The following is a 55529-nucleotide window of genomic DNA, read 5'->3' as shown; positions in this document are numbered from 1 at the left end:
CGGTCGACCAGCCGTGGGCCCCGGTGGGCACCAAGGTGGAGGTGAAGGCCTCGTCGAACAGCCGCTGGCCCACCGCCATGTCGTACAGCGTGGACTTCGGCGACGGGAGCGCCCCGGTCGTCACCCGGCAGGGCGAGGCGGCCGAGGCAGTCGCCTCGCACATCTACAGCTCTCCGTGCGCGTGCGTGGTCAAGGTGACCGCGTCCAACGCCGCCGGGAAGAAGGTCTTCGCCGAGCAGCCGGTCAAGGTGACCGCGGCCGGTGCGCTGAGTGCGGCTTTCACCGCCGCGCAGGTCCTGCCCTCCTCGGGCAACCCGGCCGAGCGCATCTCCCCGCTGACCACCCGGGTCGACCCATCGGCCACCGCGGCTCCGTGGCCGCTGAGCCGCGTGGATGTGGACTTCGGTGACGGAACCATCAAGCAGCTCTCCGACCTGTCCCAGGTCACGCACACCTACCGGACACCCGGTGACTACAAGGTGACCCTCACCCTCCAGGACTCCAAGGGCACCACGGCCACCTCCAGCCAGACGTTCAAGGCCGACTACGCGGCGTCCGGGTACGTGGCAACCGAGCCGTTCCGGTTCTACGACAGCCGCAAATCCACCCCCTCCATGCCGGGTGGCGTCCCCCTCTCGATGCAGTTGCCCATCGGGCTCAACCGGCCGGAGTTCCCGCTCTCGGGCGGCATGTCCGCGGTCGTCCTCAACGTGACCGTCACCGGTGCTACTGAGGACACCCACCTCACCGTCTGGCCCGAGGGGCAGGACCGTCCCGCGACCTCGAACGTCAACGTCCTCGCCGGCCGCACAACCTCCAACACCGTCACTGTCCCCGTCGGCGGCTACGACGGAACCGTGATGCAGCTCAACTCCGGCTGGGCATCGATCATCGTGGACTTCGTGGGGTACTACCAGCCGAACCTCGGGCAGCGGTTCACCCCGCTCGCCCCGGCCCGGCTGCTCGACACCCGCGCCACCGGCGGCGCGCTGTCCGGGGGCAAGCCCCGCACCGTCAAGGTCGCCGGCGTCAACGGCATCCCCGCCGACGCCACCGCCGTCGCCCTCAACCTCACCGGGACCGGCGCCACGGAGAACGCGCACGTCATCGTCTACCCCGACCCGGCCAAGCGGACCGCCACCTCGAACCTGAACGTGGAGCCGGGCAAGGACAAGTCGAACCAGGCCATCGTGCCGGTCGGCCCGGACGGCACGATCACTCTCTTCACCAACTCCGGTTCCACGCATCTCGTGCTGGATGCGGTGGGCTACTACGGAAAAGACGGCAAGGCCCTCTTCCACCCGGCCGTCCCGAAGCGTCTCGCTGACACCCGCACCACGGGCAAGCTCGCCCCGGGCGCCACGACGACGGTCTCCGGCCTGCCGACGAACGCGCTGGGCGCGGTCCTGAACGTCACCGCAACCGACACCACCGGCCCGGGCTTCCTGACGGCCTACGCCTTCGGCGGCACACTCCCCGGCGCCAGCAGCCTCAACACGCTGCCCGACGTCACCGTCCCCAACCACGTGACCACCCCGCTCGGGTCAGGCAAGGTCAGCATCTTCAACAGCTGGGGCGGCAGCAACCACGTCATCACCGACCTTCTCGGCTACTTCACCAACTCGTAAACCACCGGGACCCACCCAACACAGCACCGCCGCCCCGACCCCCCTACACGACCTGCGGGGTCCAGGGCGGCGGTGCTGTGGTTACTGCGGCACGCTGGCCCGTCCATCGGCCAGCCCACCTGTGCCGCTGGTCGTCCGTACGATCTGCGGCCGCGAGCTGGCGACCGGCGCCGTGAACGGCATCGCCCCGGAACCGGCCGCCCACCGACCCGACGGCCCCAGCGACCTCCCGGCCCGCCCCCAGGCCCGCCCACCCTGCGGCGAGACACCGACCGGGCCACACGACGGGCACGCCCCAGGGTCGACGAGGCAGCGACCCACTGAACCACCCCCTGGTTGACGAGTAGGGAACGGTCCTCACCCGTCGTTCCGGGCGAACGTCCAGCCGATCTCGGTCTCGCCGTAATGCTCCCACCAGTGCAGGCCGCAACGTCCGATTGTTTCACCGGTGCGGCGCAGTTGCACCGCGCACAGTCCGTGACCACGCTGCGTCCACTGCTGCTGTATGTCGTGCAGGCGCGCTGTGGCTTGCTGCCGGGTGTATCCGCCGACGAACCGTTTGACCTCTTCGTCGGCGTGGAGCCGTACCCACTAGTCGACGTCGGTTTCGGTGAGTGGGCGCAGCGAGGCGTTCGGTGGTGATCACTGCGGGTCGGTCTCGGGCTGCTCAACATGAGTGTCTTCTTCGTCCTCGTCTACGGCGCATCCCAGTTGCTTCCGAGACGAACGTCGCCTCAACGGTCATGGCGGTGTCCCCGCTGACGATGATGCTCATCGCCTGGCCGCTGGCGGCCGAACTGCCCCGGACCGTCGGCCTGTGCGGCGCCGCAATCGGACTGGGCGGGGTGTGCCTCATGCTCCTCACCGGGACGGAAGGGGCGAGCGTGCCCGGTGTCCTCGCCTCGACCGCCGCCATGCTGGTATCGGCCTTCGGCCACATCCTGACCAAACGGTGGAGTGCCGGCGCCGACGTCCTCGCCTCCACCACCTGGCAGCTCACCGCCGGAGGCCTGTTCCTCCTCCCGGTCGCCGCGGCCGTGGAGGGCCCTCCGCCCATCCTCTCCACACCGCCGCTCCTGGCGTTCGGCTACGTCGCCCTGATCGCCACCGCGCTTGCCTTCGCCGCCTGGTTCACCGGGCTGCGGCACCTGCCCGCGGGGACGGTCGGACTGATCGGGCTGCTCAATCCCGTAACCGGCGTGCTGCTCGGCACCGCCGTCGCCGGAGAAGTGCTGACCCCCAGCAACTGTGCGGAATGGCCGCGATCCTGATCGGAGTCTTCCTCGGCCGGCCCAAGCGCGCGGGTGGACGCGACAAGGGAGCGGGTGGACGCGACAAGGGACAAGCACCTCCCCGCCCGGTATCCGGCGAGCCTCTCGCTCGGAGCGACACCGCAGTCGACCCAGGCGGCGTCTACCGCCACCCACCCTGTGCGCTTCCAACGGCTCCGCCTGGATGAGGGGTGTCGGACGTGTACCCCGGCTCGGTGAGGGGCCGACCGCAGCCCCCGGCTGAGCGCTGACCGAGGCCACCCGGCCCCTACGCCGGGGATGAAGACGACGGCGGTTTTCGCGCAGACTGCTGATTCCACGCTTTGCGCGGCTGCAACGTGGGCCCTGCGGAAGATGCCGGGTAGGACGGGTGTGCTGAGCCCCACCGAGTGGGTGAAGCCTGCACGTGGCTGCGGCCTCCTCCGCCACATCCGGCCCCCGGCGCCGGATGGTAGGACAACCATCCCTCGTGAAGGAGTCCCGATGCTCGAACTCAAAAAGTTCAAGAACCGCACCGAGGTTACTTTCGTCCTGCCCGCCGCCACCCCGCCCGGCCCGGTCAGCGTAGTCGGCGATTTCAACGACTGGCAGCCCTGCTTCGACACCCTTTTTCCCCGGGACGATGGCATGCGCGCGGTCACCGTCACCCTGCCGGTCGACAGTGTCCACTCCTTCCGTTATCTCGCGGCGGAAGGCCACTGGTTCGATGACGAACGCCCCGACAACCACGACGGTCGCAACTGCCTGGTCCACACCTGACCTCGCCGGACAGATCGCACGTGGTACAGGTCGCCATCTGCTGCGCTTCAATGGTTCAGAAAGATACGCTGCACGCCTGTTGTCCGGGGTGTGCCGTTACGCGCCTGCCGCGCCGAGCAAGCTTGGCACGCTCATCCCGTTTGGCGACGGTTGGGCACCCCGTCCGGTGGTCCCGGCAGTCGGCGGGGGCTGCGAGTGCCGGGAGCCTGCCGCGCAGACGGACTGAGACCGGGCATTTCACCGGTGCGCGGCGGAGCGCAGCCAGCATAGTCACCCGACGATCTGCCTGTAGCGCACGTAGCGCCCCTCCCGCCGGGCCGTGAGGAGCCCCGCCTGCCGCGGGAGGGCCACGTGGCGGGAGACCTCCGGTGGCGTCAGGTCCCGGGCGTGGGCCAGTTCGCCGTTGGTGTGCGGTCCGCCGGCCAGAGTGCGGAGCAGACACAGCCTGGCCGGGTGGGCGAGGGCCTCCTGGCGAAGGGTGACCGTTTCCAGGGAGACGGGCTCCGACGCGCCGGGCGCGTCCACCGGGTACTGGACCACCGGACCCTAGCTGGTTCGGGCAGGGCCCTTTAGGGCGGTCGGCGTTGGGAGTGTCTGGAGTTGTGGAAGAAGCCCGCTCCGCGTGCAACGGCAACCCGGGTCAGGGCGCGCTTCGGCTCACAGGCCGTGCAACGCCACCATGCCCCGCAACCCACCTGGCCCCCATATGATCCGGCCCGGTCCGAAAGCGGTCCCTTGCTGTCCGGGCTCATGGGCTGAGCCAAGCCACCTGCTCCAGTTCGTCCGCGAGCAGTGCCGGGTCGCGGGGGCCGATGTGCGGAGCCGCCAGCGACCGTACGCGGAAGGGGTTGCCCGGGGTGATCTCGTCGGCCTCCCGGATCATCAGGTCCTGGAGTGCTGGTGGGAGCGTACGGTCCTCGGTGAATCGCACGAACGTGCGCGGGATGCGGCCCCACTTGTGTGGCAGGCCGCGGCCGTCGCAGGCCCCGATCGCGGCCGACTCGTCCGGTTCGAGGATGTTGAGCATCGTCCGGACTTCGGTGTCGGAGTAGTCGGCGGCCATTGCCTCCTTGGCGAGCTGGAAGAACGCCGGGTCGTTGCTCCGCCAGTTGACCCGGGTGACCCCCAGCTCCGGCGGGGTCGGGACGGGAGCCATCTTGAATATGTAGCTCGTGGCTGCCTCTGGGGTCGCCATCAGCTCGCTCACCGAGGCCCGTTTCGCCGGGCACAAGGCCGAGACGTATACCAGGTGTGAGATCAGGTCGGGTACCAGGTCGGCCACCGCGTTCAGGGTGACGCCGCCCAGGCTCTGACCGGCCAGGACCACCGGGCCGTTGCGGTGCGCCCGCCGCACCACCGAGGCCACGTGTGCGGCGCAGTCAGCCAGGGTCGTCCCGGCGATGGGGGAAGGCTCCGTACGCAGCCGCTCCAGGTCCTGCGGCGCTTGGTACGAGAGCGGGAAGTATGCGCCGGGGCCGTGGCCGGGCAGGTCGACCGCGACCGCCCGCAGCCCGCGCAGACCGAGTTCGGCCACCACGGGGGACCATCCGTATGCGTTGCTGCCCGAGCCGTGGACCAGGACGAAAGTCACCGGGGTTTCACCCGAGCCAGTTAAGTTACTCATGAGTAGATCATATGGCTCTGCCGCTGGATTCGGCAGTACCTGGTGCACGGACACCAGCGTCGGTCTGCGCGACCAGCGCAGTGACCACCCTGTCCCAGGTGTCGCCACCGCCACCCCCTTCGGTATCCGATCTGGGAGTCACGGGCCGACCCGCACCCCCTGCGCGTCAGTCGGCGGCACACCGTGACCAACGATCAGACGATCTGGAGAGAGCGGCTACGCGTGGCCGGCCCCATCGGCCTTGCCGACAGCGGGCCACCAGGCGATCACTCGTGTGGCCATCGCTTCGGGTCGCAGGCCGAGAGGATCGAAATCCGAAGTAGACCTCCAGCTCGCGTCGTAGGAACTCACCCGTCTCCATGTGGTTGACGCCGCCACGGAGCCGCCGGAGCAAGGGGCGAGCATGCAGTCGTACTCGTCCTGCACGTCGTCGGCAGCGCCGATCGGACCCCACTCATTGAGCAGATGTCGCAGGGCGTCGCCCAGCCCGTTGACGGGCAACGCGTCGCTGCGCACGTCCTCAGAACCCAGCCAGGAAGGGCCTCCCTCCGCTGCCGGCCACAGGGAGCCCCTGTGATGTTCCGGATCCGGCACCTGAATGTGGTGGTAGCGGTTGGTTGCCAGCGGGTGACCGTACTTGCAGACGGCGGTTGGTGACGGTTCCGGCGGCCGTACGTGCAACGCTGGGGGTGCGGCCCCCGTCGCGCCCTGATGGCCAGGGCCGCACCCCCGTACGGCCGAACGTACGGGACGTTGTTCAGGCGAGCCCCCACCTTGCGGTAGTACAGGAACGGCGGCTGATCACTGGTTCGTGAACCAGCCTGCGATCCAGGCTGCAACCTGGATCAACAGGAAGACCGGCCGGCCGTTCCTCTCCCTCTCGGACGGATCGTCCGGGCGACGGTGCCGCCCACGGTCCCTTGGCATCGAACTCTCCCACCTTCCAGGCACTGGCCCCGGTTTCCAGTGCGCAATGTGCCGGGGAGGCAGGGGAGTTCAGTACGTCCACTCGTCAACATAGGTGACGGCGCGAACGAAACGTGGCGGACTTGTAGATATCCCCCAGCCCTGTGAGCGGCGGCCGAAATGGCCCGATGAGGAAACGGCCCGGCACGTGCTTGGGCCGCGGGCGAGGAGACTGGCGGCGGATGGGCCCTCGGCGCCATGGGCGCACAGCTGAAGGCCGTAGATGCTCCGAGTCATGCAGGGGCTCATCTTGAGGCAAGGTGGCCAGAAGTTCCGGCTCAGGCCTGACGCACACCGAGGGTGAGCGACTCGGCGCCGGAGGCTGGCTAAGCAAGGGGATCAGGCAAAGACGGCGCTTTCGGCCGCACCCCTTCACGCTTCCCGCTACCCTCCAGCACGGGCTGACATGACTTGCAGGGGGGGCGAGTTGAGCATCAATCGGGAACGTTTGGCGGAGATTGAGCAATCCATCCTGATTGCAGTGATTTTCGTTTTGTGTGTGATTCTCGCCTACCGGCTACTTGTATGGGTTGCCACCCATGCCCCTCTGGTGCGTCGGGCTTGGAGGGCCTGGAACGGCCGCACCGCGGAGCGGACGTTCCAGAAAGCTTCTGCTGCATTGCAGCACTTCGGGTTGGCTGACATGGCGACCGAAACACTGCGTTCGGCCGGGCAGACCGCTGCTGGCGAGATTCGATTACGGTTTCGGCTGCTGACGTTCGCCATTGGTTTCGGCGTAAGTGACTTGATTGTGGCCGTGATCAAAACGATCGAGACTGGACGGTCGGCCCCTGACCTTAGACCAGATGCGCTCATCCTTGCTGGTGTCTCTCTACCCTGTCTGGTATGGGCGGCGAATTACTCACCCGCTATCGCGAGATATCGCTTCCTGCTGGCGCTCCTGGCGGCGATCACTGCATGTGAAGCGGTCTCATCTGCAACTGGGGACGAGCGTCCCGGGGCTATGCTCCACCTCGACAGCGCGTGCTCAATCGTGAGGCGCCGAGTGCTGCGCGTTCATCGGATCCACGGCAGTATCGGACGGTTCTCTCATAGACGTCACGCAATCAAGGAGCATTCGGCGTTGGTGGTGGCAAGTCTTCAGCGTGCCGAAGACCAGATGGACTCGAAGGGTAATGCGGCGCTGTCAGATCTGGCCGCCCTCCTCGTCACGGTCGCCAATAACTACGCGGAGGGACGGATTGGCCGACTGCTTCCAGAACACCAGCTTCAGGACTTGGTCATTGCTGAGCGACGCGCAGGACTCCGTTTGGCAGCTGTGGTAGCGGTCACGGCAGGCGTCACCTGTGGCTGGCTACTGCTGGGCTTGCCCAGTGATGCAACACCAATCTTGGCCGGATCTACGGCAATCATCGCGTCCATCGTGGTCTATGGAGCGAAGGCAGCCATGTCTCGGGCCACTGAACTGCGCGGAATAATCGGACTTTAACGCTCTAGCCAAGCTTGATGGGGGATTTGCGGGACACCATGTCGCCTGCGGCCGGTGCAAACTGCAGAAGCGGCCGTAACCTGGGTTGGCGGCGCGGGGGCCGACTGCCTGGAGAACGCTGTGGCTCTGCGCAAGCTGATCACCGACGTATGGAGCTGGCTCGACTACAAGCCGGTCATGGCCGACCCCCGCCGGCTTGGCCGCAACGCTTGGTCCGAGCTCACGTCCTCGTGGGTCCCGCACGAGGACTGGCGGCGGTTGTCTGCGTACCGGGTGGCTGCCTACGACTCCAACCAGGCGGGCCAGGTCGCCGCGATCACCGGGGACGACAGCGCGGGCGCGGAGCGGCGGGAGCTCGGCGATGTGAGCAAGCTGATCGACAGCGCCCTGGGATACCTGCTCGGCTCGGAACAGACGATTATCGTGCCCGGCGCGGGGCAGGCCGCTGGTGAGGAGCCCGAAGGACATGCCGAAGCCGCCGCGGTGCAAGATCGCCTTCGGGCCTGGGCGGAAATGGAGCTCCTGCCCCTCCGCCTCCAGCAGGCCGAGCGCACAGCGATCCTCCTCGGGGACGCCGTCTACTCCCTCGCGGTTCGTGATCAAGGCCTAGGCGCTCCTACAGGAGGGTCGAGTACCACGTTGCCGTTTCTCCTGCTGGCCCTGATCGCCCTGCTGCCCGCCCGGCGCGCTCTTCGTCTACACGGTGGAGGCTTGCCTGGGGGGCTACGGGGGAGCAGTGGCTGACCGGACCATGCGATTCATCGTGGCCAGCACGCTGCTTTGGGTTCCGTGGGCCGTGAGCTCGCCCGGACCTTCAACCAGGCCGATTTGTGCCAGCGCGTCGCCGACGACACGGCGGCCTGGCTGAACGCGTCCTGGCCGACGCCGAGGACCAGCCGGGGATCACCGCCAGCCTCCTGGAAGGACTGCGCGTTCAGCGCTACGACATCACAGACCTCGCGGAACGCGCCGCACATCGCTACGCCAGCGACGTGCACGCCCATGTCGACTTCCTCAAGCTCCTGAGAGAGGAGGCCCCCCAGTCCCGCCGAACCGCCATCGACACCGCGATCGTCACCGCCCTCCTCGACGCCGCAGACGCCGACACGGCGTTCCGCCGCCATGACCTGCTGACCCGGGCCGCGACCGAAGCACGGGGCCAGGGACTCTCCGAACTGAGGGTGCGCGCCGAAATGGCCCTGCAACAGACCGATCCGGACTCCCTGGGATGGACCCGACTCAGCCGTCCCGTGGTGCTCCCGCGGGGGCTGTTCAACTGTGCGCGAGCCCACATCGACGCCGCCCCAGACTTGCGAGACGCCCTGTGGCGAACCGCGCAAGACACCCATCCGGCGATGCGCGAGCACGCCGACGACGCGCACGCGGTGGAAGGGCTGCTGCGGATTCCACGCACCCGTATCAACACCGCCGGCCCGGTCCAGGTCGCCCCGCCCGTCGACGCCGACGACAACCATGCCGTCGAATTGCAGGTCCTCGCGATGGACCTGCTCGGGCACCTCACCGCCGATCAGCTCGACCGCATCCACGAGCGCTTCGCACCCGACGACGCCGAGCTCATCGCCGCCCTGGCCCACGACAGCGTCCTGCCGGAGCCGCGCGCCCGAACCCTCGCCGACGCCTTCGGGTACTTCTGGCTGGGGGAGCTCGACGCGGCCGCGTGCATCGCCCTGCCCCAGGTCGAGCAGACCCTCAGACAGCTCCTGCGCTCCCGACTCCCGATCGTGTCCGTGGCGAAGGGGAAGACACCCGGCACCGTCGACCAGTTGGGCGGACTCATCCGCAACATGCCAGCCGCCGGCTATCCCGCGGACTGGAGCCGTGCCCTGGAACTTCTGCTCGTCGAACCCGACCGCGGCATGAATCTGCGCAACAACATCTGCCACGGCCTGATCGACACCCCGCCCAAGCACCGCGTCGCGCTCATCCTCCAAGCGGCGCTGTGCCTGCTCAGTTATGCCCACGGACATCGAACCCTCACCCCGCCCGCCCCCTGAGCGGCCAGCAAGGCTGAGCTCAAAGGGGCAGCACGACACCGGCATTGTCGGGGGGTGATTTCGTACGCCGTGATCGATCAGCCAGTGGCCGCCGCTGACTGCAACACCGACTTCTGCGACCGTGCGGGGACACGGGCCTTGACCCGCTTCAATGCCGCTGCTTGCCCGACGCCCCTCGGGTGGTGTCCTCCCGAGCGGCGTCATGATCTACGGTCTTTCCTTGCATCAGCAGGATCAGTTCAGCAACGGGGAAGTACGCACATGCGCAAAACAGCAACCCTCGCCGTCAGTCTGCTCGCAGCGGCGGCCCTGGTGACCGGGTGCGGCAGTGAGAAGAAGGACGCCGGCTCGGCCCAGGCGGGCGACGCCTCACCGAGCGCCTCGGCGACCGGCGAGGCAAAGGGCTCGTCCTCGGGGAAGAAGGGCGTTCCGCACCAGGTGGTCTTTGAGGTGGGCGGCACGGGCGCGGCCAAGGTCCTGTGGAACGGGAACACCAACCATTTCGAGGAGGTGACGCTGCCCTGGACGAAGACGGAGTCCATGCAGTTGGAGGGTGCCGAGCTGAAGGTCGGCGTCACGGTGTCGGTGGTGCCCGGCTCGGTCGAGGGCCCGGACGGGATGCTCAAGCCTGCACCGTGCACGATCAAGGTCGACGGCAAGCAGGTCGCTGACAACCAAGACGGCAAGTCGGCCAAGCCCTGCGAATACAAGCTCAAGGACTGACAGCCGGCCCTCTCACGCGCGCTTCGCCATCTTCCGGCAAGGCGTTTACGTATACTCCACAGCACCGTCGGGCGGATGCCCGCCCGACGGTGCGCTGAGGCCGGCTACCCGCCCCTCGGGCATGCAGGATTCGAAAGACGATCCCCCGCGGCACGAAGGTTGCCCGCCGACACTGACTGAGGGACGCCCTCAGCACAGGAGGCATGGACACGGTCCGGCGCACCAGAGACCTCCAGGGGTAGACCACGCTGGCGGACCGCCTGACGTCGTCCAGCAGCCGCATGCCATAACGCCGCACTGACCTGCGGCTAAGACCTTGCTCACGTTTCGGCGCGGCAACAGAGGCGGGCACGTCTGCCACAGCAACCAATGTCGTCACTTGTGCGTCGGAAACCACATGGGACGCGAATGGCTCTTCTCGCTCATACCGATGTTGATCGGCGTGAGCTTCCTCTGTGCTGGCCTGTATGGACGTCGCCGCGCCAGCGCGCTGCGGCGTACCGGAATTACTGCGGTAGGCCGAGTCGTGCGGCATGACACCAGGCGAGACGACGACGGAGCCAAGTACCACCACCCCGTGGTGGCCTGGACGACCCGGGACGGCCGCGACTGCACGTACCCCTCCAGCTTCGGCCGGGGCACCGTTCTCCACGGCTACGGCATCGGCAACTCCGTCACGGTCCTCTACGACGAGAAGAACCCCCGCCATTTCGAGATCCGAGGCTGGGACAATCCGTCGATCTACCTGGTATTCACCGTCGTGGGGGCGGCGCTCACAGCGGGCACCCTGTCGGTTCTCCTGGTCTTGCTGATCACTGCCTGATCACCTGGGGCGCCCGCCAGGAACCTTTAGTCCGGAGGCAAGCGGACACGTATAAAGACTTGTTGGCTCCCACTGTCATACCGCGCGCATTCCACACACCTGTAGCAGGTGACAGCGGATCTCACGCGGGAGTTGCTCGTGACCCACATCCTGACCCCGTACACGCCCCGGCAGCAGTGGGGCCTTCGCGCGACCGATACCGATCTTGCCCCGGTTGCCCTTCGCCAGATGGCCACGGGTGGGTCCGGGGAGACCGCCCGAGCCGAGCTCACCGACTCCGGGCACCTCATCCCGATGCCCGCGCCCGGACAGGCCCGAGGCGAGGCACGGGTCTTCCAGGCGCTCATCGTCGCCTACGGCCGCCACCGTCCCACCCTCACCGGCGGCCCGTTCGGCATCCGCAGTCTCACCCCCGCACCGACGAACTGGTGGTGAGGATCGCGCCCTCCCAGCTGGACCGGTGGATCGACGCCCTCGCCTACCGGCAGAGCGGATCCGGCGTCGCAGGCCTGCGCTGGGCCGGCCACCGGGACGGGATCGTCCTGACGCTGGCCGGAGCGAGGATGCTCCTCGCCGACATCAGCGAGACGACTTGGCGTGCTGCCCTTGGACGCCGCTCCGCCGACCAGAGCAGCCTGATGCCGCACTGGATCCCCCAGCTCCCCGGCGAGGCCGAGCACACCGCCGCTCAGGACGCCGAACTCGCGGGCGTCTGCGACCATCTCAGCGCCACCTTGCGCCGGATCCGGTTCGTCGGCCCGCTCACCCGCAGCAGCGGGCACGTCCACCTGTTCACCTCCCGCCACAGCGGCGAACTCCAGCTGATCGAGGCGTGCGAGGCCACCCCCACCGTCCTGCCGCTGTGGGCCTCCCGGTCCCTGCGCCTGCCCCTGGCCCTGTGGCCCGTCGGCCCGCTCCCCGGCGCCGGGCCCGGCGGATCCGCGCGCTGCCGTGCTCGACCTCCTCGCCGAGATCGAACCCGGCCACGCCCCCTCCCGCCCCACCGGCCACCGCGCCGCACGCGCCCTGTGCCACCTAGTGCTGTGACCGGAAAGGTCCACCGGGTCGCGCCGCCCGGCACGGCACCTCGCTGCGTTGTCGGACCGCGCAAGTACGTCCAGTACGAGCCGCGGGCCTCCGCCTTGCGATGCACCGCACCGGACAACGCGACCCGGCGAACCTTCCCGGCCACAGCACTAGCCGGACTGAGCACCGCGCCCGTTCCTGTCCAGGCCGCCGAGCACGTTCTCGACGTCGCCACCGACGTCCTCGCCGATCCCGCCCACGCCAGCGTGTACGCGGCCGGCGGCTGGGCAGGCAGCTGCCGCACGTACCCCGAAGGCACCGTCCACGGCACCGACCCCTGCGTCCCGCCCGGCGCCGAAACCGCCACCGACCTCCCCGAGGAAGCTCTTCACCGCGACGTCACCGGCAGCGTTCAGCAGGCCCGCACCCGCAAGGCAGCCAGGCAACAGGCCATGGCCGCCCTCATCGCCGTGCTCGCCGACCTGCCCGACCCACTGGCCGCTCGTGCGGTGCCGAACTGGAGCTGGGAGGCACCCGCCGTCCCGCTCCGGCCGCCGCTCCGGCCGGGGAAACCAACGCTGTCTCGGCCCTGAACGAGTTTCACCAGGCGGGTCACATCACCCGGCGCGACTACCGCCCCCCGACACCTTCTCCCACCGGCTTCGCAGCCACGGTCACCGCCGTGCACCGAGGCCGGCAACTCATCGGCGAAGGCACCGGATCCAGCAAGCGGCAGGCCCGTGCCGAAGCTGCCGACCGTCTCCTCAAAGCCCTGCAGAAGGCCCTCGCCGCCGACGAACCCCAGCCGCAGCCGGCACCCGAACCGGCGACCACACCCCTGCTGCCCGCAGCACCCGCCCCGCCCACCCTCAGCCAGGAGCGACCGCCCGCCCCTGTCCGCGAGTCCCGGTGACCTGTTCGCCGCGCACCGCGCGATCGAGCATGCCCTCGCCGACCGATGAGCACCCTTCCCAGGGCGACAAGGACGCCGCACCCACTCCCGAGGAGCTGCGCGAGCAGGTCGAGCACACCCGCGACGAGCTCGGCCAGACTGTGGAGGCGCTGGCGGTCAAGGCCGACGTCAAGGCGCAGGCCAAGGAGAAGGCGGCCGAGATCAAGGAGCAGGCCGCCGAAAAGGCCACCCTCGTCGGCGACCAGATCCGGGACAAGGCAGCGCACGCCGCTCAGCTGGTCAAAGACAAGACCCCCGACCCGGTCCTGGACAACGCAGCCCTGGTACGCGGCACCGCGACCCGGGCCGGACAGCTCGACGCCGAGAAGACCCCGGACCCGGTCCGCGAGAAGGCCGAGTCGGCCGCTGCCATGGCGAAGGCCAACCGCACCCGCCTGATCGCCGCAGCCGTCGCGTTCGTCGTCTTCCTGCTCCTGCGGCACAGCCGGAGGTGCCGGTGAAGGCATCCAAGATCGCCTACAAGCCGGTCGGCCTGGCTCTCGGCGCCGCGAGCGGCATGATCGCCGGCGCGGCGTTCAAGCAGGCGTGCAAAATGATCGGCCACGACGACGATGCCCCCAACGCCACCGACGAGCACCGCACCTGGCAAGAGGTCCTGATCGCCGCCGCACTCCAAGGCCACCTGGCGCCTCACCGGAACCTGGCCCGGCTGACACATTTGGCCGGCGCCGGTCCCCGCCCAGCGGACCGGCGCCGTCGGCCGTTTTCCCCGTAGCCGGAAATCATGGAAGGAAAGCCGTGGCCGCGCATCCCGGGCTGCACGCCGTCACCGCCGCCGCTCTCACCACCGCCGTCCTGGTGGCCCGATGGTGGGCGACCCGCACGATGCGGCAACAGCAGCACGGTCCCAGTGCCGCACGCGCCCCGTGGCGTCGGGCAACGCCCGCAGCCGCCGGCTCGGACACCGCGCACGAGCGCCTGGCTGTACTGCATGCCTCACTGCTCGACCCGGCCTTGAGAGAGGCAGACGCCTACCTCGAGCAGTACTGGAAGAAGATCAGGTCCCTCTACCCGCGCCACAGGGGACAAGCGCCGGATCCGTGAGACCGGCTGAGAAGCACGCGATGCGGGGCGGGAACAGCCAAGGCTCCCTGTGCGGCCGCGACCGAGACGCCACCGTCGACAGGGCGGTCACAGCACTCCGGCGGAGGCGCAACCAGAAGCGGGCGCGGCGCGTCTGCTGGGCAAGGCATCGCGCCCAGCATCTGCTTCGCGTCAGCCGATACGCTGCGTCTCGGCTCCGGGCTGGGCGGGCACGTTGGGCAGCGGAACGGTGCAGGACGCGCAGCGGCGGGCCTGGGCAGGGACGGGGCTGAGGCATTCGGGGCAGTCGCGCTTGGGTGCCTGGACGTCCTGGTGGGGGGCGAGGCGCTCGTGGAGCCTGTTGATGGGCAGGGCCACCAGGAAGTACAAGGCGGTCGCAAGGAGCAGGAAGCTGATCGCCGCGTTGATGAAAGCTCCGTACGGGAACTGGGTGGCGCCGAGCGTGAACGACTTGTGGCTCATGTCCCCGGCTACTCCCGTGGCGAGCCCGACCAGCGGAGTCAGGGACGCGCCGACGAAGCCGTTGACCACGGCGGTGAAAGCGGCACCGATGACGATGCCGACGGCAAGGTCGACGACGTTGCCGCGAAGGATGAAGCTGCGGAAGCCTTTCACCTGGGACTCTCTCCTCTGCAGACCCCTGCCATCAGGGTGGTGGGCAGGGGAGGGCCTACGGTGGCCGTTCCACTCCTTTCGCGGGGCCCGGCGTACGGTCGCCGATGTGCTCTAGTGGCGGGCACGCGGTCGCCGGTGCAGCGCAGCGGGCCGCGGCGCGAGGAGGAATCCCTCATACCGGCCGAGGGCGAGAACACCGGCAAGGAGTGCTCCGGGCAGGGCCAGCGCGAGCAAGGCGGTGGCCGGTGCCGCCGGGTCTGGCATCACGCGCCGGGCACTCCGGCGAGCGGGGCACCGGGAAGCACCTCGGTCAGAGGAAGATCGAGGGCGTGGGCGAGTTCGCGCAGCTCCTGATCGGTGGGGTGGATGGGGCCCGCCGTGCCGTCCTGGACGAAGACCCTGATGCGTGGGGTGCGGACACCGGTGCGGTCCGCGAGCGCCTGCACGCTGAAGTGTCGACGGCGCATGGCTGCTTCGAGATCGTGCGACAGGTCGGCCATTTCCCGCTCATGCCTCGCCCCCGGTACCTCATTCCGTGCCGGATCCGAGAACACCCCAATGCGCCTGCGTTCAGCGCGCCGCAGCAGAAAGACGCCTCGTCAGCGGTTTGGCGGCTGCGCAGAGACGGTTCAGGTCCTCCAGCGGGCGGGGCCTGGGACGAGGCACACATGGACGGGGCCGAGAGACGAGGCGAGCAGCGTGGGCGGGGCGGGCGATCGTCCCAGGCCCGCTTCGGCCCGAAGCCGCGGCGCCGCCCAAGACTGTCCGCTGGCCGTACGGCCGGGGGCGAGGGCCACGACCATGACAGGTCGTGGCCCTCGCCCCAGGCGGGAGCAGCACGGTGACACGCGGGTGAGGGGGACGCGCCGGTGATGCGTGAGGAGCTGGTCAGACGCAGATGCTGCCAGCGCAGACGCCCACCTTGACGGGCAGGACCACGATGCTGAACTTCTGCAGGTAGGTGTTGATGACGGCCGTCTCCAGGTTCAGCAGCTGGAGCGTGACCGGGGCGTTGACGTTGTTGTCCGCGACGTTGACCAGCGCGGCCTCGAGGTCGCTGAGCTGGGCGCCGGTCAGGACATTGATGTCGCCGATGTTCACGGTGGTGCCGTTGAGGACGTTGTTGACGGTGATCAGGCCGGAGCAGTTCACGGTGTGGTTCGGGCCGCCGCCCTGGTTGGAGCAGATGTAGCTGTGCGGGCCGCTGGCCGGGCTGTGCTGCTGTGCCGTTGCCGGCGCGACGGCCGCACCGGCCAGCGCTGCGGTCAGTGCGGTCGCGGTCGCGAAACGGGCAAGCTTCACAGTCGTCTCCTTCACGCTGGTCCACCGGCACGCGGTCCGGGCGCCCGTACGGATCGGGTTCTTGCGGGAACGAGGAAAGTCTTGAGGATCGGCCGGGCCGCCCCAAGGCGGTATCTAGTGCTCACAGCACTAGCTCCCCGGCAACGCCCGCCGTGCTACGCGGTCCGCCTCGTTGTCCGTGCAGCCCACAGCGGCTCGCAACTCGTGAGGCTCTGATAGCTGTACGTTACATTCCGGCTTGGGTTTTTATGTGCGCTCTGGATGTGCGCGGCCCCGTACGCAAAGGTCAGCTCTGTCGCGTGAGGCCGAGGGAGCCGCAGGGTCCCAGCCGAGTTCCCTCGTTCAACCACGTCCGAAAGTGCCACTACGGCGGAACGGGGGCACATGCCGGCTGCACCGTGAGGGCTGGGGCGGGGGCCACGTCCGGATCTCCGGCCACGGCCACCTCGCATGCGGCGGGCCGCAACCGCGGACCATGATGCGCACGTGCGTAGCGGCGCTCCCCGAGGTCCCGCTGTGACTCCGGAACGCCGAGGGCGTCGCACCCCCAGGGGGACGCCCTGTGCGATGGAGCGGGCGGGTGCTCTGCCTTACAGCTCCTCGTCGCGCACGTTTTCCTCGTCGCGGACCTGGTCGTCCTCGGGGCGAGGGGAGGATTCCTCGACACCCGGCTCGCTGGAGGGCTGGCCGGGGTGCAGGGGGTCGGGGCCGGGGCGTCCCAGGCGCTCCTGTTCCTCGCCGCGGCCTCGCCTCTGGCGCCTGCTGTGCTGACCTGCCATGACGGTGGCTCCCTTCGGCGCATGGACAGCGATTCCCTCACGCAGCCCCTGGGTGGTGTCGGGTTGATGCCTCCCGGGTTTCGCACACGTACAGGTGAGCGGGGAGGCCCAGCGGGGCCCAGGCTGAAACGGTGCCCGTAGCCAAGTATGTGCCGTTACTCCCGTCCCGAGGCAGGGCACTGAGAGTGTCTTCCTCCGGCCCACCCATCTGCACCGGTCGCGACGGCTCCTTCGTCGACGGACCACATCCCCGCCATCGGCCGCCGCTGCTTCGATGCCTGGAACCACCTCTCACCCCCGGCACCCACCGGGGCATGGTGATGGCCTCCCCGCGCTCGGGACTGCTCCAGGTAGCCGAGGAATACCTGCGGAGTGTCACGACCCGCAAGGGCACCCGCCCCGAGATCGCCGCCATGCTGCGCACGCTCATCCAGGAGTGGGACGCGCAGCACAGCAGCTCCTGAGGCCCGCGGCCGCTGACCGCCTGAGACCGCCGTCGGTTCTAGAGCCAGCCGTTACGGCGGAAGGCACGGTAAAGAAGCCCGGAAGACAGCGCCATGAGCCCGAGGGCGAGCGGATAGCCGTAACTCCAGCCGAGCTCGGGCATGTGCGCGAAGTTCATCCCGTAGACGCGGGCGACCATGGTGGGGATCGCAAAGATCGCAGCACAGGCCGAGATGCGGCGCATGTCGTCGTTCTGCCAGGTACCCACCCGCGCCTGCTGCGCGCCCAGGACCGAGTCCAGCAGCTCGTCCAGCGACCGGACCTCGGTGTCGGTGCGGGTCAGGTGGTCCGCGACGTCGCGGAAGTAGGGCTATACCTTCGGCGGTTGGCTCTGCCCGTCCTGGCCGGGGCTGCTCAGGAGTCCCTGCAGGACGGGGACGAGGGGCTGTACCGCGTCACGGAACTCCCGTACCTCCCGTTTGAGGGAGTAGATCTGCTCGGTGTGGTCCACGCGGGAGGTGGCGGAGACGCGGTCCTCCGGTTTGGTGAGCGCGGCTCGCACCTTGTCCGCGGCGCCGCTGTAGGCGTCCACGACGACGTCGAGGACGGCGTGCAGAACGGACAGCGGGCCGAAGCGCAGCATGTCGGGGCCGGCTTCGAGCCGGCGGGCGGCTTCGGCGGCCGGGTCGACCGCATCGTGCCGCACGGTGAGCACGTAGCGGGGGCCGACGAACACCATCAGTTCCCCAGTCTCCACGCTTGGGCGCAGTCCCGCACCGATGAGCTGCCCCTCGGGGCCGGAACTCACGAAGAGAGCCACCCTCGTCGAGGACGCCATGGCCAAGCGTCCGGGCCGTCGTCGACTTCCTGGATTCTTGAGGCCGGGGGTGCATGGGAAAGCCCCGCACCTGGCGGTGCGGGGCTTTCTGCTGCGACCGGGCTGGGCCGGGCAGATCCGAGCCGTGTCGAGCTGGGCCGGGCCGAGGGCGGCCGGTCAGGCCTTCCGGATGTTGTAGCCGAGGGTCGTGCCGACGCAGCTGGTGCTCCGGAACGAGCCGCTGACGACCCATCCGGTGGGGACGGGGGAGTAGGAGCACACGGTGGCGTAGCTCTGGCCGGCGGTGTTGCCGATGTTGTAGGCGACGCCGGTTCCGGTGCAGGTGCTCGTGCTGTACGCGCCGGTGACGACCCACCCTGCCGGGATGGGGGACTGGGAGCACACGACCGCGTAGTTCTGGCCGGCGGTGTTGCCGATGTTGTAGGCGACGCCGGTGCCGATGCAGTTGCTCGTGCTGTACGAGCTGGTAATGACCCACCCGGTGGGGATGGGGGAGTGGGAGCACACGGTGGCGAAGTTCTGGCCGGCGGTGTTGCCGATGTTGTAGGCGACCCCGGTGCCGATGCAGCTGCTGGTGCTGTACGAGCTGGTGATGACCCACCCTGCCGGGATGGGGGACTGGGAGCACACGACGGCGGAGTTCTGGCCCGCGGTGTTGCCGATGTAATAGCCGACCCCGGTGCCGGCGCAGTTGCTGGTGCTGTACGAGCTCGTGATGACCCACCCGGTGGGGATGGGGGACTGGGAGCACACGGAGGCGGAGTTGAACCCGCTCGTATCGGCGATGGTGTACCAGACACCGGTGGTGCAGCCGCTGCCCCGGTACGAGCTGGTGATGACCCAGCCGGCCGGAATGGCTGCGTCGGAGCAGACGTTCGCGCTGCCCGCAACCCGCTGAGGGGCGGCCTGCGCCTGCGCGGTCGCGGCGGTCATCGCACCCAGCAGCAGCAACACGGCCGTCACCAGGTGCGGTATGCGGGTCCGTAAGGTCTTCAAGGTCGTCCTCAGATCTTCTCAGTGCTCTACGACTGCATGACTACGTCGATGCAGGTGAGACGGATCAAACCCCTGTTGATCATCTCGGCTGAGATGGTGTCAGAGTTGCCCCGGTGGCACCAGTGCCCCCAAGGGCGCCCTCCGCGCCGGACGTCACTGTCAAGGGAGGAGGCAGACCCCCGAACGATGCCTCCAGCATCCTCACTGTCAGGGGTCATGTTCCAGTACCTCAGCGACGCCGCTACCGCTCCCACCGCGCGGTTGCTGAACAGGGCGAACTGGGACGCAGACAAGGTCCGTGACGACCTCCAGTCCTATGTCGCCGGGCATCTCGGTGAGGACGGCGGGGTGCTCGTTGTCGACGACACCGGCTTCGTCAAGAAGGGCATCACCTCGGCCGGGGTCCAGCGCCCATACTCCGGCACCGCCGGCCGCACCGAGAACTGCCAGATCGGCGTCTGGCGGCCCTGGAACTGCCCACGTGCCCGAGTTCGACTACCAGGGCCAGGCCCCCGTCCGCCGCCGGTGGGCGCTGGTCCGCAGCAGTCTCAGCAAGCGCGAGGAGATCGCCTACTTCCTCGCCTACACACCACTCGACACAGCCGTTCAGGAGATGGTGAGGGTCGCCGGAATGCGCTGGCAGATCGAGGAGTGCTTCCAGGCTGCGAAAAACGAATGCGGCCTGGACCAGTACGAAGTCCGCCAGGAGTGCCTTGCCGACGGCGCTGGCGTGCGCGCTGTCGATGAGCGCAGCCCCCACCCGGACCGGCGGCGCGCCGGGGCCGTGTGAGGACTTAAGGATCTCGACTTCCCCGCCGGTGTAGGTGCTGAGGTAGACGGCGGCGCCGAGGCGGTCGCGCGGCCTGTCGAGGGTCTGCTGCATCAGCAGCTCGTGCTGCTCGGGCGGCCGGCCATTTCCATGACCGGTCCGGGCAGGTAGGCCCCGGTGATGGTTTCGACGAGGTACTGGGCGCGCAGCCAGTGCAGCAGCCAGGCGGTGGAGGTCACGGACATGCCGGTGCGCCGGGCGAGGTCGCGGGTGCTGATGCCGCCGGACTGCTGGATATGGTGGAGCAGCTTTGCGGCCTGCTGGCTGGGCGGCTGCGTGGGCAGGATCGAGCGGGCCATGTCGGCCCGCAGGGCCTTCGCCGTGCACCGCCGCCAGTCAGGTGCCGCTGCCGCCGGTGATGGTGCCAATGGGTGTCCATCCGTTGGCGCCTGAGGGGTCGCCACCGTTGAAGAGGTAGGCGGTGGTACTGCCATTGGCGGCCACGTGCAGGTAGTCGGCGAAGCCGTCGTCGTTGACGTCCACCAGGTGTACCCGGGTGTGGTCGGTGGTGACGCCGGTCGCGATGCGGCCGACGAAGAGCCAGCCGCCGTGCCCGTCGCCGCCGCGGTTGACGTACGTGGTGACGCTGCCGTCGGGGTTGACCACGTGGTAGTCGACCCGGCCGTCGCCGTCGTAGTCGGCCAGGCGTACGCGGCTACGGTCACTGGTCACGCCGGTCGCCACCTGCCCCATACCGACCCACCCGCCGGAGCCCGCAGGGTCCCCGCCCCGGTTCAGGTGCACGGTGACTGCTCCGCCGTCGGCGACGGTCAGGTAATCCGACCGGCCGTCACCATCCCAGTCGGCGAACCGGACCTGCTCTTGGCGGGTGGTGGTACCCGAGGCGACCTCGCCGATGCTGTTCCAGCCGTTGGGGCCGGTCACGTCGCCGCCGCGGTTGAGGTAGGCGGTTACCGCACCGGTGGGAGAGACGTACAGGTAGTCGGCGCGGCCGTCGCCGTTGAAGTCGGCCAGGTGTACGCGGGTGCGATCCGTGGTGACGCCGGTCGCGACACGGCCGAGTTCCTGCCAGTCGCCGCTGCGGTTGAGCCGCGCGCGTACTTCGCCGTTGTCCGCGATCGTGAGCTGGTCGGTGCGGCCGTCGCCGTCGAAGTCCGCCCACCGGACGCGTCCGGTGCCGCCGGCTTCCGTGCCGGCTCGGGGAACGCCGGGTCGGGTTCCCCAGCCGTCGGCGACGGCCTGCTCGAGTGCACCGTGGTAGGCGAGGGCCATCTTCCGGTAGCCGGCGTCGTTCGGGTGCAGACCGTCGGGCAGTTCCGATGCCACGTCCAGCCGTGGCGGCTCGACGTAGCGGAACCGCTCGCCTGCCGCCCGTCGCGCGGATCCCTGGATGCTGATGGCGTGGTTGAACTGACTCACCTGCTGGCCGACTCCGGTGGTGTCGGGAAGCAGGCCCTGGACGATGACGGTGACGCCGGGCCGGTTCTGGTGGATGCGGTCGACCAGTTCATTGAGGTTGCGTGCGGCCTCGGTCGGGTCGGCGTTGTGGAATTTGAGGTCGTTGATGCCCAGGTGCAGCAGGACGACGTCAGGGTCGGCGGCGCCCTGCCACCGGTCGATGTTGGCGCGGACCTCGTTGATCGTCCAGCCGCTGTGGCCCTCGTTGTCCGGGTCGGCGACAGACCCGAAGGAGCCGGAACCGACGAAGTCGGCGCTGTAGCGGGACTGGCCGGCCATCAGGCTCCACAGAGGGGAGCGATACCCGGCGTTGCCCGAGCTGCCCGCACCTGCGGTGATCGAGTCGCCGAGCGGCATGATCTTGACAAGGGGCGGGGCAGGCTGCGGTGCAGCCGTCGCCGGGGCAGTGCCGAGTCCGATGGCGCAGAGCCCGGCGAGAAGGCTGAGGCTGAAAGAAGTTGTGCGTTTCATTGCTGACAAGAGCTTTCGTCGGGCTGTCCGGTACGACCGAGCGGGCGGGGCCGCACGTGCGGATGGCTCAGACGCCGTACGCCGCAACCCGGCCGGCTCTGGAATGTGCCGGGGGGCGCGGGCGGCGCGGACACGGTTCATCGGCGACTACACGGTGAAGTTGATGCGCTGGAGCCTGAGTCGCCTGTACGCGGCTGCCCGCCTGGTCCGGGGCGAGACGGGGCGGGCAGCCGGTGGTGATCCCAGCGGGGATCTCAGGAGCGGGTCACGGTGGGATCAGGTACCGCTTGCGACCTTTCCGAGGCTGGTCCAGCCGTTGCTGCCGGCGGGTCGCCGCCGTTCCAGGCCCAGACGGAAGCGCTGCCCCCGGTCCCTGCGAGGACGTAGTCGGCGTGCGTGTCGGCGTTGAAATCGACGAACTGGACCTTGGTGTGGTCGGTGGTGACGCCGCTTGCGATCTGGGTGATGGTCTTCCAGCCGCTGCCGCCTGCCGGGTCGCCGCCGCGGTTGAGGTACAGGTCGACCTTGCCGTCGGCCTTGATGTGGAGGTAGTCGGCCTTGCCGTCGCCGTCGCCGTCGCCGTCGTTGTCGGCGAAGCGGATGCGGCTGCGGTCGCTGGTCACACCGGATGCCACCTTGCCGACAGCGGGCCAGCCGTTGCCGGACTGGTCGCCGCCGCGGTTGAGGTACACGTAGACGGCGCCGGTGTCGGTGAAGGACAGGTAGTCCGAGCGGCCGTCGCCGTCCCAGTCGGCGAAACGGACCTTGGTGGGATCGTTGCTGACGCCGACGGCGACCTTGCCCAGGTGCTTCCAGCCGTTGGCGCCGGCCGGGTCGCCGCCCTGGTTGAGGTAGACCTCAACGGATCCGTCGGTGTTGATCAGGATGTAGTCGGCCTTGCCATCGCCGTCGAAGTCGGCGAAGCGCACGCGGTTGCGGTCGTTGGTCAGACCGGTGGCCACCCGGCCCAGGCCCTGCCAGCCGTTGGCGCCGGCCGGGTCGCCGCCCCGGTTGAGCCAGACGGAGACCTCACCGTTGTCGGCAACGCTGATGTAGTCGGGCTTGCGGTCGCCGTCGAAGTCGGCCCACCGGATGCGGTCGTTGCCGCCGGCCTCGTTCGAGGCAGCCGAGCGACGCGCGGTGTGCTGTCCGATCCAGCCACCCAAGTCGTCGATCCGCACGTCGAACGCCCCGCTCTGGGCCGCCCCGCCCGCATCGAGACAGCCGTTCTGCCCCGAGCGGCTGACCAGGGCGGCGAGTACCGGCTTGCCGTTGACGGTGCGCAGGATGTCGGTGGTCAGTGCCTCTGCTCTGGGCCGCTGCGGTGCACGACATGTGATGCGGACGGCGGCGGCTTGATGTCGCGACGTAGGCGCGGCCCACCGGCCCTACCCCAAAAAGTCCGGTGGATCCTTCGCCGTGGGCGAGGCACAATTCCCGGGGAATCGGGGCGAGGGGGAGCTTGTTTGGACGTGTTCGCGTGTGCCGGGTGCGGCACAGAGCTGACGGCGCCGGTGTCCCGAATAGCCCTCCCGGTCCACACCCATCACGGGGGCTGGGAGGAACTCCATCCTCCGCTGATGGAGCCCGCGACGTACGCCGTCGACCCCCGACCCACTGGACCGCCGTGGCGGTTGTGGGAGGAGGTCGGAGAGGACGCGGCTGCCCAGCAGGGCGTGTACGCGCCGGTGTTACTCCGTCTCCTTCGGCGCGCGGAACAGGATCGTCATCGCCCCGGGCGACTCCCGGTCCATGGCCCTGATACCCGAGAAGTGCGAGGGCTACTGCCGGGGTGTGGACGGCCGAGCCGGCACCAACCTGGCGTGCGAGGGGTGCGGGCGGGCTGTGGCGACCCGCATGGACGACTGCGGACTGTGGCGGGCGGTATGGCTGGAGCCCGGCGCGGTCGTACGCCACCCCTCGGGGCTCCCCGCCGGTCCGCCTCCCGACTGGGACGAGCTGGAGCGCGCCGAGCATCGTGTCCCACCCGTCGAACCCAACGGGTCGTGGAGCCGTCGCTGGGAGGCGGCGGTCGGGGTCGCGCTGGCCCACCTCGTGGCGGCCACTGAGGACCGCCCCGTGACCCTCCCCGCCGGCCCCGTCACCGAGCTGCTCAGCCACGCCGTCGGCCGGTACCTGCCGGCCGGGGCGGATGCCCGTACCGTGGGGCTGGCCGGCCCGGGAATCCGCACGCCCCGGCCCCGTCCCGACGTCCTCCTCGTCCCCCGCCACCCCCTCACAGGCACGCCCTGGCGCCCACCCGGCGACGACGCGGCCGTGGTGCCGCTGGACAGCGGGGTCTGGGCGTACGTCGCCCACCCCGGTGAGACCTCACCGATGCCCGCGACAGGGGTGCTTCCGCACGGCGTCCTGCGCGACGACTATCCCCTGCCCCCGCGCCCCTGGCGCCCGCTGACACCCCACCACCGCGCCTTCGAGTGCACACTGGTCGGGCTGCCCGCCATACGCACCCCCCGGCTGCGCAGGTACCACGACGGGTACCGATCATGAACGTCTGGCTGGGCGTCTATGGCGCCGCGATCGCAGCGGTCTGCTCATCGTGCGGTTCGGATTTCAGGTCTCTTTGATCCGCCAGGCCTTCCTGGTGGTTCCCGTAAGACGGGGGATGGGGTTCTTCGGTGAGCGTTGCGCCTCAGAGGGGTCGGCGGCTTTCCATTTCGGTGGCGACGATGGCCGCTCACCGATCGTCGGGGCTCGGACGGCCTCAGAACAGCCGGTGGCCCTGGACCAGGGCGGTCCTGGTGCCGTCGTTCCGGACGAGCCGGAGCTTTTTGACGCCGTTGTGGTTCGCGGCGACGAGGAACGATGGGCCGGCGATCACGGCCAGGGCGACCAGCCCGAAGAGGATGCCCACGAGGTCGGATGATTGCGTGTCGCCCTCCTCGACGGTCTGGCCGCCGAGGTGGAAGAGCATGGGAACGGTGACGAGGAGCGAGAGGAGCAGCAGCCAGCCCACTGCCCGATTGATCAGCTGTTTGCGCCGCGCCTTGGCCGCGCTCTCCACCTGGACAGAGAACTTCCGCGAGCAGCGGGGGCAGGTTATCCCCACGCTCTGTTCACGGCTGGTCGGCCGGTCCGCGCCGCCGGTCGGCAGGTGCGAGATGCTCCACTTGACGGTCGTAACAGCCACCCCCTTGATGCTCACCCTGCAGCCGAGGCCCACGACGTACCGTTCACCGATCAAGGATTGCGCCATCCCTGCCACCCCCAGGTGCCGACCCCGCGCGCATCGCGGGGCGGGCAGATCTTAGCGGGGCTGCCGCGGCGCGAACACCGGCTCGCGGTCCGCAGGGTGCGCGAGCTGGGAGGCCGGAAGTATTCCCGATGTCGTCCCACTCCGCAGGGCTCCCTGAGAGCACTATCGACTGATCGGCCTGAAAAATCGGGCTGCCGACAGGCCCTGATGGCAGAGTCTGCCCATGGTCTTCCTACGTTGCGAAGCGGTCCGATGGGTCGATGACGAACCCCAGCCCGGCCTGGTCGAAGTCCGCTTCACCGACGCCCACCACCAGCAGTGGACCTTCGTTGACAAGTGGCCTGTCTTCAGCGGTGAGGACCTCCACCCCGACTCCAGCTATCCCGTCGAGGTGGGCGTCCTCTGCGACATCCTGACCACTGGCAACAGCGCGGACACTGCGGACACGGTCAAGATCTCCGTCGCTCCCTGGGGACTCGAATCCCTCGACGGACGCATCGAGTTCGAAGTGCGGGCTGATCAATTGACCACCAGCTGAGGTCCACGATCACCGGGCCCCGCCGACCTGACGATCACCGAGGCCCACCCATGCTCTTCGCTCCCCACCCTCCTCACACCATTCAAGCAGCAACGAACTGAGGCGAAGAGCGACACTGGTCGTTTTCAAGAATCCCCATCAGCGACGACCCGGTCTCCGGCTCCGCACGGCAGCTTGTCGAGATCCTGGACGCTGCGCAGCAGCGCTTCGGCCACGGCCGACCCGAGGGCGGCACTGCGCCGACGCCGAACGGGCCCCTGAGGGATCGTCGACCGGACCCGGCCCGATGACAAGAGCCCCGGACCTCGCGTCCGGGGCTCTGCTGTGGCCGGCTGTTCACGGCCCTTCGAAGGAGTCAGTCCGTCTCGACGTAGGCGACCAGGACCAGGGTGCCGAGGACGGTCGGTACGTACAGGATCCGGACGCCGCTCTCGCGGTGCTCACGGATCGCACCGTGCTTCGACAGCACGCCGATCTCGGGATTCCTGGAGTCTGCGACTAAAGGGTGTTGCAGAAGGCTGGGTCGTGGGCATTTTGCCTGTATGGGTGGGGTGTTGCGGGCTGAGCCGGTGTGGGTGGAGACGTTCACGGGCTTGCGGATGGACCGGTTCGCGAAGCTGGTGAAGGTGGTCCGGGAGCGGGGCGGGGATGGTCCCGGTGGCGGCCGGCCGTGGTGCTTGCCGCTGGCCGACCGGGTGCTGCTGGTGGCCGTGTACTACCGCACCAACCTCACGATGCGGCAGCTCGTCCCGCTCTTCGGGATCTCTTCGGCGACGGTCTGCCGGGTCATCCAGCGCCAGGGGCCGTTACTCGCGCTGGAGCCGGCCCCGCGGCCCGTCGCGGAGGTCGAACGCCTGTGAATCGTGGACGGCACCCTCATCCCGGTCCGCGACCGACAGGTCGGCGCCTCCTCCCGCAACTACCGCTTCTCGGCGAACGTGCAGGTCATCATCGACGCCGACAGCCGCCTGGTCGTCGCGAGCGCCCGACCGGCGCCGGGCAACAAGGCCGACGCGCATGTCTGGCGGGAGTCGGACCTGCCGGCCAAGGCTGCCGGGACGACGGTGATCGCAGACGGCGCCTACCTCGGCACCGGGCTGATCGTCCCCCACCGCAGAAGGGCCGGACGTCCCCTCCTGCGCGGGCAGGAGGAGGACAACGCCGAACACCGACGGGTCCGCGCCCGCGTCGAGCACACCTTCGCCCGCATGAAGAACTGGAAGATCCTCCGCGACTGCCGCCAAAGGGGCGACGGCCTCGACCACGCCGTCCAGGCCGCCGCCACCATGCACAACCTCGCTATGACACAGTGAAACAGCAGGTCAGAGGCCACTCAGGCCTGCAAGAGACGGACCTTCTGCAACACCCCTTAGGGCCTGTTGCGAAAGTGGATCTTGGTCGTGGATGATCACGCTTTGTGGGGCGTGGAGACCTGACGAACAGCCAGTGGGACCGGCTGGAGCCGTTGCTGCCCAAGGGCATCAGCCGGGCCGTCCGGCGGTGTGGACACGGCGGCAGCTGATAGACGGCATACGGGTGGCGGACCCGGACCGGCGCTCCGTGGCGGGACGTGCCCGAGCGGTACGGCCTGTGGGACCGGGTCTACGACCTGTTCAGACGCTGGCAGCGCGATGGCACCTGGGCGCGGATCGTCACCCAGCTCCAGGCCCAGGCGGACGCGAAGAGCCTGATCGCCTGGGACGTGAACATCGACTCCACCGTCTGCCGGGCCCACCAGCACGCTGCCGGTGCGTCGAAAAAAGGGGGTCTGCAAAAGGAGCCGCCCGGCGGCATTGCCGTCGAGCTGGCCGACCACGGGCTCGGACGCTCCCGAGGCGGACTGACCACCAAGATCCACCTCGCCGTCGAGCAGGGACAGAAGCCTTTGTCGGTGGTGATCACGGCCGGGCAGCGGGGTGATTCTCCGCAGTTCGAGCCGGTCCTGGAGGCAATCCGGGTGCCCCGGCTGTGGCGCGGGCGGCCCCGCAGGCGCCCGGACCGGGTGCGGGCCGACAAGGCGTACGACTCCCGCCGCAACCGGGCCTACCTGTGCAGACGCGGGATCAAGGCGACCATCCCGGTCCCAGCCGACCGAGTCCGCACCCGCCAGAAGCTCGGCTCTCGAGGCGGTCGGCCACCCGAGTTCGACAAGACGGACTACCGCGAGCGGCATGCCGTCGAGTGCGGGATCAATCGCCTCAAGCGCCACCGGGCCGTGGCCACGAGATACGACAAGCTTGCCGTCCGCTACGAGGCGACCGTGCTGGTCGCAGTCCTCAACGAGTGGCTGTGACCGGTGAGCCCGCGCCCGCCGGGTGCCTGGCAGTCGTGTTGGGTCCACACTGCCTTCACGTGATCTCGGTCTTCCCCTGGGCCCAGCAGCCCGCTTACGCTCGGACCGTTTCGGTGCAAAGTGATTTGCTTGCTCCCGGCACAGTGAGGCGGCTTCCATGCCTGGATGGATGGACTTGGCATACACCACGGCCGGCGGTGTCGTCGGCGCCGCGGTGACCAACTACCTCTCCAAGAACCAGGAACGTCGGCAGCAGCGAGCAGCGGTCATGCAACAGCTCCTCCGCGTCGCAGCGGTGCGCGACAGGGTATGCGACATCGCGCCGAGCCGGAGGGAGAGTCCGTCGCGGCACTTAGCCGGGGCACGACTGCTTGCCACGGCACGTTTTGGCGTCACGGCGGTCCTGGAGGACGGCCATGACGCCGAGCACGCCCAGCGGGAAGCGATCTCAGATCTTGTGGTGGCTGCGCTCTCGGCGGGCATACCCCGCAGGGTCTTGGACTTCGCCGGAGGCAGCGAGGAACGTGCCTTGCAATGCGAGGTCATCAGAGTGGTCGATCTCCACCTGGGCGGTGTCCTGGGTGAGTCGCTCGAAGAACTCATGACGCAGTGTGAGGAATATCGGCAGGCGACAGCTCAACACCTGCTTCGGGCGCTGTGGCACCCATGGCAGACGCGGTTGCGGATGCATGCGCGCCTTCGCGTGTTGCGTCAAGACGTCGCCGCACTCCATCGCAGACAAGAAGTGGCGATATCTGTCCTGGCTCAGCCGGAGCACATCGATGCCCTCACCGAGCGACTCGGTGACCTTTCGGATCAAGACCCACAACGCGTCAACAATCCGGGACCCGCGGCATAGACAGTGCCGCGTGGCATCAAATCAGATCCGCTGCACACTAGGGCGTGTTGCGAAAGTGGATCTTGTTCGTTGATGATCATCTGTTGTGGGACGTGGTGATCTGACGAACGGGCAGTGGGCCCGGCTTGAGCCGTTGCTGCCGCAGGCATTAAGCCGGGCCGGCCGCAGGTGTGGACGCGGCGGCAACTGATAGACGGCATACGGTGGCGGACCCGGACCGGCGCCCCGTGGCGGGACGTGCCCGAAAGGTATGGCCCATGGGATCGGGTCTATGACCTGTTTCGCCGCTGGCAGCGGGACGGGACCTGGGCCCGGATCCTCACCCGGCTCCAAACCGAGGCCGATGCCAAGGGCCTGATCACCTGGGAGGTGAACGTCGACTCCACCCTCTGCCGGGCCCATTAGCACGCCGCCGGGGCGGCGAAAAAGGGGATCTGCAGAAGGAGCCGCCCGGCGGCGTCTTGGTTGAGCCGGCCGACCACGGGCTCGGACGTTCCCGCGGCGGGCTGACCAGCAAGATCCACGTTGCCGTCGAGCAGGGACAGAAGCCGCTGTCCGTGGTGATCACGGCCGGGCAGCGGGGAGATTCCCCGCAGTTCGAGCCGGTCCTGGAGGCGATTCGGGTGCCCCGGCTCGGGCTCGGCAGGCCGCGCAAGCGGCCGGACCGTGTGCGGGCCGACAAGGCGTATGACTCCCGCAGCAACCGCTCCTACCTTCGCAGACGCGGAATCAAGGCCACTATTCCGGTTCCTGCGGACCGGGTCCGCAACCGGCTGGGGCGCGGATCGCGCGGCGGCCGGCCGCCGAAGTTCGACAGGGACGACTACAAGCAGCGGCACGCGGTCGAGTGCGGGATCAACCGCCTCAAGCGCCACCGCGCCGTCGCCACCAGGTACGACAAACTCGCCGTCCGCTACGAAGCCACAGTGCTGGTCGCAGCCATCAACGAGTGGCTGTGACCAGCACTTTCACAACAGACCCTAAGGGAGTGGGGTGCCTCTATGTCCTTCGTCAAGGACGCGGTGCCTGGTATGAGGCTGTTCGGGGTGGTCATGCGGCGAGGGTGACGGTGGGGGTTTGGACTCGTAGAAGGTGCCGTCGCGGAGCATGGCGAACAGGACGCTGATGCGTTGGCGGGCGAGCCGGAGGAGTGCCTGGGTGTGGCTTTTGCCGCAGGCGCGTTGGCGGTCGTAGTAGGTCCTGGAAGCGGGGTCGGCGTTCATGCAGGCGAAGGCGGAGAGGAACATCGCGCGTTTGAGCTGACGGTTTCCGCCTCTGGGTGCGTGTTCGCCGTGGATCGAGGTCCCCGATGACTTGGTCGTGGGGGCGAGGCCGGCGTAGGAAGCGAGGTGGGCGGCGCTGGGAAAGCCGCTTCCGTCGCCGAGGTGACCAGGAGGATAGTCGCGGTCCTGACTCCGACTCCGGGCATCGAGGTCAGGACCGGGTGAAGAGGGTGGGCCTCCAGCAGGGTGCTGATCTGGGCTTCGACCGGTCCTCGGGCTCGTGATGGGCCGCTAGGCCGCCTTCTTCATCATCAGCGCGGCTGCGGTCGCAGTCCCGCTCCTGATGCGAGAGCAGCCGAAGTTGTTCGCCCGAGCTTGTCTCGTCGTCGGGGTGGGCCTGCTCGCCTGGGCGATAATCGGCGCCGTCATCGGCATGTTCCTGTTCATTCCCGCGGCCCTGTTACTGCTCGTCTCGGCCTTCGCGGCGGCCGACAACCGCCCAGGCGCATAGCTGGCCGTGACCGCGCCCATCGCGGCTGCGACGGTCGTGTCAGTGTTCTACCTCCAGCCGCCGGACCCGGAGAACGAACCGCCACTGTGGTTCAACGCAACCCTCGACTTCAGCACCCGGGTTCGCGATCCGGACTTCAACTTGCCGACAGCACCGGAGCGCGGCGTGTTTGGTTTTGGTCTCCCACGCCTCTTTATGCGCCGCAGGGTGTGGTGTTGTTTTTCAGTGGGTGGTGTCGTTGAGCTGGTAGGAGCGCAGGTCTGCGATGGTGCCGCCGTCTGCCCCGATGCACACTTGCCGGCCGAAGTAGTTGTCCTTTTGGTCGACCCGTGCGGTGCGGCTGCTGTTGTTGAGCCGCACGGTCGGCACCCAGCTGTGTCGGAGCACCAGGCGGCGGCGCTGGGGCACTCGCGGCGCAGGGTTGTGAGCAGTGCGTTCCGTGCGATCCAGCGAGGGTGGGGGCGATATGTAAAGGTCCTGTCGCTTTGGGTAATCAGGCCGAGCTGCCCTTGCCGCGGATGTAGTCCGGCAGGTGCCGGACCGAGCCGTCGGTGGCGCGTTTGGCGTAGGGCTGGCCCTCGAAGTGGATCTCGGGGTAGATGCACACGAAGCCGCGGGGGCACTGGATCTGGTCCCGGGGGGCGGTGACGGTCGGACCGGTCCTGGCTGGCGCGGGCCGGGCCTGGGCGGGGGTGACACCGGGCAGCGCCGTGATACTGCTCATAGCTGCCAGGAACAGGGCTTGTTGTAGACGTCGGTGGTATCGCTTCGGGCGGTGACGATTGCCGCTGACCTTGCCTGAGTCCCCGGGAGCCGGTGCCAGGCCGGCGTATGTCGCCAGGCGATCCGGGCTGCCGAAGAGGTCCATGTCGCCGCCGATGGCAGCCAGGATCTCGGCTCCGAGCAGGTTGCCGATCCCGGGCATGCTGGCAACGATGGTCACGAAGACCTCTGATGGACTCGAGTGGGCGCGACGGTGCGGATTTGTGGCGTTAAGGTCACCGGGCCAGGCTGGGTGAAGACGTGAATGCGGATCCTCATCAACGGTGATGGCCCTTCGCCCGCAGGGCGAAGGGCCATCGAGGTCAAAGACCCAACCAAGGCGCTACGCAGTGGCCCGTCATAGTCGTCCATCGCGAAAGTCGCATCAGCGCAGACACCCGGCATATTTCTTCCATGCCGCCAGGTAGCCCTGTCGGTAGCCCAGTTGATAGTCAGTCCTGATTTTACCCAGGAAACGGGGGTACTCTTGACAGCCGTACGGATCTGCGGCTGCCCGCCCCTGGGCGTATCCAATTCGATATCCCCGCCAGTAATCTTGCGTGACATGCACTCGGTCGTCCCATTTTTTGATACCGGGCGGGGGTGGGGGCGTAGGGTCCGTGACTGAGGCCACGGCGTTCGTGGGCGACGACACAGTCGCGGCCACGGCGGCAACAGGCAATAGCACCAGCGAAGCAAGCATTGACGGAACAAGGAAGACGAAGTATCGCTTGAGGTGTTGCTCTTTACCACTTTGCATGGCCACCGCCATCGGTGATGTCGTCCCGCGAAGGCGGGAGGCGAAGATTTTCGCCTAAGCTGTTTGGCCTCCACTCCAGTCGAACGCCACATGGCCTCGATGGCAAATCGGCCCATGCCGACCGGCTCGCCACCTCGTATCACCCCGAACTGACCGGGCCTATGACGGCACGCCTACCGTAAAGATCGCGCAGGAGGTGGCACGCCGGGTTACAAGGTCTTCCCACTCGCCGATGAACTGGACGATGCCCACCTGCCCCCCCCCGCCACCCTCGTCGCAACCGCGGCGCCCTCGTGGAGCCAGTCCGGCAGCTGATGGCGAGCCAGGGCCCGGAGTACGACCGCGGCCCTGTCGCAGCAGCCTGCGGGGAGACGGGTGCGGGGCGTTGCTCACCAGACGGCTCCGCCCGCCCCTCGGATGGATGACGCCTCGGGCGCCTGCCGAACCGGGCCGATCCGGCCCCCGGTGGACTCTGGAAGACAGGATGAGGAGGGAGGCACCTGGTGACGCCGTAACCGCCGGTTGAGCCGATGCTGGCGCAGGCCGCCGAGGCGCTGCCCGGCTCGGGAACGCTGGCGGGTGGCGCCGCCTATGAGCAGAAGTTCGACGGGCGCCGCGCGATCCTCTCCACCCCGGCTGCACCGGGCGGGCGGGTGGTGTTGCAGACCCTGCGGATCGCTGGTGCAGGATCGTTTCCCGCGACCGGCCAGCTGGCGGCTGCGGGGCGGCTGGCCCAGAACACCCCCCGTGCCGAACCACCCCGCCCGCCGACCGTTCCGCGGCGGTGCCCCGCAGGCCGGCCGGCCAGGCCAGCGTCACCCGCAGACCACCGGCTCCCCCGCCCGGAACCGGTCGATTACCCGGACTTCCCCCCCAGCACCGCCAACGGCCCCGCAGTTGGCGCGGTCAGCAGGCGCACGGATGTCCCGAACTCCCCGGCCACCAGCTTGGCCAGCGCCTTACAGCTTGATGCGCGATTGCTTGGGGCAACGCGTTCGGGCGGAGCTGCGCTATCAGGCGTGCCGGGTAAGGCCGAACAGAGCGCCGGTGGGATCGCGCATGACCACGTCTCCGTTGGAGTCCTGGCGAACTTCGGTCGCACCGAGCTGTCGGGCCTGTTTGGCGTCGGCATCGGGTCTGTTGCTGGCGAAGCTGACCAGCCAGAGTGATCGCTGCGCCGTTGGTTTCCCCGGCGGCGGGCTGGTGGCGGCGATGGAGTTGTCCGGCAACCGGAACTCGGTGTGCTCAGGGTCGGAGTTCCAGTGCAGGGCTGGTCGGTAGAAGGCGGCAGCCTGCTCGGGGTGGTCGGTGAGAAGGCTGATGCCGGCGAAGGTGCCCGGTTCGTGGGTCAGCTGCATGCCGGTGTGGGTGCCGGGCTGCCAGAGTGACAGTGGTGCACCGACGGGGTCGATCGCGACGGCGGCGTGTCCGAGTGTCCCCACTTTGTTGGGTGCCACGATGATCTGGGCGCCCAGGTTCGTGAAGCGGGTGGCGGTGGCTTGGATGTCCGCCACGGTGATGTTGATCGTCCAGTAGGGTGCGCCGGCGTCCTCGGCCGGCCCCAGGGCGGCGACGAGATGTCCGCGCAGTGTGCAGAGCCTGTAGCCGTTGGGATCCGGTGGGGCGACGGTCCAGCCGAACAGTGCGGTGTAGAAGGCCGTCGTCGTCTCCATGTCGGGGGTGCCGAGGTCGACCCAGGTCACGCTGTTCTCGGGGTGCCGCGTGATGTTCATCGAGATGCCTCTCCGTTGGGGCCGCCTCGCCCCGGTAGTGGAGCGAGGCGGTGTCCAGAACTGACTCCGCGGCGACCTGTGGTGTCAGGTGTAGTAGGGCGAGTTCACGTCGATGCTGGCGTCCTTGACGATCTCGCCGTCGAACAGGCGTGTCGTTGCCGGGGCTCCGGCCCGGCGCGCTTCTTCGGCGAAGGGGCCCTGGGCAAAGGCCAGGGCGTTCTCGGCGCTGTCGAATTCGTAGAAGCCACCGATGGTGTGGGTGCCGATCCCGGACAGCCACGTCTTGCGGATCAGGCCCGGTGCGGTCTTCAGGGCCACGTTGACCTGGTGCCAGTCGAACTGCTCGAACGGCACTGCCGCCTGGATCTCGGTGTAGAGAAACGTCTTGCCCATCACGAACCTCCGGATTCGGGGCCTGTCCGGCCCGCGTCTAGTACGTGCGTCCTAGTAATGTGAGCATGGAGTAGGATGGCCGTACTAGTCAAGGGGGTCGCGATGGCAGCGGACACGAAGTCCCGCATGATCAGCGCAGCGATCGGACTGCTGCAACGCCACGGCCTGGCCGCGATGTCCTTCACCGACGTCCTGGCCGAGAGCGGGGCCGCGCGCGGGGCGATCTATCACCATTTCCCGGGCGGCAAACAGCAACTCGCGCTCGAAGCCGCCCGCCGCAACGCGGAGGACGTCCGCGGCCACCTGCACGAACTGCCGGCCCGCAGGCCACGCGAAGTCGTGGAGGCGTTCCTCGGCAACGTCCGCCCCGTGGTGCAGGCGTCCGCGGGGGGCGGCGGTTGCGCAGTCGCGGCGGTCACCGTCGACGGCGGTGCGGCCATTGCCGACCAGAGCAGCCTGCGCACTGTCGCGGCCGAAGGGTTCGCCGGCTGGGTCGGCGAGCTCACCGGAAAACTCACCCACGCCGGAATGAGTCCATCCCAGGCTGCTGATCTGGCCACCCTCATGATCGTCACACTCGAAGGCGCCCACATCCTCTGCCGCGCAGCGGGCAGCATCGCGCCCTTCGACAGCGCCGCCGCGGCCCTACTCTCCGCCCTCCCGAGCTCAGGTTGACCCGGTGCCAGAACATGGCAACGTGGCGCGCTGTAACGATCATGCTTCTGCCATGGCATGAACAGGGCCGTGCGGGTTGGGTGTTGTTGTGACGCAATACCTCGGCCGCACGGCATTGTCCCATCGTCTCTTCACCGGCCGGCCGGGCGAGCAGCCCTCCGGGCACCGGGAGCACCTGGCGGCGATACAGGCGGCTTCGGAGGAGCGCTCGGCACCGTCAAGCTCGACGGGAGCGCCGGGCCCTCTTGGAGGATCTGTTCACCGACCACGCCCTGACGGCCCCGTTGACCCTGTGCCCGATGACCACCGTCCTGGCCACGGCCCGGGAGTGGCTGGAGTCCTGGACGGAGGTGCGAGAGCACGGGGGACCGGCCTCACCCGCGCACGCCAGATCGGCACGGGCCCCCCGCATCGCGACCGGCTCCTAGTACTCCAGCTATAGATCGTGATCTTGCAGGTGGAGGCTGGCGCAGGGACGGGTGCGGCCACCGTCGATCACCGTGAGGCGTGGGGACAAATGACAAGACGGTGGCCCCAGCCCGGGAGCTAGCTCGCCCTGTCCGCGGTCTCCGCCGCGCTGGTGGCCTGCTGTTGTGGGATCGTGCCTGCTGGCGGTGCCTGTCGCACGGACCGGTTGGCAGTGGTGAGGAGGGCCGGGGTGAGCAGCCATCCTCCGCAGAGCCAGACCAGAGGCTTGGCGCCCAGTGTCGTGATCAGCGCGCCGCCTGCGAGCGTGCCGATCGACAAGGCTCCCGTGGTGAGCGTCGAGATCGCGCTCGTCGCCCGGCCCCGCAGCTCATCGGGGGTGATGGCCAGCTGGTGGGTGGTCATGGTCACCGCGTACACCGGGGCCACCAGCGACTCGGCGGCCGCGACCGCCGCCAGCAGCAGCGGGTTGGGGACGAGCGCGTACAGCGGGAACATCAGCGCCTCCAACCAGAGCATCACCACAGCGATCCGGCCGAGCGGGAAGCGACGTGTGACCCGGTCCGAGACCAGGGCCCCCACCATGGCGCCGACCGCCCCGCCACTGAAGATGACGCCTATCCACACGGACGAGGCGCCGACTTGCTGGGCGAGGGTGATGATCAGCAGATACCCAGCGCCGTAGCGCACTTTGTCGGCGGCCGAGACCAGGGTGAGGAAGCGGATGACCGGCTGGTGCCAAAGCCAGCCGAGCCCCTCACGGATCTCGGTGGTGAGCCGGGCCGTCGTCCGCGCGTCTTCTCGGTCCAGCTGGAACCGGGCGCGCATCAGACGCAGCGACGCCGCGGACATTGCGAAGGAGACCGCGTCCGGGACGCGGCCCATCGGCTTGGCTGGTCCGACTGGAGACGCCGCCACCAGGCCCGAGCCCACAACAGCCATTACCGCAGGCAAGCCGCATCCGGGACATGAAGATCACGATCTACAGCTGCAGTATTAGACTCGGGAAGACCGCGGCCGCCGGCGTCCGGGTCGACGTCCGGTGGCGGGGGGAACGTCGCGACCTGCCTTCCGACGTCGACCTGGCAGCCTTCCGCATCGTCCAGGAGGCGGTCACCAACGTCGTGCGGCATTCCGGCACCCGGGACTGCAGCGTCACTGTCGACTACCGCCCCGACGAACTGGCCGTCGATATCGTCGACCTCGGCTCGGGCGGTACCCTCGCAGAATCTGGATACGGCATCGCCGGAATGCGCGAACGGGTCAGTCTGCTGCACGGCGAGTTCAGCGCCGGGCCGCGTCCGGAAGGCGGCTTCCGCGTGGCAGCTCGGCTTCCGGTGCCTGTGGAGGCAGGCCGATGATCCGTGTCGTTCTGGTCGACGACCAGCCCCTGATCCGTTCCGGCCTGCGCGTCCTCATCGCCGACACCCCCGACCTGGAGGTGGCAGGGGAGGCCGGGAACGGCGCCGAGGCGGTGGAACTGGTCCAACGGCTACGGCCGGACGTCGCCATCATGGACATCCGCATGCCCGGCATGGACGGCATCGAGGCCACCCGCCGGATCAACGCGGATCCGGAGTCGAAGACCCGCGTCCTCGTCCTCACCACTTTCGACGACGACGAGTACGTCTATGGCGCGCTCCGCGCGGGAGCGAGCGGCTTCCTCGTCAAGGACATGCCGCTGAAGACCATCCTCGACGGGATCAGGGTCGTCGCCGCCGGAGATGCCCTCATAGCTCCGAGCGTCACCCGCCGTCTCATCGGGGAGTTCGCGGCACGGCCCGAACCCGCCGCCACTACCTGCCGGGCCGTGGTCGACGGCATCACCGACCGGGAACGCGAGGTCCTGACCCTCGTCGGCCGCGGCCTGTCCAACACCGAGATCGCCGAAGAGCTCACCATCAGCGTGGCCACCGCCAAAGCCCACCTCGCACGGCTCTTCACCAAACTCGACGCACGCGACCGGGTCCACCTCGTCATCCTGGATCGGTTTCACCTCGCTGCACGAGCGGCTCGACACCACCACCCCCGGCGGCCGGCTGGTGTTCCACGTCTTCGCCGCGCTGGCGGAGTTCATCCGTGAGCTGATCGTCTCCGGCACCCGCCAGGGCCTGGCCGCCGCCCGTGCCCGGGGGAAGGTCGGCGGCCGGCCCAGCGTCGTCAATGCGGACATCATCCGGGCTGCCCGCGACATGCTGCCCAACCCCGACCACTCGATCACCTCGATCGCCAAGCTCCTCGGGGTGAGCCCCGGCACGCTCTACAACCACATCCCGGACCTGCAGGAGCTGAGGGCCACCCGCGTTCCGGCCCAGCTCGAAGCGGGCACCCGGTGATCCCCGGCGAGCACCGGCTCAAGGGCGGGGCCCTCCTGCTCGGCGCCGACGAGCCCGGACTGTCTGAGCCCTTCGGAGCCTGGACCGATCAGGACGGCCAGGAAGACGAGCACGACCCGGCCGAGGACGCTTTCGTCGAACCGCACTGCTGATTCGCCAAGATCATCCCACTGCCCCTTTTGGGCTCACCTTGGCTGGACCCCTACGTAGGGGGCAGGCGGTCGAGCACGTCGCCACCTCCCTGGGTTACCACCTGGCACAACCGGAAACACCGAGGGCGCCGTAACCGCAATCCCCCAGGCGGGTGCCGCGCCGACGCGGGCGGCGCCGCGCCGGCACGGCTCGGGATCACCCGGAGCAGGGCCGGTCAGGGTGCCAGATCGGCGCGGGTCCTGCCGTGGGCATTCGAGGAGGGCACGGGGCCTTCCTGTACTGGCTGGTGAGGCCCGTCCAGCATCCTGCTGGTTCGTCGCCGGCCCACCAGGCTGAGACCTAGCGTGCCATCCCGTGGACCCGCGGCGTCGGGGTGGGGCGAGTCCGGGACAGCTTCGCGGCCCTGCCGCGGGCCGCTTCGAACGCCATGACCGGGTTCCCCGCCTCGCGCCAGGGGTGGGCTCCGCACCATGGCCCGATCCGGCGGAACTGCTCCAGGGCTGGCGCGTACATCATCGACCGGAGCATGTAGTGCGCCAGCAGGTGCCGCAGGACCGGCAGGCGCTCGTCGTCGGACGCAACCTGGTCGAACGAGGCGGCGGTCCGCTTCAGCAGACTCCTCGTCATCGGCGTCACGGACAGCGCGGAAGCGGCGGACCGCTCGGTGAGCTCGCTCAGCGCGTGCAGGTAGATCCCGGCGAGCGGGCGCGGGCGGGGCCTTGCGAACGGCCTGACGGGCGAACCGCATCATCCGCCGGTTACTGCCGTACCACTTGGCGCACCAGTACTGGAGGGCCTGCGCGTGCCCCTCGTAGTGGTGGGGCGCGCGTTCGACGAGGCCCTCCCACAGCGGCCTGAACCGGGAGCGGCCGTACTGCGCTCCGCGCGCCGCCGTGACCATGACGACCCAGGGACCGGGGTTCGCAGGCTCGAGCAATGCCGCCTTCCGGGCCTCCTCGATCGCGGCCGGCAGCATGGCGCGGAAGCGGTCCATGTCCGAGGCGGGAACCGCGTGGGCGTAGGCGCTGCCCCGGATCTCCCACGCCTTGCGGACCATGATGCTCGCGTGCAGGGTTGCCGCGTCGCAGTTGCCCGGCTCGGCGGCGCGCCAGGCGTCGAGCCAGGCATCGTCCTTCTGGGCGACGTGCTTCAGGAGCTCCAGCCGGTCCCACCGCTCGTCCCAGTCCTCGCCCGCCGCCCGGACGTACCGTTCGGCGGCTTTCCAGTCCCCTCCCCACGCGGCGTCGGCGACGGCCTGCCTCTCCTGGGCCCGGTGCGCCGACGGGGGCGGACCGGAGCGCCGCGAGCTGAGCTGCTCACGGGGCGGAAGGCCGTAGTCGGACGCTACGAAGTGCTTGCCGACCCAGCGGTCGACGCGGCCGGGGCTGATGAAGAGGCGGTAGAGCAGAACGAGAAACACGCCGAGTACGACGGCGAGGAAGATGGTCACGGCGGGGAATGATTCCCGAACTGATCACTCTCCGCAATAGCCAAGGCCAAGGATAAGGCGAGGTCAGAGCAGGGGGCGGGGTCGCGGCCGTCAGCTCAGGAGGGGCAGGACGGCGGCCGGGCCCTCGCCGCCTCGGCCGGACAAAGACCACCCGGCCGGGAAGGACGGGGCGAGCGACGACCGACGTGGGAAGGGTCTGGGGAAACGGATGTGCGATTGCGAGGACCGGACCGAGCTGCTGTGGGCCGTCGGCGATACCGCGGGGGTGGAGCGGTGGATCGCCAAGGTCCTCGAAGCAGATCCCGAGGCCGCCCTGCCCCGGCTCGTGGCCGGGATCCGCCACATCAGCTGGGGCTGGGAGGCACGGACCGGAGCCCGGGCCAAGGACGTCTCCCGCGAGCAGTTCGAGGTCTTCCACGCGAGGCTGCGTACCGCCGAGGCGTACCTGTACGAGGTTGCGGAGCGCGAGCCGCTGTGGACCTCGCCCTGGTACGGCCTCCAGATCACCGGCCGCGGACTCCAGGTCGGACAGACGACCGCCCGACGCCGCTTCGAGGCGACGGTGCGCCGCGACCCGCACCACCTGGGAGCGCACCAGCAGCAACTGCAGCAGGTCTGCGACAAGTGGGGCGGATCGCACGAGGAGATGCACGCCTTCGCCCGCGCGTCCGCGTTCGGCGCCCCCGCCGGAACGCGGCTGGGCCAGCTCGTAGCCATCGCCCACCTCGAGCACTGGCTCTCCCTCGACGCCGGACCGGACGCCGCCTACATGCGCCGGCCTGAGGTCGCGGCCTCCCTGCGGGAGGCGGCCGACCACTCCTACCGCCACCCGGACTTCGTCCGGACCGGAGGGTGGATCCAGGTCCTCAACACGTTCGCGATGGCCTTCTCGCTGGCCGGGGACCGTGAGGCCGCAAAGGAGTGCTTCCGCATCACCGACGGCCGCGTGACGGAGTTTCCCTGGTACTACCTGAACGGCTCCGATCCGGCCGCGGCCTACCGCAAGCAGCGGTCGTCCATCGGACGCTGATTCACGGGAGCGACCGGAGCGGCGAGAACGACGGGGCCGCGGGGGCCCGCGAACGCCGCGCACGCCAAAGCCCCAACCGGCCGCCCACCGCTCACCAGGTGCCCCGGCCAGGACGGCCGGTTCTCCGTGCCCCTTCCTCCCCTCCCCGGCAGCTTCCGCCTCCACCCCCGCCGCGCACCCGCACCCCTTCCCTCCGCTGACCCGCCCACGCCGCCCGCGGCCGCGGGACGCGCCCACCGAAAGACTCCGCCAGGTGCCCAACTCAGAGACTGCCCACACCTTCCAGGTCGACCTGCGCGGCCTGGTCGACCTGCTCTCCCACCACCTCTACTCCAGCCCCCGCGTCTACCTTCGCGAGCTGCTGCAGAACGCCGTGGACGCCATCACCGCCCGGCAGGCCGTCGCCCCCGGCGCGCCCGCCACCATCACGGTCCGCACCGGCGACACCCTCACCGTCACGGACACCGGCATCGGCCTAACCGAGGCCGATGTCCACCGCTTCCTCGCCACCATCGGCCGCAGCTCCAAGCGGACCGCCGACGGTGTCCTCGACGGGGCCGGCCTCGACACCGCCCGCGGCGACTTCATCGGCCAGTTCGGCATCGGACTGCTCGCCTGCTTCGTCGTCGCCGACGAGATCACGGTGCTCAGCCGGTCCGCCGCCGACCCCTCGGCGCCCGCCGTCGAATGGCGCGGCCACTCCGACGGCCGCTACACCATCCGCACCCTGCCCGCCTCGGCCGTGCCCGAGCCCGGCACCACCGTCCGCCTGACCCCGCGCGCCGACAACGCAGAGTGGACCACCCCGCAGCAGGTCATCTCGCTGGCCCGCCACTACGGCGGACTGCTACGCCACGAGGTCACCGTCGTCGGGCCGCACGGCGAAACCCACCAGATCAACGACACACCCCCGTGGGAACGCGACCACCGCTCCCCGCTGGCCCGCCGCGAGGCGATGACCGCCTACTGCCGCAGCCTCTTCGACTTCACCCCCCTCGACACCATCGAGCTCGACCTGCCGGCCGCGGGGCTGCGCGGCGTCGCCTACGTCCTGCCCACGGCCGTGAGCCCGGCCCAGCGCGCCGGCCACCGCGTCCACCTCAAGGGCATGCTCCTCACCGACCAGGCGCCCGAACTGCTTCCGGAATGGGCGTTCTTCGTCCGCTGCGTCATCGACACCACCAGCCTGCGCCCCACCGCCTCCCGCGAAGCCCTGTACGAGGACGGCACCCTGTCCGCCGTACGGGACGCCCTCGGCGACCGGATCCGCGACTGGCTCACCGGCCTCGCCGCCAGCGACCCGTCCCTGCTGCACCGCTTCATCGACACGCACCACCTCGCCGTCAAGGCCCTCGCCCGCTACGACGACGAGCTGCTGCGCATCGTGCTGCCCTGGCTGCCGTTCGAAACCACCGACGGCAACGTCACCTTGGAGGAGTTCACGCGGACGCACCCGACCCTCCTGGTCACCCGTAGCGTCGAGGAGTTCCGCCAGGTCGCGCCCATCGCCGCGGCTGCCGGCCTGGGCGTCGTCAACGGCGGCTACACCTACGACCGCGACCTCGTGCACCGGCTGCCGGAGATCCGTCCCGGCACGGCCGTCACCGACCTCGACCCGGCCACCGTCACCGCCCACCTCGACGCCGTCGACCCGTCCGCCGAACTGCGTGCGGCGGCCTTCCTCGCCGTGGCCCGCGAGACCATCGGCGTCCACGACTGCGACGTTGTCCTGCGCGACTTCCAGCCCGTCACCGCATCCGCGCTGCTCCTCGACAACCGGGACGCGCGGCACGAGCGGACCCGGTCGAGCATGGCCGCCGACAGCGACGGCCTGTGGGCCGACATCCTCGGTTCGCTGCGGCACGAGACCCCGCGGGCCCAGCTCGTTCTGAACCACCTCAACCCGCTGGTCCGCCAGGCCATCACCATCACCGAACGCGGACTGGCCGTCACGACCGCCGAGGCCCTCTACGGCCAAGCCCTCCTGCTCAGCCGCCGCCCCCTGCGTGCCAGCGAGAGCGCCCTGCTCAACCGGGCCTTCATCGGCCTGCTCACCCACGCCATGCACCACAACGGCACGGCGGAACCCGGCTCCGAGCCCCGGAAGGAACTGTAGATGCTGGACACCCCCGAGGCCGTCGTCGAAGCGCTCCGCGAGAACAACGACCGCCCCCACGGCCTGCAGCGCACCATCACCGCCGAGGAGCTCGTCGAGGCGGCCGAATCCTTCGACGAACCCGCCAAACCCGACGTCCTCGTCACCGCCCTGCTGGAGCTGATGAAGGCGTACGAGCACACCGGCGAGCACCGCAAGTCGCCCGTCGTGTTCGCCCGGGTGCTCAAGCTCTGGGACACCGCCCCCGAAGCCTTCAGCCAGTGGGAGGCCCACCAGGTCTTCTGGCGCTTCAAGTGGGTGACGACCTCCCTGCTCCAGGTACCCGAAATGCCCCTGGCCACGATCCAGGCGTGGATCGAGCAGATGCGCACCCGCTACGCGGACGCCGACCACGGCATGCAGCCGGTCGCGGCGATGCGCTACCACGTCGCGCACCACACCGGCGTAGGCATCGCCGACGCCTACGACCTCTGGGTCACCCGCCCCCGTACGGAGCTGAGCGACTGCGAGGCCTGCGAGGTCCGGTGCCTCGCAGAGCACCGGGTGACCTCGGGCGACGACGCCGGAGCACTGGAGGTCTGGCAGCCGGTCCTCGACGGGGATACGGGCTGCACCGAGGAACCGCAGATGAGCCAGGCGCGCGCCCTGCTGCCGCTCCTGCGCGCCGGCCGCACTGACGAAGCCCGCTCCCACCACCTCACCGGCTACCGCCGGGTCCGCGGCAACACCGGCATGCAGGACGAGGTCGGCCTCCACCTGGAGTTCTGCGCCCTCTCCCGTAACGAGGGCCGAGGGCTCGAGATCCTCGCGGAGAACCGCCCGCTGTTCGAGGCGACCGGCGCACCCCTGGCCCACCTCGGCTTCCTCACCGGCGTCGAAGTGCTGCTGACCCGCCTCGCCGAGGACGGACACACCGACACGGCCGTGGCGGGCCCGCCCGGACGCGACTGGACCGCCGGCGAACTCCTCGCCCACGTCCGGGCCGAGGCGGACCGGCTCGCCGCCGCGTTCGACACGCGCAACGCCACCACCGCCGTGGGGGACACGCGCCGCAAGCGTCTCGCACAGCGCCCGCTGCTCGCCGAGCCGCTGCCGCTCGGCCTGCGCGCCTCCCTCACCCGCCCCTCCGCCGCGAGCGCCACGACCACCGAGGCCCCCGCCTCCGCCGTGGCAGCAGACATCCCCCACGACTTCGTCGCCCTGGTGCGCGAGGCGCGCCGCCTGGCTCTCGCCGGGCACCCGGGGGATCACCGGCTCTGGACCCGCATCGAGGAGCGACTCGCCGACGGCAGCGCCACGTACGCCGAGGAGCTCGGCCCCGAGGAACTGCTGCGGGCCCAGCTCGCCGAGCAGCGTGCGTTCCGGCTGTCCAAGGAAGACCGCGAAGCGGAGAGCACTGCCGAGCTGAAGCAGGCCGCCGAGCTGTTCGAAGGCCTGGGCATGCCCTGGCACGCACTCTCCGCGCGCGCCCGCAGCCTGGCCTGGCTGAGCGCCTCCGACGACGCCGACCACGAGGCGGCCCGCACCGGCCTGGACACCGTCCTGGCCGAGGCACAACTCCTCATGACGCAAGCCCCCTTGACGGCCGCCGAGTCGGATGAGGCGCTGGAGTACCTCACCGTTCTGTACGCGGTCACCTTCGCCGCCTACCAGGAGACCGTGGGGACCCTGCCGGAGCCCGATCCCTCCGCCAGGGAGCGCTTCGAGGCGCACGCCGGGAGGCTGCGGGCAGAGGCGGAGCGCCTGTCGGTGCCCCACCACGTGGCCAACGCACTCCAGTTCACCGCCGACCTGGCGGCCCGTACCGGCGAGCCCGAACGCGCCGAGGAAGGACTGCGGGCCGCCCTCGCGGCCGTGGACGCCTCCGACCGACCCTGGCGCGGCTCGCGCCCCCGCGCCCTGCTCGCCCAGCTGATGCTCGGCAAGGGGGAGCCGGCCGAGGCGGCGGAACTCCTGCACCGGGCACTCGCCGACGCGGCCCGGTACGACGACGCCGACTTCGCGGTCGCGCCGACGTACGCCCTCCTCGGGCACGCGGCCTCGCACCTCGACGACGTGAACGGCGCCGTGCGCCACCTGTCCGAGGCGGCCGCGCGGTTCGACCAGGACGCAGCCCACGACGAGGCCACGGACGTACGGCTCCAGCTCGCCGATGTCCTGGCCCGGGCCGACCGGCAGGCCGACGCCGTCGCCGTCCTGGAATCCGTACTCACGGGTGAGGCCGCCGCCTCGGGCGACGAGCGGGCCATCGCCCAGGCCCGCCTGACCCTGGCGCGCGGACTGCGGGAGCTGGGGGAGTACCTGCCCGCGGCCGAGGAGTTCCTGCGGCTCGCGGACGCCGTCGCCGGGTGGGAGGAGGACGACCGCCAGGTCCTCACCCTGGTGGCGGCGGAGGCGGCGACCACGCTGGCGCTGGCCGACCGCTGGGACGCGGCGACCACGGCATACGAACGGGCCGTCGCCGCACATGCCGAGGCAGCGAACCCGCCCCTGATCATCCGCATGATGTGCGAGTTCGCCCGCCTCACGCTCCAGGCCAGGGGACCGGAGAGCCTGGACACGGCCCTCGAGCACCTGACGCGGGCCGACGCGGTCCTCGCCGCCGTACCGCAGGACACCGACGACTTCGCCGCCTGGTACGAACGCGGCAACGTGCACTACCGCCGCGCCCGCGTCCTCGCGGATGCCGAACGCTTCGAGCAGGCCCTGAGCGAGGCGGAGGCCGCCATCGCCGCCCACGAGGAAGGTGGGGAACAGGGCGAGGTCCCGCGCGCCGAAGCCGTCCGCGTCGCAGCCCTCATCGAGGGCAACGGCCTCGCCCGCTTCAAGGAGGCGGCGGCCCGCCTCACCACGGCCGCCACCCGCTGCCGCGCAGCCGGCCTCCCGCAAGCCGCCCACATCCTGGAGACCCTCCGCGAGGACTACATGAAGCGCTAGCAACGGTGCCCTGCCGAGAGACCAGGCCCCGGCAGGGCACCGGACGACATCCACGCGGCTTCGGTCCACCGCCCCGGCGACGTGACTGCCTTGCTTGGAAGGAAGCTCGCCGCCAGGCAGTGGCTACGGCTGGACGACGGAATTCGTACGGGACCGCCTGACATCCCTGCTGCCCAACCCTCCCCAGGGCGAGGCCGGCGACGGAGTGCTCCCCGGTGGTGTGCTGCTCGACCAAGACGCGGTCACAGCCGAGGAGCGTACGAACTGCCCCCCGTTCCTGACCACTAAAAGTCGTCGGCGAAGCGGTCGGCGAGCGCCTGGATCTCCCGGTCGTACGGACAGCGTTCGGCGAGTGCCTCGACGGCCGTCTTTTGCAGCCCCCAGTCGGAGTCGTCGGCGGCCCGCTCGCGTAGCAGTGCCTCGGTGACGGGGTCGTTGCGCCAGCCGCCTGCCAGTGCCTGGATCGCGGCGCTTCGGCTGATCGTGTCGGTTCGGCTGGTGACGATCCTCCGGAGCAGTGCGCAGGTCTGCGGGTCTGCACGCCAGCCCGCCGCCAGGTAGTTGATGACGTCTGCGCGCAGCTGAGGCCGTGGGTCGTCGGAGGCGAGCCGGCACAGCAGGGCGGCGGTATCGGGGGTGCGACAGTTTCGGACGAGGATGTGGACAGCGATCGCACGGACGTAGGGTTCCGGGTCGTGCTCGGCCCTGTCGCGTAACAGCGTGACGGTGTCCTGGTGGTCGCGCCAGCCGGCTCCGAGCGTTCGGACAGCCGTGGCCCGTACGTAGTCGGCGTCGCCGTCACGTGCGGGTCCGTCGAGCAATGACCTGGTTGCCGGGTCGTTCCGCCATCCGGCGGCGAGGGCGAGGACGGCCACCGTGCGGGCCTGTGAGTCACCCTCGCCGTTGGCCACTGTGCGCAGCACTGCCCTGGCCTCCGGATCGTCGGGCCAGAGAGAGTAGACGGCCCACAGTGCGGCCTGTCGCATCGGCTCGCTCGCGTCGGAAGCGGCGAGCTCGCACAGCCACGGCAGCGTTCGCGGATCGGTCGGCCATCCCGTGGCCAGCGCCCGCACCGCGGCCACCCTGACGCTGGGGTCGGGGTGGGTCTCGGCCCGTTCGCGCAGCAACATGGGAGATCTGATGTTCGACCGCGCCACCTTCCCACCCGGCACGGCACCTGCCGCCGGCCATATCGGCGACCACGGGACCGCCGAGGACGCGGCCCGCGCCGAGGTCGAGGAAGAGCTCGGCCTCACCGTCAGCGGCCTTACCTACGTCACCGGCGGCTGGCGGGACAACCCATGCCGCCGCCTTCCCGGTGCATGCAGCACCGGCCACCGCCATGAATGGACCGAATGGACCGTCTACCGGGCCACCATTACAGGCGACCCCACCCCGAGCATCCGCGAGACGAAGAACGTCCGCTGGATCGCTTATGACGCTCTACAGGAGTTGGCAGACCGACGGTCGCCTACGCCCGGGGATGCATTACCGACGCCGAGTTCGAGGGTGCGCCCGGCATCGAGCCGGTGTGGATGCAGTGGCTCGTCAACATTGCCGCGATCCACATCAGCCCCGACGACCTGCTCCGGGTGGACCAGCTCGCCAGATGATCGCAGCCCGCTCTCCTGACCTACCGCGGCCGCCGCCCGGCTCCATCCCGAGCTCTGCGCGCCAGCCCTGCGTCCTCGGCCGACCCGCAAGTGCTCTGCTGCTACCGTGGGCCCGGGCAGGCGAGTTCGCTGCCCGGGCTTGCGGGTTGCATGAGGTACGGGCTGTTCACGAGTGCCTACAAGCTGCAGCGACGAGAGGCGTCTGAAGATCGCTTCCCAGCTCGCCGCTGATCGCTTCCCGAAGGGCAGGAGCGGTACGGAGTCAGCCGACGGAGCGTTGCCGAAGGTCGTCGGCGATCGCCTTCCACGTTTCCTGCGCGGACTCGGGGACTCGTGGTGTGGTGGCCTCCATCGCGGTGATGGTCGCTCCAGAGCTGGTCTGAAACTCAAGGGACAGACTGGCGTCTGCGACGAGCAATCTCAGCTCAGCCAGGGCCTTGTCGGGTTCGGGGTGGTGCTGGAGCAGAAGGGCGGCGCCGGAGGCGCTGTGTTCCGGGTCGGTGTAGAGCTGACCGTCGGGGTTGATGAATAGGCCCTGCAATGCGGCCTCGCGATAGGCGGAGGGCCAATTGCTCGGGACCTCGGAGCAGGCCAGGATCCCCTCAATGCGAACGTTGAAGGTAGCCCGGGCGGCCCCGCTGGCCAACGGCCAGGCCGAGCGCGCGCTGGTCAAACTCTTCAAGCTTGGCGATGTTCGCCGCTTGCAGACGCTCCGTGAGGACTGTCTGCATGCGGGCGAGGGCCCATCTACTCCAGATGAGAGCCCCGTGCACGCAGGTGTCGACGACTTCAGGGTTGACATTGTGCACCACGGCGCGACCGTGTCCGGTTCCGTAGCGGTTGCGTAGTCCACGCAACTGTCCAGCCATCTTCATGGCCGCAGTGGGTACCTGCCGCAGGGGATCGCTGGCGGTCAGGTCGGCCCCAACGGCGTGCTCGATGGTCTTATGAGCCAGACCCAGAACCTGTTGGTAATCCGCGCTATCACCACTCGGTCGGCCCGACGCAACGAGGGTGACACGGGCAACTGATTCGACGAGTTCTTTGGCACAGCCTACGAGTAGGGCACGATCGTCAGCTTCGGCGGCGCGTCCGAGGCGATCGTAGGCGTCCGCTATGGCGGCCCAGTTCTGTTCACGCAGCCACTGTGCTCGCGGGAGGGGCTCCTCCAGCAGTCTTTGAATCACGAAGGATTACCAGCACAACTAGCCCTTGGGGCGCTCAGGATTTGCCGGCGGAACCGAGCACTCGGTCGCGGAACTTCTGGAAGGTGTGCCAGCCCGATGTCCGCCTTGGACTGATCAGGTCTCCTTCTCCGCAGTCGAGGACCTTGCAGCCCAAGGCTTCGGCAAGTCGAAAGATTGGCGTGAGCACGTCGTCGCCGGAACCTCGGACATGGAGCATGATCGAGTCCACTGGGTCCTCGTCGCCGATGTTGAGCTCCATGGACCAGGCGGGCCCGAGAAGCTCACCCCAGGTCGGGTCCGAGAGATCGGTGTCCGGGACGGCCTGGGCAACGGTCGCGAGCACGTCGTGGAGGCGGCCGAGCGGGGGCGAGGTGTGATCGCCTGGGATCTCATGGACCGAGGTCACGTTGTCGGGTAGGCGTAGGAGAAGTACATCCCAGCTCATGGCGGCCTTCCGGATAGAAATCACGTAGTGGTTGCGGTGTGGTCAGATAAGGCTGAGCCTGTTCTCCGGGCGGCTGCGGCAGGAGCACGTTCTGCAGGCGGCGGATATTCACGCGCCAGGGGCCGCCATTCGATTCCTCCCATAGGTCCATCAGCTCGGACGGATCGGTCATGACGCGGTCAAGGGCATGAAGGGCGAGATCGCGCAGGCCCGTGAGATCAGGAAGGGACTCTTCCGGCCCATAAACGGGATCGACAGGCTCACCCCAGGACATTGCGCGGCGACGAGGGCGGCAGCAGCAACGGCTTGCTCAGACTCGGGTGCTTCCAGATAGCCTGCGGTGTCGATCACACGGGTGAGAATGCCGCGGACGATGCCCTCACGTTCGCCTGCGGCTGCCTCATCAAGGTCGCCACAGAAGTCCGCTGCGGTGTCGTTGTCGAAGGGGCCGACATCCCAGGTACCCATGGTCTCTCCAGATCAATCTTGGTCTTGACCGGGGCATCCTTACAGGGACCACTGACAGCAGTCGCGCAGTCCAAGTCATGTCCGCGAGCCCCTCCGGTGTCAGTGACACGAACCAGGATGGACGGCATGACGAAGACCGGAGCGGACTACGCGTGGTTCGAAGACGACTTTCCAGACATCGCCGAGGCGTACTGCTTCACCCTGGCGCGGGGCCTCTCACCTGGACACCGAGGTCGTCCAGCACTTCCAGGGTTCATGGACGCGATCGGTACGGCCAGTGAACCGTTCCTGCCCATTACGAACCAGGGAGTGTTGTCCAAACGCACCGTGCCGTCACCGAGGTCCACCGCCCACAGGCTCTCGACGCCGCAGGCAAGTACCAAGCCAGTCGGTCCGGCCCCGACGACCAGGACGTCCACGGCACCCGCAGCGGGCACGGCGCGACTACTTCACCGCCATGGTCGTCGAGCGGCGAACCCTCACCTTCACCGACTACGACCGATTCGCAGCCGCCTGCCCCCGGGCGGCGCCAGGTGGCCGTGTCATTCCCGCTCAGGATGAGCGTCAGCGCCAGCAAGTCGTACTCGACATCATCGCCGACCGAGCCCGCCAGGCGGCCGTACTTCAGCGCCGACTGATCTGCCTGGTCCCCTGCCCCTTCGATTTCCACGACGGTCTCGTCTTCGACACGCTTCCCCGGTATCGAGTACATGGGCAACACGTTGGTGCGGCAGTTCGCCACGTGGCGCATTCCGGGCTGTCGTCATCGAGCTCCACCTTGACGATGTCACCGCTGGCGATTCCACGAGTTTGATCTTGGCGCCGGGTGGCCGTCCGGGGCCGGCGCCTTGAGGTTTGGGAACGCAGGCCGGGCAGGCAAGATGAGCGCGTATGTTCCTGAACCCTCGGCGGACCCGGGCCGGGGTGAGCCGGCCGGACGCGGTGGGCTTCTCACAGGGCCTGCGGAGGTCTGCGGCGAGGGGCCGGGCGAGCCGGAGCTGGGTGTGCGCGACGATCAGGAGCCAGGTCCAGCGGTCCGCGGCCTCAGGAGTGCGGAGTCGAAGAACGTTCGAGCCGATACACGGCTCCGTCACACTGTCTCGGCGCTGATGACGACGTCGACAGCGCGAGCCCATCCCTGCGGATCGTCAACCGAGACCCGAACTCGTCGCCTACCTGGCTTCCCGGGCAGGGAAGTGGTGAATCGGCTCTCGCCAACGACATCCCCCACTACGAGCCGACCGTCGCTCAGTAGAAGTTGCCCGTCGAACACGGTTGTCAGCGGCGCTCTGTCGCTTCCGTGGTCATCCGCGTCACCGTGATCCTGGAAGACTCGAACCTTGACCAGAACAACCTGGGCCTGCACCCGAACGATGACGTGGGTGTCGCACGCAGCGGCAGGAGCGCCGTCGAGGACCAACGTGGTGGGGATCCACTCGGTCGAGCCGAGCGCCATCACCGGGTGATTCACATACAGGTCTACCCCTGCGATCTGCACAGCTTGGCTCCCAGTCCATCCGTGACGTTCAGCGGAGGATAGAACCAGGCACTGGCAAGCAGGTCCCGAGGTTTAGAACAAGCTGAGGTTTTCAGGGTGGGGTCGGCAAGTCGATAGCCAGAGCCAGCCCACCATCCGGCCCGCTCTTTCCGCTTACGGGTCGTGCTGGACGAGTCGGCCTTGCGCCGCGTGGCCGGCAGCCCGGAGATCATGCGCGAACAACTCGAGTACCTGAACCCCCTCGCCGCGCGCCGCACATCACCGTGCAGGTCCTCCCACACGAAGCGGGAGCCCACCCGGGCATCTCGGTACAGTTCTCCATCCTCCACTTCCAAGCGGACGCAGTCGGCGCGAGCGCGGTGTACCTAAAACGGTTCACCAGCGACCTCTAAGGAACTTGAACGGCTCTTGCGCGAGGGCCATCTTCGCCCAGCACGGCGTCGTGGGTGGCAGCGACGTGCGGGCACGGCCGTCTTGAATCCCATCAGGCGCTCGTGGACCGGTCTGTGTCGGCCGTGCGGCTCCACCGGGCGCTGGTTTGGCCCGGTGCGGGAGGTGATGGAGCCTGGCAGAACCGGAGGGAGCCGGCCGCGACCGCCGGCCTGGAAATGAGTGTCCTGGGCGGTGATCCAGCCGGTTCACACCGATTCTCGCGCCGCCGTGCAACGGGTAGCGCGCATGCGGGCCCTGCCTGTCGTTTCAGGGCTGCCTTCGGGTTGCGTGGCGGGGCTCGGTGGGTGGTGTGGGAATCGGTGCCAGGCAGGCCGAGGCATCCGGGTCGGTGTCTTGGGCGTGGCCGGAGCCGAAGGCGGGATCGCTGCTGCTGGGGGTCCCGGTTTCGATGTGCCCGCACAGGCGACGCGTCTGGGGTGTTTCTGTCCCGCCCCAGGTGAGGGTGATGTCGTACCAGTTGTGGTGTTCACGGCTGCTGACGATGTGGGTGGTGTCTCGGCCGGGGTGCAGCAGCAGCTCGGTGCTGTGCTTGCTGTACCCGTTGTAGAGGGTGGCGGGCGTGCGGCGGGGACTGCCGTTGTGGAGGGTGATGACGAGTTGTCCGCCGCCATCGGTGCTGTGCCGAGCGGTGACATCGATCGCGGTGTCCTCGGCTGGAGTGGTGCTTCCGGTGAAGTGCCGCAGGAAGCCGTTGGGGCCGCGGACCTGGAAGTCGTAGGTGCTGGTCACTTTCCAGCTGTCGGAGAGCTCGCCGTGGCCGCCGACGGTGTACACCCACGGGCCGTAGGGGCCGGCGTGGAACTCGGTGTGGGCGGTGACGTGGAAGGAAGCGCCCGCCGTTCCCTGGTTGGCGAAGCGGATGTGCAGGCGGTCTTCCTCGACATGAAAGTCGGCGGCCAGGTCGTAGGGCAGAGGGCGTGCCGGGCGTACGCCGGTCTCCTGCCGGGGCAGCGTGACCTCGGGGGGTGCCTCGGGGTCCTCGCCGTTCTCCACCTTCTTGCAGCTGGTGGGGCGGTAGGCGTCGGTGCTGGGCAGGTGGGGCAGCTCCCCGGTGCTGCGGGTGAAGTCGAATGCGGAGGTCAGGTCACCGCAGACGGTGCGTCGCCATGGCGTGATCTGGGGTTCGTGCACCCCGAATCGGCGTTCGATGAAGCGGATGAGGGAGGTGTGGTCGAACACCTCCGAGCACACGAATCCGCCGCGGCTCCAAGGGGAGATGACGAACGTGGGCACCCGCGGGCCGAGCCCGTAGGGGCCGGCCACGCCGTCTTGGCCGCGGTAGAACTCCTCCGTGACCGTCACGGTCGACTTGCCCTGTGCGGGACTGTGCGGGGGGAAGGGCGGGGGCTGCTGCTTGAAACGGACCCACACGTCAGTTGAGCGTGCCCGTCGGCGAGTGGGGTTCGATCCGGGCCGCACGGGCGATGCTGTTCGTGAGCAGCGAAAGGGCCGCTGCCCCGCCCATGGCCTTCAACACATTGCGACGATCGATCCCGGCCAACGCCTCTGCCCTTCCTTTTGCCGCGGCACCCGTCTGTCTCCCGCGGTCGCTGACACAGAGCACTGGTAGCAGCAGACCCCTGGCCGGACGCATGAACCGCCGCGAGTACTCACCCGCACGGCCCCCACCCATCACCGCAGAAACGTCAATCCACGCAAAGCGCTGAACAGGCACCTGAGGGCAGTTCACCGACCCACTGGCAGCGGGCCTTCCGTCTCGCCCACGCCACGTGGACGCCGGGGGCACGCTCCCACTCAGCCCCGGCGTCCACGTCGAGTACGGCGAGGACCTCGGCCGCTGGGCCGCCGCGCAGCGCCAGGGATTCGGGAAGCTGACGGGGAAGCAGCAGGCGCTGCTCACCGGGCTCGGCATCAAGCAGGCCCCGGCGCCCGCCGCCAAGCGGACCCGGGAGGAGATGTGGGCGCACAACCTGCGCGCCGCTGCCCGGTACCGCGCACGGGTCGGCAACCTCGACGTACCGCGCAGCCACACCGAGGAGCTCGACGGCGAAGCCGTGCGGCTCGGGGCCTGGATCAGTCAGCAGCGGGTCAAGGCCGGGAAGCTGTCGGTCCAGCGAGTGGAGGAGCTGTCGGCCCTCGGCATGCGCTGGTCGTAGAGAGCGCTGCTTGGCCCGACGGGCCGGGCCTCGCCGGCGGTCCCGACAGCTCCCCAATGGGAGAGCCCATGTGATCTTTGTGGGCTCCCCAATTGGGCAGCCCACAAGCAAGTTGACCTCACTCCGGCCTCCAATCCGGCAATTCGCCGATCAACGCCGAAAAGCGACATCCAGAGCGGGCCCTTCAGCCGCCGAACTCGGCGCACCGGGTATGGATCGACCTGTGATCACCTGGGAGGCCCCGCACGCGGCCTCTCGTGGCGTTTTGAGTTCGCGGGAGGGCCTTCGGCTCCGGCAAACGGATGTTATGGCGCGGCCAGATGTGACTGAGCGCTTGAACTGGCGAGTGAGCGCCTCAGTTGGCGGGTTTCGCGTTCAAGGCGATCCCTCCTCTGTCACGCTGTACCCGCGGGAAGAGCCGATCGAGGCGATGAGCCTGGCCGCACGAACAAGCACCAACCCCGCCGTGACGTCACACGATTCCATGTCGCCTCTGGCGGGGCCGAATCCAGCTTCGCCGATAAAGTCTGACCTACGTCATTGAGGAGAGGCCCACGCTGGAGCGATGTGGTCTTCCTTCGCGAGTTCGGCATATGTGAGGGGTGCACCAGTGGTGGGCTTACGCCGCTGGGCTAGGAGGCTGGGATGGACGAGAGGATCACGGTGGCGGGTAACGAAGTTGCCGGGCACAGCGACGATCAGAGTGCGGCTGCCCAAGCCAATCTGAACGGTCTGTTCGCGGTCGCCGCGGATGCCCACGGGAACGTCTTCATCGCCGACACCCTCAACCACCGCATCCGGAGGGTCGACCCCAGCGGGATCATCACCACATATGCCGGTACGGGAGTCCCGGGGTTCTTTGGGCAGGACGTACCTGCTGTGGAGGCCCGCCTCTACTACCCCCAGGCGGTCGCCGTGGACGCCCACGGGAACGTCTTCATCGCCGACACCCTCAACCACCGCATCCGGAGGGTCGACCCCAGCGGGATCATCACCACGTACGCCGGTACGGGATATTCGACGGTCTCTGGGGACGGCGGCCCTGCTGTGGAGGCTGGCCTGTACTCCCCGCAGGGAGTCGTGGCCGCCCACGGGAGCCTGTACATCGCCGACACCGGCAACCGCCACATCCGGAGGGTCGACGCCGGCGGGATCATCACCACGGTCGCTAATACCGGATCTGCGGGGTTCGCCGGGGACAACGTTCCTCCCCTGTAGGCGGGCCTGGTCGGGCCTGACGTCGTGGCCGTCGACGAGCTCGGGAACCTGTATGTCAATGACGTTGGCAACAAGCGGGCCCGCGTCGGCAACCTCGACGTACCGCGCAGCCACACCGAGGATCTCGACGGCGAAGCCGTGCGGCTCGGATCCTGAATCAGCCAGCAGCGGGTCAAGGCCGGGAAGTGTCGGTCCAGCGAGTGGATGAGCTGTCGGCCCTCGGCATGTGATGGTCGTGGAGCAGCGCAGCGCCTGCCCGCCACGCGCGGGCGGACAGAGTGGGCGATCTCCCCGATCCGGGAGATCGCCCACTTCTCGGTTCGGGCTCCCCAATTGGGGAACCCGGCTATGCGCGCACCACCTGTCCTGTGCCATCGAATCTTGATCGCGTGTCATCGAAGTTTGATCGACATAACCCACGGCCCGGCTGCCCACCCTCGGGTATCCCTGGAGTCGTGTGATCGTTACGGCAGACATGACTACTCAGCACACAGCGCGCACACTGGCCGTCGTGATCCTCGTGAGCGCCTGCCTCGCAGTTGCAGGAACTTCTCACGCCGGCGCCGCCGAAGCGCAGGCCAATCCCAACGCTTCGAGCCAGCGCGCGGGTCTGCCCGCCATCGACCCGATCGGTGCCGTGGACACCATCTACGACACCATCGAAGAACCGATCGGCCAGGTGTACAACACAGCGGCGGGCCTCGCCCGCGCCTTCTTCGGACTGAAGCTGGGCTGACCTCCCCCCAGCCGCAACGGCGGGATCTGGCGCCGCACGGACGTCGGGCCGGCAGTCGGCCCGAAATCCCGGGGAGCCGCCCTGAGACGCCGCATCCTCCTTGCCGCGCCCAAGACCAGGCGTGATCAAACTACGTTGGTACAAACTCGCGTCCGTCAATGAGCATTTTCAGCGGTGAGTCTCCAGGGTGAGGATGGCTTTGGTGATTGACGTGAGTGTGTTGGGGCTGAGCCGGGCTTTGCGGAGGATGCGCCAGGTCTTGATCCGGGCGATGGCTCTCTCGACGGGCCACCTGAGGCGTGAGTGGGCTCGGTTGACGGACTTCTGTTTGGTGGTGAGGTCCTTGCCGGGCCGGCGCCGGCTCGGGACGGCGACTCCGTCGCCGGC

The 55529-nt window shown here is 68.9% G+C and carries 56 protein-coding genes and 14 pseudogenes (1 of these 70 running past the window's edge); 39 read left to right on the top strand and 31 right to left on the bottom strand.

Annotated features, from left to right (window positions below):
• Positions 1 to 1628 carry the 3' portion of a PKD domain-containing protein gene (locus tag AC0666_RS31340; protein WP_478708861.1) on the top strand. The gene continues 1102 nt to the left of window position 1, outside the view, so the window shows 1628 of its 2730 coding nt (coding positions 1103-2730); the start codon falls outside the window, past its left edge; the stop codon is at positions 1626 to 1628.
• A gap of 357 nt (positions 1629 to 1985) precedes the next feature.
• On the opposite strand, the pseudogene AC0666_RS31335 reads toward AC0666_RS31340, so the two are convergent.
• Positions 1986 to 2153, bottom strand: a pseudogene (locus AC0666_RS31335) (GNAT family N-acetyltransferase); the annotation flags it as partial.
• 218 nt (positions 2154 to 2371) lie between these two features.
• Here AC0666_RS31335 and AC0666_RS31330 point away from each other — a divergent pair.
• A complete protein-coding gene (locus tag AC0666_RS31330) occupies positions 2372 to 2899 on the top strand; it encodes a DMT family transporter (protein WP_478708860.1) in 528 nt (175 codons plus the stop codon).
• A gap of 483 nt (positions 2900 to 3382) precedes the next feature.
• The gene (locus AC0666_RS31325) at positions 3383 to 3658 is read left to right on the top strand and encodes an early set domain-containing protein (protein WP_468974305.1); all 276 of its coding nucleotides are present in this window, start codon (positions 3383 to 3385) and stop codon (positions 3656 to 3658) included.
• Between the two features lie 270 nt (positions 3659 to 3928).
• Here AC0666_RS31325 and AC0666_RS31320 read toward each other — a convergent pair.
• From AC0666_RS31320 to AC0666_RS31310, 3 genes and pseudogenes are all read right to left on the bottom strand, one after another.
• Positions 3929 to 4201: pseudogene (locus AC0666_RS31320) on the bottom strand (ArsR/SmtB family transcription factor); the annotation flags it as partial.
• A 205-nt stretch (positions 4202 to 4406) separates the two neighbouring features.
• On the bottom strand, positions 4407 to 5282 hold the full coding sequence (locus AC0666_RS31315) for an alpha/beta fold hydrolase (RefSeq protein ID WP_478708859.1): 876 nt from the start codon (positions 5280 to 5282) through the stop codon (positions 4407 to 4409).
• A 216-nt stretch (positions 5283 to 5498) separates the two neighbouring features.
• Positions 5499 to 5798: a hypothetical protein gene (locus AC0666_RS31310; RefSeq protein WP_468974301.1), complete on the bottom strand. Its 300-nt coding sequence runs from the start codon at positions 5796 to 5798 to the stop codon at positions 5499 to 5501.
• A gap of 877 nt (positions 5799 to 6675) precedes the next feature.
• Between AC0666_RS31310 and AC0666_RS31305 the strand changes: the two genes are divergently transcribed.
• The 10 genes and pseudogenes from AC0666_RS31305 to AC0666_RS31260 all read left to right on the top strand — a co-directional run bounded on the left by AC0666_RS31305 (position 6676) and on the right by AC0666_RS31260 (position 13911).
• Positions 6676 to 7698, top strand: coding sequence for a hypothetical protein (locus AC0666_RS31305; protein ID WP_468974299.1), 1023 nt, complete (start codon positions 6676 to 6678; stop codon positions 7696 to 7698).
• Between the two features lie 120 nt (positions 7699 to 7818).
• Positions 7819 to 8442: a hypothetical protein gene (locus AC0666_RS31300; protein WP_478708858.1), complete on the top strand. Its 624-nt coding sequence runs from the start codon at positions 7819 to 7821 to the stop codon at positions 8440 to 8442.
• Positions 8443 to 8528: 86 nt separating this feature from the next.
• Positions 8529 to 9713 carry a DUF4209 domain-containing protein gene (locus tag AC0666_RS31295; RefSeq protein WP_478708857.1) on the top strand — a complete coding sequence of 395 codons (1185 nt, stop codon included), beginning with the start codon at positions 8529 to 8531 and terminating at the stop codon, positions 9711 to 9713.
• A 261-nt stretch (positions 9714 to 9974) separates the two neighbouring features.
• Positions 9975 to 10436, top strand: coding sequence for a hypothetical protein (locus AC0666_RS31290; RefSeq protein ID WP_468973925.1), 462 nt, complete (start codon positions 9975 to 9977; stop codon positions 10434 to 10436).
• Between the two features lie 526 nt (positions 10437 to 10962).
• Complete coding sequence (locus AC0666_RS31285) at positions 10963 to 11259, top strand: DUF3592 domain-containing protein (RefSeq protein WP_478708856.1); 297 nt, start codon at positions 10963 to 10965, stop codon at positions 11257 to 11259.
• A gap of 138 nt (positions 11260 to 11397) precedes the next feature.
• Entirely contained in the window at positions 11398 to 11694 is a 297-nt protein-coding gene (locus AC0666_RS31280; protein ID WP_478708855.1) for a hypothetical protein, read from the top strand.
• Positions 11691 to 12878 carry a hypothetical protein gene (locus tag AC0666_RS31275; RefSeq protein ID WP_478708854.1) on the top strand — a complete coding sequence of 396 codons (1188 nt, stop codon included), beginning with the start codon at positions 11691 to 11693 and terminating at the stop codon, positions 12876 to 12878. The genes AC0666_RS31280 and AC0666_RS31275 overlap by 4 nt, the downstream gene beginning before the upstream one ends.
• Before the next feature lie 89 nt (positions 12879 to 12967).
• Positions 12968 to 13198 (top strand): dsRNA-binding motif domain-containing protein, encoded by a 231-nt coding sequence (locus AC0666_RS31270; RefSeq protein ID WP_478708853.1) that lies wholly within the window; start codon positions 12968 to 12970, stop codon positions 13196 to 13198.
• Between the two features lie 29 nt (positions 13199 to 13227).
• Complete coding sequence (locus tag AC0666_RS31265) at positions 13228 to 13698, top strand: DUF3618 domain-containing protein (protein ID WP_478708852.1); 471 nt, start codon at positions 13228 to 13230, stop codon at positions 13696 to 13698.
• Positions 13695 to 13911: pseudogene (locus AC0666_RS31260) on the top strand (DUF4235 domain-containing protein). Before AC0666_RS31265 ends, AC0666_RS31260 begins: the two are co-directional and overlap by 4 nt.
• Before the next feature lie 562 nt (positions 13912 to 14473).
• Here AC0666_RS31260 and mscL read toward each other — a convergent pair.
• From mscL to AC0666_RS31240, 4 genes are all read right to left on the bottom strand, one after another.
• Positions 14474 to 14917 (bottom strand): large conductance mechanosensitive channel protein MscL, encoded by a 444-nt coding sequence (gene mscL / locus AC0666_RS31255; RefSeq protein ID WP_478708851.1) that lies wholly within the window; start codon positions 14915 to 14917, stop codon positions 14474 to 14476.
• 263 nt (positions 14918 to 15180) lie between these two features.
• Positions 15181 to 15417: an XRE family transcriptional regulator gene (locus tag AC0666_RS31250; protein WP_468973919.1), complete on the bottom strand. Its 237-nt coding sequence runs from the start codon at positions 15415 to 15417 to the stop codon at positions 15181 to 15183.
• Between the two features lie 388 nt (positions 15418 to 15805).
• Positions 15806 to 16219: a preprotein translocase subunit TatB gene (locus tag AC0666_RS31245; protein WP_478708850.1), complete on the bottom strand. Its 414-nt coding sequence runs from the start codon at positions 16217 to 16219 to the stop codon at positions 15806 to 15808.
• A gap of 590 nt (positions 16220 to 16809) precedes the next feature.
• Positions 16810 to 16998, bottom strand: a complete 189-nt coding sequence (locus tag AC0666_RS31240; protein ID WP_468973915.1) for a hypothetical protein — start codon at positions 16996 to 16998, stop codon at positions 16810 to 16812.
• 314 nt (positions 16999 to 17312) lie between these two features.
• Between AC0666_RS31240 and AC0666_RS31235 the strand changes: the two genes are divergently transcribed.
• Positions 17313 to 17462, top strand: a complete 150-nt coding sequence (locus AC0666_RS31235; RefSeq protein WP_478708849.1) for a hypothetical protein — start codon at positions 17313 to 17315, stop codon at positions 17460 to 17462.
• Positions 17463 to 17500: 38 nt separating this feature from the next.
• Here AC0666_RS31235 and AC0666_RS31230 read toward each other — a convergent pair.
• Together AC0666_RS31230 and AC0666_RS31225 are read right to left on the bottom strand one after the other, a co-directional pair.
• Positions 17501 to 18181: pseudogene (locus tag AC0666_RS31230) on the bottom strand (magnesium and cobalt transport protein CorA).
• A 255-nt stretch (positions 18182 to 18436) separates the two neighbouring features.
• Positions 18437 to 19276, bottom strand: a complete 840-nt coding sequence (locus AC0666_RS31225) for a hypothetical protein (protein ID WP_478708848.1) — start codon at positions 19274 to 19276, stop codon at positions 18437 to 18439.
• A 258-nt stretch (positions 19277 to 19534) separates the two neighbouring features.
• Here AC0666_RS31225 and AC0666_RS31220 point away from each other — a divergent pair.
• A pseudogene (locus AC0666_RS31220) lies at positions 19535 to 19982 on the top strand (transposase); the annotation flags it as partial.
• A gap of 176 nt (positions 19983 to 20158) precedes the next feature.
• Here AC0666_RS31220 and AC0666_RS31215 read toward each other — a convergent pair.
• The 3 genes from AC0666_RS31215 to AC0666_RS31205 all read right to left on the bottom strand — a co-directional run bounded on the left by AC0666_RS31215 (position 20159) and on the right by AC0666_RS31205 (position 23176).
• Positions 20159 to 20404, bottom strand: a complete 246-nt coding sequence (locus tag AC0666_RS31215) for a winged helix-turn-helix domain-containing protein (protein ID WP_478708847.1) — start codon at positions 20402 to 20404, stop codon at positions 20159 to 20161.
• Positions 20405 to 20441: 37 nt separating this feature from the next.
• Complete coding sequence (locus AC0666_RS31210) at positions 20442 to 21881, bottom strand: FG-GAP-like repeat-containing protein (RefSeq protein ID WP_478708846.1); 1440 nt, start codon at positions 21879 to 21881, stop codon at positions 20442 to 20444.
• A 368-nt stretch (positions 21882 to 22249) separates the two neighbouring features.
• Positions 22250 to 23176 carry an FG-GAP repeat domain-containing protein gene (locus AC0666_RS31205; RefSeq protein ID WP_478708845.1) on the bottom strand — a complete coding sequence of 309 codons (927 nt, stop codon included), beginning with the start codon at positions 23174 to 23176 and terminating at the stop codon, positions 22250 to 22252.
• A gap of 571 nt (positions 23177 to 23747) precedes the next feature.
• Between AC0666_RS31205 and AC0666_RS31200 the strand changes: the two genes are divergently transcribed.
• On the top strand, positions 23748 to 24506 hold the full coding sequence (locus tag AC0666_RS31200) for a hypothetical protein (protein ID WP_478708844.1): 759 nt from the start codon (positions 23748 to 23750) through the stop codon (positions 24504 to 24506).
• 214 nt (positions 24507 to 24720) lie between these two features.
• Here AC0666_RS31200 and AC0666_RS31195 read toward each other — a convergent pair whose 3' ends face one another.
• The gene (locus tag AC0666_RS31195; protein ID WP_362182357.1) at positions 24721 to 25146 is read right to left on the bottom strand and encodes a hypothetical protein; all 426 of its coding nucleotides are present in this window, start codon (positions 25144 to 25146) and stop codon (positions 24721 to 24723) included.
• 289 nt (positions 25147 to 25435) lie between these two features.
• Here AC0666_RS31195 and AC0666_RS31190 point away from each other — a divergent pair, with 289 nt between their 5' ends.
• From AC0666_RS31190 to AC0666_RS31170, 5 genes and pseudogenes are all read left to right on the top strand, one after another.
• Positions 25436 to 25750, top strand: coding sequence for a hypothetical protein (locus AC0666_RS31190; RefSeq protein WP_285544164.1), 315 nt, complete (start codon positions 25436 to 25438; stop codon positions 25748 to 25750).
• Between the two features lie 542 nt (positions 25751 to 26292).
• A pseudogene (locus tag AC0666_RS31185) lies at positions 26293 to 27063 on the top strand (transposase family protein).
• 104 nt (positions 27064 to 27167) lie between these two features.
• A pseudogene (locus AC0666_RS31180) lies at positions 27168 to 28043 on the top strand (IS5 family transposase).
• 169 nt (positions 28044 to 28212) lie between these two features.
• On the top strand, positions 28213 to 28902 hold the full coding sequence (locus AC0666_RS31175; protein WP_478708843.1) for a hypothetical protein: 690 nt from the start codon (positions 28213 to 28215) through the stop codon (positions 28900 to 28902).
• 85 nt (positions 28903 to 28987) lie between these two features.
• Positions 28988 to 29861: pseudogene (locus tag AC0666_RS31170) on the top strand (IS5 family transposase).
• 111 nt (positions 29862 to 29972) lie between these two features.
• Here AC0666_RS31170 and AC0666_RS31165 read toward each other — a convergent pair.
• Positions 29973 to 30400 (bottom strand): annotated as a pseudogene (locus AC0666_RS31165) (transposase); the annotation flags it as partial.
• A 68-nt stretch (positions 30401 to 30468) separates the two neighbouring features.
• On the opposite strand from AC0666_RS31165, the gene AC0666_RS31160 reads away from it, so the two are divergent.
• A complete protein-coding gene (locus AC0666_RS31160; protein ID WP_478708842.1) occupies positions 30469 to 30636 on the top strand; it encodes a hypothetical protein in 168 nt (55 codons plus the stop codon).
• 222 nt (positions 30637 to 30858) lie between these two features.
• Here the strand turns inward: AC0666_RS31160 and AC0666_RS31155 are convergent, their stop codons facing one another.
• The 5 genes and pseudogenes from AC0666_RS31155 to AC0666_RS31135 form a co-directional block, all read right to left on the bottom strand.
• Entirely contained in the window at positions 30859 to 31044 is a 186-nt protein-coding gene (locus AC0666_RS31155; RefSeq protein WP_469157114.1) for a hypothetical protein, read from the bottom strand.
• Positions 31045 to 31129: 85 nt separating this feature from the next.
• Entirely contained in the window at positions 31130 to 31360 is a 231-nt protein-coding gene (locus AC0666_RS31150) for a peptidase inhibitor family I36 protein (RefSeq protein ID WP_468973933.1), read from the bottom strand.
• A pseudogene (locus tag AC0666_RS31145) lies at positions 31337 to 31573 on the bottom strand (IS110 family transposase); the annotation flags it as partial. The pseudogene AC0666_RS31145 and the gene AC0666_RS31150, both read right to left, overlap by 24 nt.
• A 1598-nt stretch (positions 31574 to 33171) precedes the next feature.
• Complete coding sequence (locus AC0666_RS31140) at positions 33172 to 33861, bottom strand: VOC family protein (RefSeq protein WP_478708841.1); 690 nt, start codon at positions 33859 to 33861, stop codon at positions 33172 to 33174.
• 114 nt (positions 33862 to 33975) lie between these two features.
• The gene (locus AC0666_RS31135) at positions 33976 to 34284 is read right to left on the bottom strand and encodes a hypothetical protein (RefSeq protein WP_468973870.1); all 309 of its coding nucleotides are present in this window, start codon (positions 34282 to 34284) and stop codon (positions 33976 to 33978) included.
• Between the two features lie 102 nt (positions 34285 to 34386).
• Here AC0666_RS31135 and AC0666_RS31130 point away from each other — a divergent pair, with 102 nt between their 5' ends.
• Both AC0666_RS31130 and AC0666_RS31125 read left to right on the top strand, forming a co-directional pair.
• Positions 34387 to 34959 (top strand): TetR/AcrR family transcriptional regulator, encoded by a 573-nt coding sequence (locus tag AC0666_RS31130; protein ID WP_399328327.1) that lies wholly within the window; start codon positions 34387 to 34389, stop codon positions 34957 to 34959.
• A gap of 245 nt (positions 34960 to 35204) precedes the next feature.
• Complete coding sequence (locus AC0666_RS31125; RefSeq protein ID WP_478708840.1) at positions 35205 to 35387, top strand: hypothetical protein; 183 nt, start codon at positions 35205 to 35207, stop codon at positions 35385 to 35387.
• A gap of 118 nt (positions 35388 to 35505) precedes the next feature.
• Here the strand turns inward: AC0666_RS31125 and AC0666_RS31120 are convergent, their stop codons facing one another.
• A complete protein-coding gene (locus AC0666_RS31120; RefSeq protein WP_478708839.1) occupies positions 35506 to 36213 on the bottom strand; it encodes an MFS transporter in 708 nt (235 codons plus the stop codon).
• Between the two features lie 182 nt (positions 36214 to 36395).
• Between AC0666_RS31120 and AC0666_RS31115 the strand changes: the two are divergent.
• From AC0666_RS31115 to AC0666_RS31100, 4 genes and pseudogenes are all read left to right on the top strand, one after another.
• Positions 36396 to 36746 (top strand): annotated as a pseudogene (locus AC0666_RS31115) (sensor histidine kinase); the annotation flags it as partial.
• The gene (locus AC0666_RS31110) at positions 36743 to 37468 is read left to right on the top strand and encodes a response regulator (protein WP_468973864.1); all 726 of its coding nucleotides are present in this window, start codon (positions 36743 to 36745) and stop codon (positions 37466 to 37468) included. The pseudogene AC0666_RS31115 and the gene AC0666_RS31110, both read left to right, overlap by 4 nt.
• Positions 37428 to 37721: a helix-turn-helix domain-containing protein gene (locus tag AC0666_RS31105; RefSeq protein WP_478708838.1), complete on the top strand. Its 294-nt coding sequence runs from the start codon at positions 37428 to 37430 to the stop codon at positions 37719 to 37721. The genes AC0666_RS31110 and AC0666_RS31105 overlap by 41 nt, the downstream gene beginning before the upstream one ends.
• The gene (locus tag AC0666_RS31100; RefSeq protein ID WP_468973860.1) at positions 37718 to 37873 is read left to right on the top strand and encodes a hypothetical protein; all 156 of its coding nucleotides are present in this window, start codon (positions 37718 to 37720) and stop codon (positions 37871 to 37873) included. The genes AC0666_RS31105 and AC0666_RS31100 overlap by 4 nt, the downstream gene beginning before the upstream one ends.
• A 340-nt stretch (positions 37874 to 38213) precedes the next feature.
• Here the strand turns inward: AC0666_RS31100 and AC0666_RS31095 are convergent, their stop codons facing one another.
• Positions 38214 to 38501 (bottom strand): hypothetical protein, encoded by a 288-nt coding sequence (locus AC0666_RS31095; RefSeq protein ID WP_478708837.1) that lies wholly within the window; start codon positions 38499 to 38501, stop codon positions 38214 to 38216.
• A gap of 439 nt (positions 38502 to 38940) precedes the next feature.
• On the opposite strand from AC0666_RS31095, the gene AC0666_RS31090 reads away from it, so the two are divergent.
• The 4 genes from AC0666_RS31090 (at position 38941) to AC0666_RS31075 (ending at position 45407) form a co-directional block, all read left to right on the top strand.
• Positions 38941 to 39336, top strand: coding sequence for a hypothetical protein (locus AC0666_RS31090; protein WP_478708836.1), 396 nt, complete (start codon positions 38941 to 38943; stop codon positions 39334 to 39336).
• Positions 39337 to 39532: 196 nt separating this feature from the next.
• Positions 39533 to 40354 (top strand): hypothetical protein, encoded by an 822-nt coding sequence (locus tag AC0666_RS31085; RefSeq protein ID WP_478708835.1) that lies wholly within the window; start codon positions 39533 to 39535, stop codon positions 40352 to 40354.
• A 253-nt stretch (positions 40355 to 40607) separates the two neighbouring features.
• Complete coding sequence (locus tag AC0666_RS31080) at positions 40608 to 42470, top strand: HSP90 family protein (protein WP_478708834.1); 1863 nt, start codon at positions 40608 to 40610, stop codon at positions 42468 to 42470.
• Positions 42471 to 45407, top strand: coding sequence for a hypothetical protein (locus tag AC0666_RS31075; RefSeq protein WP_478708833.1), 2937 nt, complete (start codon positions 42471 to 42473; stop codon positions 45405 to 45407).
• A 284-nt stretch (positions 45408 to 45691) separates the two neighbouring features.
• On the opposite strand, the gene AC0666_RS31070 is transcribed toward AC0666_RS31075, so the two are convergent.
• On the bottom strand, positions 45692 to 46537 hold the full coding sequence (locus AC0666_RS31070) for a HEAT repeat domain-containing protein (protein ID WP_478708832.1): 846 nt from the start codon (positions 46535 to 46537) through the stop codon (positions 45692 to 45694).
• Here AC0666_RS31070 and AC0666_RS31065 point away from each other — a divergent pair.
• The gene (locus AC0666_RS31065; RefSeq protein ID WP_478708831.1) at positions 46536 to 47039 is read left to right on the top strand and encodes an NUDIX domain-containing protein; all 504 of its coding nucleotides are present in this window, start codon (positions 46536 to 46538) and stop codon (positions 47037 to 47039) included. The genes AC0666_RS31070 and AC0666_RS31065 overlap by 2 nt on opposite strands.
• A gap of 243 nt (positions 47040 to 47282) precedes the next feature.
• On the opposite strand, the gene AC0666_RS31060 is transcribed toward AC0666_RS31065, so the two are convergent.
• The 3 genes and pseudogenes from AC0666_RS31060 to AC0666_RS31050 all read right to left on the bottom strand — a co-directional run.
• The gene (locus AC0666_RS31060) at positions 47283 to 47702 is read right to left on the bottom strand and encodes a hypothetical protein (RefSeq protein WP_468973850.1); all 420 of its coding nucleotides are present in this window, start codon (positions 47700 to 47702) and stop codon (positions 47283 to 47285) included.
• A 539-nt stretch (positions 47703 to 48241) separates the two neighbouring features.
• Entirely contained in the window at positions 48242 to 48652 is a 411-nt protein-coding gene (locus tag AC0666_RS31055) for a hypothetical protein (RefSeq protein ID WP_468973848.1), read from the bottom strand.
• Positions 48653 to 48710: 58 nt separating this feature from the next.
• Positions 48711 to 49120, bottom strand: a pseudogene (locus AC0666_RS31050) (DUF4259 domain-containing protein); the annotation flags it as partial.
• Positions 49121 to 49237: 117 nt separating this feature from the next.
• Between AC0666_RS31050 and AC0666_RS31045 the strand changes: the two are divergent.
• A complete protein-coding gene (locus tag AC0666_RS31045) occupies positions 49238 to 49681 on the top strand; it encodes a DUF6461 domain-containing protein (protein WP_478708830.1) in 444 nt (147 codons plus the stop codon).
• Between the two features lie 254 nt (positions 49682 to 49935).
• Here the strand turns inward: AC0666_RS31045 and AC0666_RS31040 are convergent.
• Both AC0666_RS31040 and AC0666_RS31035 read right to left on the bottom strand, forming a co-directional pair.
• A pseudogene (locus AC0666_RS31040) lies at positions 49936 to 50181 on the bottom strand (NF041680 family putative transposase); the annotation flags it as partial.
• Between the two features lie 29 nt (positions 50182 to 50210).
• The gene (locus AC0666_RS31035) at positions 50211 to 50618 is read right to left on the bottom strand and encodes a hypothetical protein (protein WP_468973846.1); all 408 of its coding nucleotides are present in this window, start codon (positions 50616 to 50618) and stop codon (positions 50211 to 50213) included.
• Positions 50619 to 50747: 129 nt separating this feature from the next.
• Between AC0666_RS31035 and AC0666_RS31030 the strand changes: the two are divergent.
• Positions 50748 to 51007, top strand: a pseudogene (locus AC0666_RS31030) (Scr1 family TA system antitoxin-like transcriptional regulator); the annotation flags it as partial.
• A gap of 310 nt (positions 51008 to 51317) precedes the next feature.
• On the opposite strand, the gene AC0666_RS31025 reads toward AC0666_RS31030, so the two are convergent.
• Together AC0666_RS31025 and AC0666_RS31020 are read right to left on the bottom strand one after the other, a co-directional pair.
• A complete protein-coding gene (locus tag AC0666_RS31025) occupies positions 51318 to 52442 on the bottom strand; it encodes a phospholipase domain-containing protein (RefSeq protein WP_478708829.1) in 1125 nt (374 codons plus the stop codon).
• Position 52443: 1 nt separating this feature from the next.
• Positions 52444 to 52572, bottom strand: a complete 129-nt coding sequence (locus AC0666_RS31020) for a hypothetical protein (RefSeq protein WP_468973842.1) — start codon at positions 52570 to 52572, stop codon at positions 52444 to 52446.
• 229 nt (positions 52573 to 52801) lie between these two features.
• Between AC0666_RS31020 and AC0666_RS31015 the strand changes: the two genes are divergently transcribed.
• The 4 genes from AC0666_RS31015 (at position 52802) to AC0666_RS31000 (ending at position 55142) form a co-directional block, all read left to right on the top strand.
• Positions 52802 to 53188, top strand: coding sequence for a helicase associated domain-containing protein (locus AC0666_RS31015; RefSeq protein ID WP_478708828.1), 387 nt, complete (start codon positions 52802 to 52804; stop codon positions 53186 to 53188).
• Positions 53189 to 53833: 645 nt separating this feature from the next.
• Entirely contained in the window at positions 53834 to 54406 is a 573-nt protein-coding gene (locus AC0666_RS31010) for an NHL domain-containing protein (protein ID WP_478708827.1), read from the top strand.
• Between the two features lie 24 nt (positions 54407 to 54430).
• Positions 54431 to 54562, top strand: a complete 132-nt coding sequence (locus AC0666_RS31005; RefSeq protein WP_468973836.1) for a hypothetical protein — start codon at positions 54431 to 54433, stop codon at positions 54560 to 54562.
• 355 nt (positions 54563 to 54917) lie between these two features.
• Complete coding sequence (locus AC0666_RS31000; RefSeq protein ID WP_468973834.1) at positions 54918 to 55142, top strand: hypothetical protein; 225 nt, start codon at positions 54918 to 54920, stop codon at positions 55140 to 55142.
• A 168-nt stretch (positions 55143 to 55310) separates the two neighbouring features.
• Here the strand turns inward: AC0666_RS31000 and AC0666_RS30995 are convergent.
• Positions 55311 to 55529: transposase family protein (locus AC0666_RS30995; protein WP_478708826.1), on the bottom strand; the 219-nt coding region annotated here is incomplete at its 5' end.

This window comes from Streptomyces sp. NPDC043680 (assembly GCF_056436685.1).
The sequence above is the reverse complement of the archived record's forward strand: the minus strand, read 5'-3'. Positions and strand labels throughout refer to the sequence as shown.

Coding starts and splice junctions, on each gene's coding strand:
- AC0666_RS31330 (WP_478708860.1), top strand. CDS start 2,372: ATGGCGGTGTCCCCGCTGACGATGATGCTCATCGCCTGGCCGCTGGCG.
- AC0666_RS31325 (WP_468974305.1), top strand. CDS start 3,383: ATGCTCGAACTCAAAAAGTTCAAGAACCGCACCGAGGTTACTTTCGTC.
- AC0666_RS31315 (WP_478708859.1), bottom strand. CDS start 5,282: ATGAGTAACTTAACTGGCTCGGGTGAAACCCCGGTGACTTTCGTCCTG.
- AC0666_RS31290 (WP_468973925.1), top strand. CDS start 9,975: ATGCGCAAAACAGCAACCCTCGCCGTCAGTCTGCTCGCAGCGGCGGCC.
- AC0666_RS31265 (WP_478708852.1), top strand. CDS start 13,228: ATGCCCTCGCCGACCGATGAGCACCCTTCCCAGGGCGACAAGGACGCC.
- AC0666_RS31250 (WP_468973919.1), bottom strand. CDS start 15,417: ATGGCCGACCTGTCGCACGATCTCGAAGCAGCCATGCGCCGTCGACAC.
- AC0666_RS31240 (WP_468973915.1), bottom strand. CDS start 16,998: ATGGCAGGTCAGCACAGCAGGCGCCAGAGGCGAGGCCGCGGCGAGGAA.
- AC0666_RS31235 (WP_478708849.1), top strand. CDS start 17,313: ATGGTGATGGCCTCCCCGCGCTCGGGACTGCTCCAGGTAGCCGAGGAA.
- AC0666_RS31215 (WP_478708847.1), bottom strand. CDS start 20,404: ATGGCCCGCTCGATCCTGCCCACGCAGCCGCCCAGCCAGCAGGCCGCA.
- AC0666_RS31210 (WP_478708846.1), bottom strand. CDS start 21,881: ATGCCGCTCGGCGACTCGATCACCGCAGGTGCGGGCAGCTCGGGCAAC.
- AC0666_RS31200 (WP_478708844.1), top strand. CDS start 23,748: ATGGCCCTGATACCCGAGAAGTGCGAGGGCTACTGCCGGGGTGTGGAC.
- AC0666_RS31190 (WP_285544164.1), top strand. CDS start 25,436: ATGGTCTTCCTACGTTGCGAAGCGGTCCGATGGGTCGATGACGAACCC.
- AC0666_RS31175 (WP_478708843.1), top strand. CDS start 28,213: ATGGACTTGGCATACACCACGGCCGGCGGTGTCGTCGGCGCCGCGGTG.
- AC0666_RS31160 (WP_478708842.1), top strand. CDS start 30,469: ATGCGAGAGCAGCCGAAGTTGTTCGCCCGAGCTTGTCTCGTCGTCGGG.
- AC0666_RS31150 (WP_468973933.1), bottom strand. CDS start 31,360: ATGAGCAGTATCACGGCGCTGCCCGGTGTCACCCCCGCCCAGGCCCGG.
- AC0666_RS31135 (WP_468973870.1), bottom strand. CDS start 34,284: ATGGGCAAGACGTTTCTCTACACCGAGATCCAGGCGGCAGTGCCGTTC.
- AC0666_RS31130 (WP_399328327.1), top strand. CDS start 34,387: ATGGCAGCGGACACGAAGTCCCGCATGATCAGCGCAGCGATCGGACTG.
- AC0666_RS31120 (WP_478708839.1), bottom strand. CDS start 36,213: ATGCGCGCCCGGTTCCAGCTGGACCGAGAAGACGCGCGGACGACGGCC.
- AC0666_RS31110 (WP_468973864.1), top strand. CDS start 36,743: ATGATCCGTGTCGTTCTGGTCGACGACCAGCCCCTGATCCGTTCCGGC.
- AC0666_RS31095 (WP_478708837.1), bottom strand. CDS start 38,501: ATGACGAGGAGTCTGCTGAAGCGGACCGCCGCCTCGTTCGACCAGGTT.
- AC0666_RS31085 (WP_478708835.1), top strand. CDS start 39,533: ATGTGCGATTGCGAGGACCGGACCGAGCTGCTGTGGGCCGTCGGCGAT.
- AC0666_RS31075 (WP_478708833.1), top strand. CDS start 42,471: ATGCTGGACACCCCCGAGGCCGTCGTCGAAGCGCTCCGCGAGAACAAC.
- AC0666_RS31065 (WP_478708831.1), top strand. CDS start 46,536: ATGGGAGATCTGATGTTCGACCGCGCCACCTTCCCACCCGGCACGGCA.
- AC0666_RS31070 (WP_478708832.1), bottom strand. CDS start 46,537: ATGTTGCTGCGCGAACGGGCCGAGACCCACCCCGACCCCAGCGTCAGG.
- AC0666_RS31055 (WP_468973848.1), bottom strand. CDS start 48,652: ATGAGCTGGGATGTACTTCTCCTACGCCTACCCGACAACGTGACCTCG.
- AC0666_RS31045 (WP_478708830.1), top strand. CDS start 49,238: ATGGACGGCATGACGAAGACCGGAGCGGACTACGCGTGGTTCGAAGAC.
- AC0666_RS31010 (WP_478708827.1), top strand. CDS start 53,834: ATGGACGAGAGGATCACGGTGGCGGGTAACGAAGTTGCCGGGCACAGC.